A 55,804-nucleotide genomic window follows, 5' to 3' on the forward strand; every position below is an offset into this window, starting at 1 on the left:
GTCGTCCGTGGAGTCGTCGGAACCACTGTCCGCGGAATCGCCGGAGGAATCATTCTCCGGCGCATTCGGTGACTGATCCGCGACATCGTCGGCCGGCGGCGTGACGACCACTGTGCCACCGTCGGCGGCGTCATCGTTTCTGCCGGAATCGGAGCCATCGCCGTCATCCGGAGCCGTGGACGGCGTCTCCTCGGGAGTGGAAGACGAGTCATCATCGCCCACCGACTCTTCCGGGTCGGGCGATTGGCTTTCCTCGTTCGCCCCCTCCTCGTCAGCCTCGGCCTCCTGCGACGCCGGCGGCGTATCGGTCGCGCCGCCATCATCGTCGCTGCCGCCGCCCCCACCGGAACCACAGCCGAACAGCATCAGCGTCGACAACAAAGCCACGACACCCCAGGACATTCGAATACGCATGCGCGAAACCACCTGTTGGAGGTTTCCGACAGACGTGTTTGGGCACGCGCCATGTGCGGAAACCTTGATTGCTCAAGTGTTCGCCGTATGGCGTCTGCCAACGGCAGCCCGGCGGTCGTGACCCGCGGTCGCCCGCGCGCTTTAGATCCGTGGCTTTGCGTCCCTGCCTTTCGACAGGTTTGCCCTTGTCATGCGGTTGACGGTTCGATGATCTCTCGACCAGGTCGACGCTTGAGCCGACCTCGACGGCGCGAACCATCGTTTCGAAACGAAAATCGTATCGCCTCCCCCACTCGTAAAGCGTTATCGGCGGATATTGCGATCTCTGAACGACGAATCGCGAGGGTCGACGATCGATCCTTCTTCGCTGCACGTCGATACGTCTCATGACCAGCGTCGGCTGCTGGTACCGCTGGAATGGCCACGAACACCGGGGCGACGTCTGTCAACGCGTCGCGAGATCGAGAGGAGGGTGACGGCGCCCTCGGCGGGCCAGAGCCGTATGTCGGGCCGGGGATTGCCTTGTGCGACCCGGCACGGTTGCTGCGAGAGGGCGGTTCCCGCGCGTAACGTTTCAGGCTAAAACAATCCGGGCCTTACCATGCCGCGTTTTTACCGCCAGACACGCCCGATCGGCGCCGCCTCACGGATATGCGCACGGCGGTCGGCCAGCGACCATGGAACAACATTCGTGGCGCGCACGATGCCGGATCGGACGCGGGCACATCGGTCCACAATGCGGTGACACGCCTGGCTTCAGCCCCGTCGCCGCGAACCACTGGATGTCTGGGCTTCGCTCTCGTATGCGGATGAGAAGCTGGGGCTATCAAGCCTCTCGGCTATAGCCATAAAAAAAGCCAAACGCCGAGGACGTTTGGCTTTCTATACTGGTGCGCCCGGGAAGATTCGAACTCCCGACCTTGCGGTTCGTAGCCGCACGCTCTATCCAACTGAGCTACGGGCGCTTTTGCTTTTTCCGACCGGCGTCAACTCAAACCATTGACTCCAAAAAGGTTATCAACTGTTTCGAGCGCGTCGCCCGTCGAGAGATCGTGATTGTACGCGAGCTTGAAACATGGGTCCAGTGCTGTATCGCGCGACCGGACGACTGTTTGAACACCCATGTCACCCAACGCCGCGCCTTCGCTCCGCCCCTGCATGCTCGACAGCCGGCGCCGCGTCAGTCGGCGAGCCGCGCGCTGTTTCTACACTGCTCGCACACCAGCGGTTGCCGTCACGAACGACGCGAGGTGAACTCACACCCGCAATTGGGACGATAGAGACATGGGAAACCACGGAGAGCCCTCACGGACTCGGTACGCCACCCGGAAGGAATGGCGGAGAGGGAGGGATTCGAACCCTCGAAGAGGCTATAAACCCCTTACTCCCTTAGCAGGGGAGCGCCTTCAGCCACTCGGCCACCTCTCCCGTATTCCATACCACGCCGCCGACGTGGTTGCCGGCCTCATCCGATCCCGTTTCGACCGATGACCGACATCGTGACGGGCCGTCTCGATTACAAACGAACCCGCTGCGCGAGGCGCAAGACTATATCGACTCGGACACTGCGGGTAAACCCCCGTATCGGCCGAGACGGGTCCAGCGATCCCGCCCCGTCCGCTCGGAACACTGCAACGGGACCCACCGGATCTGACGTGATCGCCGCAGGGCGGGTCGAATCGTCGCGCGGCTCGAGAGCCACGGAGCGCAACATGCGCGTCCCGCGCGGAGCGCTCGCTGCAAACGCGGGATCGAGAGCGCCCGATCCCGATCCGCGACGTCTAGTCCTGATCCGCCGTGGGCGTGAGTTCCGAGTCGACCCGCTGCGGTTCCTCGTCCAATTCGAACTCGTCGTGCAGTGCGCGTACGGCGAGTTCGAGATACTTGGTCTCGATCACGATCGAGATCTTGATCTCGGTCGTCGAGATCATGCGGATATTGATGTTCTCGTCGGACAACGCCTTGAACATGCGGGCGGCTACGTTGGCGTGCGAGCGCATGCCCACGCCGACCAGCGAGACCTTGGTGATGCCCGACTGGCCCGAGACTTCACGCGCACCCAGCTCCTTTGCAGACTTTTCGAGCAGTTCCTTGGCTGCATCGAAGTCGCGGCTGTGCACGGTGAAGGTGAAGTCGGTGAGCGTGTAATCGCTGCTGGAATCGCCGGAGACGTTCTGCAGGATCATGTCCACTTCGATGTTGTGCTCGCCGATGGGCCCCAGCAGCGAGTAGGCGATACCGGGCCGGTCGGGGACACCGAGCACAGTCAGCTGGGCCTCGTCCTTGGTGAAGGCGATGCCGGAAATGATCGGTTCTTCCACTTGATCCTCCAGGGTGATGAGGGTACCGGGGCCATCGTCGAAGGTGGACAGCACGCGCAGCGGCACACCGTACTTGCCGGCGAACTCCACCGCGCGGATCTGGAGCACCTTGGAGCCGAGGCTGGCCATCTCGAGCATCTCCTCGAAGGTGATCTGCTCCAGCCGGCGGGCATTGGGCACAACGCGCGGGTCGGTCGTGTAGACGCCGTCCACATCGGTATAGATCTGGCATTCGTCGGCACCGAGGGCCGCAGCCAGCGCCACGGCGGTCGTGTCCGAGCCGCCCCGCCCCAGGGTGGAGATCTCGCCCGACTCGGTGATGCCCTGAAAGCCCGCGACCACGGCGACGTTGCCCGCGTCCAGCGCACTGCGGAGATTGTCGGGCTCGATCCGCTGGATGCGCGCCTTGGCGTGGGCGTCGTCGGACACGATCGGGACCTGCCAACCCGTGAACGACTGCGCCTCGGCGCCGAGGTGGCGCAACGCCATGGCCAGCAGCGCGATGGTCACCTGCTCGCCGGTGGAGAGCAGCACATCCATCTCGCGCGCCACCGGACGGCCATCGAGCTCTTCGGCCAGCCCCTGCAGGCGATCCGTCTCGCCGCCCATCGCCGACACCACCACCACGACCTCGTCGCCGTTGTCGCGATAGCGTTTGACCTTCTCGGCGATGCGCTTGATCTTGTCGACCGAGCCGACGGACGAACCGCCGTATTTCTGGACTATCAGTGCCATGGACTTGTCGATTCCCTCGCCGGGCGCGGTGCCCGCGCCGTGAATTGAACGATCCCGAGGCCTATCCTACGTCGCCAGCGCCCGTTCGACCCAGTCATAGACGCTGGCCAGCGCGTCGTCCAGCCGCTCCGGCTGACTGCCGCCGGCCTGGGCCATGTCCGGACGCCCGCCGCCCTTGCCGCCGACCTGCTCGGCCACGAAATTGACGAGATCGCCCGCCGGCAGCGCACCGCTCTGGGATTTCGACACACCGGCGATCAGGGCCACCTTGCCGCCATCGGCCGCGCCCAGCACCACTACGGCGTTATCGAGCCTGTTCTTGAGCGAATCCACGGTGTCTCGCAGGACCTTGCGATCGGCGCCGTCCATGCGCCGCACCACCACCCGGGTACCACCAATCTCGCGCGCGCTGTCCGCGAGATCGTCGCCCTGGCTGGCGGCGAGTTTCTGATTCGCGGCGTCGAGTTCCCGTTCGAGCGCGGCCATGCGCTCCAGCGTGCGGTCGAGCTTGTCCTCCAGTTCCGCGGGCGCGGCCTTCAGACGCGCGGACACGCGCTGCTCGCGGGCCGCCAGCTCCTGGACCCGAGCCAGCGCCTCGACACCGGTCACGGCCTCCACGCGCCGGACCCCGGCGGCGACACCACGCTCGTCCGTGAGCTTGACCAGACCCAGAGCGCCGCTGGCCGGCGCGTGCGTGCCGCCACACAGCTCCACGGAGTAGTCGCCGAAGCGCACCACCCGCACCTCTTCGCCGTATTTCTCGCCGAAGAACGCCAGCGCACCTTCGGCGATCGCGTCGTCGTAGCGGCGCAGATAGAACTCGCCGCCGATGTTCTCGCGCACCCGGGCGTTGACCTGTGCCTCGATATCGGCAAGCACTTCGGCCGAAACCGGCTCGTAGTGGGCGAAATCAAAACGCAGCCGCTCGGGCGCGACCAGGGAGCCCTTTTGACGCACGTGCGAGCCCAGCGTCTCGCGCAGCGCCGCATGCAGCAGATGCGTGGCCGTGTGATTGAGTTCGGTAGCATGTCGGCGCGCGGCGTCGACCCGGGCGGCCACCGCCGCACCGGCCTCGAACGTGCCCTCGGCGACCCGGCCGAAATGCAGGAACACGCCGTCCTGACGGCGGGTGTCGCTGACCTCGAAGCGCAGGCCCTCGCCCGCGATCACGCCGGTATCGCCGACCTGGCCGCCGGACTCGCCGTAGAACGGGGTCCGATCGAGCACCAGAACGCCCTCGTCCCCGGCCGTGAGCGCATCCACCGGCGCTTCGTTCTGCACCAGCGCGACGACCCGGGCCGACGCCTCGGTGTCGGTGTAGCCGAGAAACTCGGTCGCCTGACTCAGATCCACCCGCGCGGTGTAGTCGGCGCCGAACTGGCTCGCCGCCCGGGCGCGCTCGCGCTGGGCCTGCATCTCGGCGTCGAAGCCGCGGGTGTCGAGCGTCAGCCCTCGCTCGCGGGCGACATCGTTGGTCAGATCGACCGGGAAGCCATAGGTGTCGTAGAGCTTGAACACGGTCTCGCCCGGGATCTCGTCTCCCTCCAGGCTCTCGATCGCATCCTCCAGAATGCGCATCCCCTGGGCGAGCGTGATCGCGAAACGCTGCTCCTCCTGTTCGATCACGCGCTCGATCTGCGCCCGGGAGTCCGCCAGCTCGGGAAACGCCTCGCCCATGAGCTCGACCAGCGGCGCGACCAGCTTGTAGAAGAAGGCATCAGTCGCCCCGAGCTTGTGCCCGTGGCGGATGGCGCGCCGCATGATCCGGCGCAGCACATAGCCGCGGCCTTCATTGGACGGCATCACACCGTCGGTGATCAAAAAGGCGGTGGCGCGGATGTGATCGGCAACGACCTTGAGCGAAGCCAGCCGTTCGTCGCCGGTCGCCGCGTCCACCCTCACGGCATCGGCGGCCGCGCCTATCAGCGTCTGGAAGACATCGATGCCGTAGTTGTCGTAGGTGCCCTGCAGCACGGCGGCGACCCGCTCGAGGCCCATGCCGGTGTCGATCGACGGGCTCGGCAGCGGCTTCAGTTCGTCGTCGGCCTGGCGGTCGTACTGCATGAAGACCAGATTCCAGATCTCCACGAAGCGGTCGCCGTCCTCTTCCGGCGTGCCCGGCGGGCCGCCCGGCACATCCGGCCCGTGATCGTAGAAGATCTCCGAGCACGGCCCGCAGGGGCCGGTGTCGCCCATCTGCCAGAAATTGTCCTTGGCGCCGATCCGCGAAAAACGATCAGCCGAGACGCCGATGTCGTTCAGCCAGATATCGGCGGCCTCCTCGTCCTCCTCGTAGATCGTCACCCAGAGGCGTTCCGCCGGCAGTCCGAGTTCGCCGGTGAGAAATTCCCAGGCGAAATGGATGGCCTCGCGCTTGAAGTAGTCCCCGAAGCTGAAGTTGCCCAGCATCTCGAAGAAGGTGTGATGGCGCGCGGTGTAGCCGACGTTCTCGAGGTCGTTGTGCTTGCCGCCCGCGCGGACGCAGCGCTGGGAGGACACCGCCCGCGCGTAGTCGCGCGTCTCGCGGCCGAGAAAGACGTCCTTGAACGGCACCATGCCGGCGTTGGTGAACAGCAGCGTGGGGTCGGAAGCCGGCACCAGAGACGATGACGCCACGAAGCGGTGCGCGTTATTCTGGAAATACTCGATGAAACGCGCACGCAGGGCGTTGGTGGTCATCATGGCTAGCCGCGTCTCCCGAAAAGGCGCTACGTAAACAGCGCGCTAGTCTAGCAGAGCCGTTCCGACGGCCGAAGCGATACCGTCACCGAACGTCGCTGTCGCCGCGAATGCTGGCGATCTTGTCCGCGTTGGTCTGCTCCCGATCGGTCCGGCTACCCACCTTGATGGTGGTGAACACGCGCGGCGCGCCGAGGTCGTGGATGGTCTGATGGCACTCCTTGAACGCCGCGAAGACAGCATCCCACTCGCCCTCGACGTTGGTGCCGTAGGCGTGCAGTTGCGGATTCAGACCCGCAGCCTCGAGGATCGGACCACAGGCCGCGATATAGCGCGAGACGGAGACGCCCTCGCCGAGCGGGATGACACAGATTTCCGCGGTGACGCGCATGGTTCGGCTCCGATGAACAGGGCATGCCCATCATGCCATCGCCGGCCCGGCACGGGTTCATTCGAATCGGCCCGGCCGCGCGGGGCGCCGTTCAGTCGTCGAAAGCCGCCCGCAGCTGGTCGGCATCGAAGCCGCGCCGCTGCAGAAACCGCATCTGCTTGGCGCGCGCCGGAAAATCGTCGGGCAGCGCGACACCGAAACGCTTGACGCGCGCGGATTCGGCCAGCGCGGACCAGTCGACGTCAGCCTCGTCGATCGCGCTTTCGATCTCGGCGTCCGCGACGTCGAGTGCGGCCAGTTCGGCGCGGATGCGCACGGGGCCGATGCCGCGGGCGGACTTCGCGGCGACTACCGCCCGGGCGTAACGGGCGTTGCTCAGCAGGCCGTCATCGATCAGCGTGTCGAGCACGACCTCGACGGTCTCGGCGTCGTGGTCTCGCTTTTTCAGTTTGGCGGCCAGCTCGGCGCGGGCGTGCTCGCGCCGGGCGAGCAGATCCATGGCCTGCCGACGAGCCGCCAACCGCGCATCCCGATCGGACTCTAGGTCGCCCTCCGCCTGCATCAGCGCCGCCCTCGATTACGCCTTGCCGGAGGCGCTCTTGTCGTCCGCGCCGAGCAGATCGGCGTCGCCGGCGGCTTCGGATTCGGCTTTCTCCTCGGATTTCTTGCGCTTGGGCGCCGGCATCAGCTTCGCGCGCAACTCGGCCTCGAGCTTCTGCGCGATCTCGGGGTTGTCCTTGAGGAACTGGCGGGCGTTGTCCTTGCCCTGGCCGACCCGGTCGCCGTTGTAGGAATACCAGGAGCCGGCCTTCTCGATGAGGTTGTGGGCCACGCCCAGATCGATGATCTCGCCCTCGCGCGAGCTGCCCTCGCCGTAGAGGATCTCGAACTCGGCCTTGCGGAACGGCGGGGCCATCTTGTTCTTGACGACCTTCACGCGCGTCTCGTTGCCGATCACCTCGTCGCCCTTCTTGATCGAGCCGATGCGGCGGATATCCAGCCGGACCGAGGAATAGAACTTGAGCGCGTTGCCGCCGGTCGTGGTCTCCGGGCTGCCGAACATCACACCGATCTTCATGCGGATCTGGTTGATGAACATCACCGTGGTCCCGGTGCGCTGGATGTTGGAGGTGAGCTTGCGCAGTGCCTGGCTCATCAGCCGGGCCTGAAGACCGACATGCGAATCGCCCATCTCGCCCTCGATCTCGGCCTTGGGCGTCAGGGCCGCCACCGAGTCGATCACCACGATATCGACCGCGGCCGATCGCACCAGCATGTCCGCGATCTCCAACGCCTGTTCGCCGGTATCCGGCTGCGAGATCAGCAGGTTCTCGATGTCCACACCCAGCGCTTCGGCATAGGTCGGGTCCAGGGCGTGCTCGGCGTCGATGAAGGCCGCGGTGCCGCCGGCCTTCTGTGTCTCGGCGATCGCCTGCAACGTCAGCGTGGTCTTGCCGGACGACTCGGGACCGTAGATCTCGACCACACGGCCACGCGGGTAACCGCCGATGCCGAGCGCGATGTCCAGCGACAGCGAGCCGCTGGAAATCGAGGCGACATTCGAATGGTCCACGTCGCCCATGCGCATGACCGATCCCTTGCCGAACTGGCGCTCGATCTGCGTCAGCGCCGCGGCGAGTGCTTTCTTGCGATCTTCATCCATAAGTCATCTTTTGCGTTGACGGCGCCGCCGGGGCGCGTGGATCCTTCGTGACCGGCGCATTATTTCACACCCCGGCACGCTTTATCGGCCGCGGTGTCAGCGGCCAGTAGCCCCGGCTCCGGTAGGCACCGGAGCGGGCGCCGGCCGCGCTTTCCACCAGATGAAAACCGGTCACCGGCCATGGCAATGGTGCGATGGCCGTCCGCGCCGGCGGCTCCGCTCGGCGCGCGATCGTGACGTGGGGTATGAAGGCCGCAGAATCAAGTCCTTCGGGGGCCAGCAGCGAGGCCAGCTCATGCAGCGCCGACGGCGGGCTCGCCGGCCCGAGCCAGGCGACACCCGCCCGCTCGAAGCCGCCGCAGCGATCGAGCATCAGGGCGAACGCCGGCACCCGGATCGCCTCCGCCCGCCGCACGAGCGCCCGCGCCTGCGCGGCATCGCAGAGCCCGTGGTAGGCCAGCGTCATGTGCAGACGATGGCGTGCAATGCGGCGACCGCGTATCGCCAGCGACGCCGCCCGGGCGTCGATGTCAGTAGCGGTCGCTGCGTCCGGCCACAGCGCGAAGAACAGTCGGCCGCCACGCGACCCGGACCCAGCCATCGGTTATTGCGCGTCGACGCGCTCGCGCAGGCCCACCAGCGCGGCGAGCACGCTCTCGCGACGCACCGCGGCGCGATCGCCGTCGAAGGCATAGCCCACCACGTCGGGCGCGTCGCCCCGGGCCTGCCAGCCGATGAAGACCGTACCGACCGGCTTGTCATCGCTGCCGCCGTCCGGGCCGGCCACGCCGGAGACCGCCACGGCCCAGTCGGCCGGGCTGTGCGCCAGCGTGCCGGCCAGCATCGCCTCGACCACGGGCGCACTGACGGCGCCGTGCGCCTCGATCAAGGCGGCGTCGACGCCGAGACAGGCCTGCTTGGCGGCGTTGGAATAGGTCACGAAACCCCGCTCGAACCAATGCGAACTGCCGGCGCGATCGGTACAGGCCGCCGCGATCAGCCCGCCGGTACAGGATTCGGCGGTGGCCAGCCGCTGGCCGCGCGAGGGCAGCAGGGTGGCGAGCTGCTCGACCAGCTCGGCGATGGACTGGTTCGGGTCGTACGATGCGATCATCTACGCATTATGCCAACACCGGCGCCTGCGAAAAGGCGCCGCCACGCCTACAATCGGCGCTCGGCGGAGCGCCCGAACCGCTCCGCCGCCCACGCAGCCTGACCACGAGCCCGCCGATGCCCGAGCGCAGCCCCCGGACCCGCGCCGAGAACCCGCCCGAGTCCGCGCATACGCCGATGATGCGCCAGTACCTGGCGATCAAGGCCGACTATCCGCACATGCTGTTGTTCTATCGCATGGGCGATTTCTACGAGCTGTTCTACGACGACGCGCAGCGCGCCGCCGATCTCCTGGACATCACCCTGACCGCACGCGGCGAATCGGCCGGCGCCTCGATTCCGATGGCCGGCGTGCCCTACCACGCGGCCGAGCAGTATCTCGCGCGTCTGCTCGATCGCGGCGAGTCGGTGGCGATCTGCGAGCAGCTCGAGGCGCCGGGCGCGAGCAAGGGCCCGGTGCGTCGGGAGGTGGTGCGCATCGTCACGCCCGGCACCGTCACCGACGAGGCGCTGCTGGATGCCCGCCGTGCGAATCTGATGGTCGCGATCGCCCCGGCCCGGCGCGCCATCGGCCTCGCGGTGCTGGAGCTCGCGCGCGGCGACCTCGCCGTGACGGAGGTCGCCGACGAGACCGCGCTGGCGACCGAGCTGGCGCGGCTGGCCCCCAGCGAGATCGTGATCGCCGAGAACAGCGCGCTGGCACACCCGCCGGCGGGCGCGGCCGTGAGCGAACGCCCGGCCTGGCTGTTCGACGCGGTGTCCGCGCGCCGCAAGCTCACCGCCTTCTTCGACGTGGCCCAGCTGGACGGATTCGGCTGTGCCGACAAGCCGCGGGCGATCGCCGCCGCCGGCGCCCTGCTCGACTATGTCGAGACCACGCAGCAGGCCGCGCTGCCGCATATCGCGGCCATGCGGACCTATTCGGTCACCGACACCCTGGTACTCGACGGCGCCACGCGCCGGAATCTGGAGATCGATCGCAGCGCCACCGGCGACACCCGCCACAGCCTGGTCGGCCTGCTCGACCGCTGTGCGACCGCCATGGGCGCGCGCGCCCTGCGCCGCTGGGTGGCCGAGCCGCTGCGCGACTTCGACACGCTCCGGCACCGTCATCAGGCCATCGACACGCTTTCCGCGGGCCGCCACGATCCGCTGCACGCCGTGCTCGCGGAGATCGCGGACGTGGAGCGGATCGCGACCCGCATCGCGCTGCGCTCGGCCCGCCCGCGCGATCTGTCCGGACTGTCGATCGCGCTGGCCACGCTGCCGCGGGTCAAGGTGCATCTCGCCGATCTCGACGCCCCGCTGCTCGCGCAGCTCGACACACGGCTCGACCCGGTGACCGCGGTCGCCGACCTGCTGGAGCGCGCGATCGTCGACAATCCCCCGGTGGTCGTGCGCGACGGCGGCGTGCTCGCCGCGGGGTTCGACACGACCCTCGACGAGCTGCGGGAACTGTCGGCCAACGCCGACGGCTTTCTTGCCGAACTGGAAGCGCGCGAGCGCGAGCGGACCGGCGTCGACACGCTCAAGGTCGGCTACAACCGGGTGCACGGCTACTACATCGAGATGGGCCGAACGCATGCCGACAAGGCGCCGACCGACTACCAGCGCCGGCAGACGCTCAAGGCCGTCGAGCGCTACATCACCCCCGAGCTCAAGCGCTTCGAGGATCAGGTCCTGTCGGCCCGGGAACGCGCCCTGGCGCGCGAAAAGGCGCTCTATAGCGAACTTGTGGACACGCTCGCAGGCCATCTGGCACGCCTGCAGGCGATCGCGGCCGCGCTGGCCGAGATCGACGTGCTCTGCGCGCTGACCCGCTGCGCGCTGGATCATCGCTGGGTCGCGCCGGTGCTGGAGGACACCCCGGGCATCGCCATCACCGGCGGCCGTCATCCGGTCGTCGAGCGCTTCGCCGATGAGCCCTTCGTGGCCAACGACACGCGCCTCGACGAGGACTGCCGCCTGCTGCTGATCACCGGCCCGAACATGGGCGGCAAGTCGACCTATATGCGCCAGACCGCGCTGATCGTACTGCTGGCGCACATCGGCAGCTACGTCCCGGCCGATGCGGCGACCATCGGCCCGCTGGATCGCGTGTTCACGCGCATCGGCGCCGGCGACGACCTGTCCGCCGGCCAGTCGACGTTCATGGTCGAGATGAGCGAGACCGCCCAGATCCTGCATCACGCGACCGATCGCTCGCTGGTACTGCTCGACGAGATCGGCCGCGGGACCTCCACTTACGACGGTCTGGCGCTGGCGCGCGCGGTCGCCGAGCGGCTGGCCCGGCACAACCGGGCCTACACGCTGTTCGCGACCCACTACTTCGAACTGACCCGGCTGGCCGACGACTGGCCGGCCAGCCGCAACGCCCATTTCGAGGTCGCCGAATACAACAGCGGCGGGCAGCAGAAACTGGCGTTTCTGCATGCCATCCGGCCGGGTCCGGCCTCACGCAGCTTCGGGCTGCAGGTGGCCGCGCTGGCGGGCGTGCCGCGGGGCGTGATCCGCAACGCGGAAAAGCATCTGGCCGAGCTCGAGTCCGCCGACCGGGCCGAGGCCGGGCCCCAGCTGGGCCTGTTCGAGACGGCGCCGACCGAGGATGCGCGGACAAACGCGCCGGATCCGCTGCGCGAGGCGCTGGCCGAGCTGGAGGCCGATGACCTGACCCCGCGCCAGGCGCTGGAGGCGATCTATCGCCTGAAAGGCCTCGCGGACACGGAATAGAGGCCGAGTACACGCTCTACCGCATGCGCCGCCACCGCCGGCGCGGCGATGCGGGCTTAAGACGCCCGGCTGGAGAAACACCGCGCGACCGCGTCGGCGTCTCGCAACCATGTCCGCCGGCCGCGGACGCACCGCCCGGCGCGCGGCATCATCGAACGCGTGGGCCGTCTACGCGTCCGCCATCGCCATGGCCAGCCAGACCGCGCCGACCAGGACCAGCACCAGCAGCGCGGTCGCCAGCAGCCCCAGCACAATGAAGTGACTCGCCCGGCCGCGGGTGAAGTCGCGCTCGCGATTGGCGCTGGACTGCACTCCGAAGAACGCCGCGAGCACGCTCATCCAGCTCTGCCACAGCGTCGGCGGGCGCTGCCCGTCGTCGCTCTCGCGGTCATCGTCGCGGTGCCGGGCGCTCATGCCGCAGGCTCGGCGTAGTCCGCCGCCATGGCGCGCGAGACTTCGAGATCGTCGCGCACGCGCCGCGTGATCGGCTCGGCGACGGCCTTTTCGATCTTGGAGCCGAGCAGCGGCACCTCGGCATCGATGTCGAAGCGCAGGTCGAGCCGCGCGGTGCCGCGATCGTCCCGTAGCCGCAGATCGATCGTGATCGCGACCGGCGTCTTCTCGATATCGATGTCGATACGGCCGTGGCCGGCGTCCAGCTGCCAGACATCCGTCTGCTCGAGGATCAGGCGGCTGCCGATACGCTTCCTGAGCAGATCCGGCAGCGACATCGCCGCGGCCTCGAGGGCGTGAAGCACCGTGATGGAGAAACGATCGCCCGCGCGATCACAGGCCACGATCTCGGGCGAACGCCCACCCAGGCGCTCGTACTTGGCCACGTAGTAGTCGCGGTCGCCGAACATGCGGGCGACCGTATCCACGTCGTGGTCGAAATCGAACGATTCCTCGAATTTCATCTGCGGCTTCTTCCGTGCAAACGGTGATTGACGGGAGGGCGGCGACGCGCCCGGCCCATTCCAGGGCGCGGCGGTGCGCCCGTGACCTCATTGGGACTGTCGATGCTCGCGCTCGTGCTGTACGTCCTCGCGCTCGAGATAGTGGGCCAGCATCGGCCGCCCCTTGATCTCGGCGTCCAGCACCGCCAGCAGCACGAACACGCCGCCCATGCGCCGGTGGAGAAACACGATCTCCCGCGGCGGGATCCGGAACCAGCGCGAGATCGCCGCATCGGAGATCGCCCGCGAGACGCGGAACGGCAGGTCGGACTCGCCCCAGCGATAGGCGCCGTCGGCGGTAACCAGCGCATCCGGCGGATGCCGTCCGAACGGCTCGATCACCAGCATGCCCACGCGGGCGAAGGCATCGAAGACGTGCTGCGGCGAATCCCGGCGCAGCAGATTGATGCCGATGGCGCCGTCGATGAGCTGCTCGGCGTCCTCGTGAAAGGCGCCGGTGACCACCGCGTAGTAGGAGCCCAGAAAACGCGGCGCGAACTCGCGGGTGGCGCCGAAGTCCAGCAGCACCAGCTGGTCCGGGCCCTCCGAGTTCAGCCGGATCTTGTAATTGCCGAAGTGCGGGTCGGTCTGGACCATGCCCCACACGAAGAACTCGCGCAGGAACAGCTCGAGGGCCTGCTCGCCCAGCGCGTTGCGGCGCGCCTGGTCGAGCTGCTTCACCGCCTCGCTCTGGACATGATGCGCCGACTCGTAGGACGTCACCAGCACGGTCTCGGTGGAATATTCAGGAAAGACCTCCGGCACCACGAAGCGATCGTCATCGGCGAGCCGCTCGGCGAATTCGCGGGTCATGCGCAGTTCGCGGTCGTAATCCACCTCGCGATAGATCATCTCCCGCACTTCCTCCATGATCGCGTTCAGCTCCATGCCCTTGGGCACGAGCCGGGCGAGACGCACGATCTGCGTCAGCGTGCGGATATCGCTGTCGATGGCATCGGCCAAGCGCGGATACTGAACCTTGACGCACAGCTCGCGACCGTCCGAGCGCCGCCATGCCCGGTGCACCTGACCCAGCGAGGCCGCGGCCAGCGGTTCGGGGTCGATCTCCAGCTCGTCGAGACGACGACGCCCGAGCCGCTCGACGACCACGGGCTCCAGATCCGACCAGGCCACCGGCGGGCTGTCGTCCTGGAGGCTGCGCAACACCTCGATGGCCTCGGGCGGCATGAAATACTGGCCGTAGACCGACAGCATCTGCCCGACCTTCATCACGCTGCCCTTGAGCTGGCCGAGTTCGTCGGCCAGGAACTGTGCCTGCCGGACGTAGAAATCACGGTTGCGGGCTTCGCGGTCGGCCTTGTTGCGGAACAGGTTGCCGAGCGTGTGGCCGGCGTACTGCGCACCGGCGACCATCCCCATGCGGGCCATGGCCGCATTGCGGTCAAACGAGCCGGTCTTGAGCTTGAGCGGTTTTTTACGCCCGCCTTTCGATGGATCAGCCATGCCGTGTGTCGGATGCCCGCAAAGCTGCGAGTCTATCAGCTTGCCCGGCGCGCTTGGCATGGGCGAAAACGCGTAGTCGCGAAGACAGAGCCCGGCAGGCCACGACGGGCGAAGGCAGGTTCCCCCACGGCTCCCCCGAACCGAGGGGGAGCGTGCGGGCCAGGCGCCGTAAGCCCCTGATGATATTGGTGGCTATGGCTGGATTTGAACCAGCGACACCAGCATTATGAATGCTGTGCTCTAACCCCTGAGCTACATAGCCGGAAAGCCGCGTAGTTTCTTCGCCCGGACATATCCTGTCAAGGCTTGCCGGCAGATGATTTCAGTGGCTGCCGGCGGCGAGATTCAGACGTTGAATCGGAAGTGGACGACGTCGCCTTCCACCATCCGGTACTCCTTGCCTTCGAGGCGTTGACGGCCGGCCTCCTTGGCCCCCTTTTCGCCCCTGAGTTCGACGTAGTCGTCGTAACCGATGACCTCGGCGCGGATGAAGCCACGCTCGAAATCGGTATGGATCACGCCGGCCGCCTGCGGTGCGGTCGCGCCGCGGCGCACCGTCCATGCCCGAACCTCCTTCGGACCGGCCGTAAAGAAGGTCTGCAGGCCGAGCAGTTCGTAGGCGGCCCGGATGACCCGGTCCAGACCCGGCTCCTCCAGACCCAGATCCGCCAGGAAATCCGCCTTGTCGTCGCCGTCCAGCTGGGCGAGCTCGCCCTCGAGCGCGGCACACACCGACACGACCGGCGCGTCCTGGGCACTGGCGTATTCGCGCACCCGATCGAGCAGCGGATTGTTCTCGAAACCGCCTTCGTCAACGTTGGCCACGAACAGCGCCGGCTTGGCCGTGATCAGGTGCAGCTCGTGCAGGGCGGCCCGGTCGTCGTCGCTCAGATCCATCGCGCGCACCGGTGCACCGGTGTCCAGATGGTCGCGCACGCGCGCGAACAGATCCGCGTTGCGCCGCGCCGTCTTGTCGCCCGACTTGGCCGCCTTGGTCGCCCGCTCGGCCGCGCGCGTGGCGGTGGCGAGATCCGCCAGCGCGAGTTCCGTGTCGATGGTCTCGATGTCGGCGATCGGATCCACGCGACCGGCGACGTGCATGACGTCGTCGTCCTCGAAACAGCGGACCACGTGCAGGATCGCGTGGGTCTCGCGGATATTGGCGAGGAACTGGTTGCCCAGCCCCTCGCCCGCCGAGGCCCCGGCCACGAGCCCGGCGATGTCGACGAACTCGATGGTCGTTGGCAGCGTCTTTTCCGGCGCGGCGATCTCGGCGAGCGCGGCCAGGCGCGGATCCGGCACCGGCACGACCCCCACGTTCGGATCGATGGTGCAGAACGGATAGTTCTCGGCCGGGATCTCCGCGGCCGTGAGGGCGTTGAACAGCGTCGACTTGCCGACGTTGGGCAGGCCCACGATTCCCACTTGAAGTGCCATCAGTCACTTACCGCCTTGCGCGAATTCAGTTGCTGGGCGCCCCGGTTCCAGGTCGAGGCGAGCACGGTCTCGACGGCGTCGGCCGCCGCCACGAGGCCCGCCTCGATCGCGGCCTGCTCATCGGCCGTCGGCGTGCCGAGCACGTGCGACAGCACGCCCGCGGCGTCACCGGGGTGCCCGATGCCGACCCGCAGCCGATTGTACTGGGAGCCGATCACGCGGTGGATGTCGCGCAGACCGTTGTGCCCGCCGTGGCCGCCGGATTCCTTGAGTCGAACCGTGCCCGGCGGCAGATCGAGATCGTCGTGCACGACCAGCAGCTCGGGCGCGCTGATCTTGTGAAAGGCGCACAGCGGCTGTACCGCCGCACCGCTGACGTTCATGAACGTCGCGGGCTTGAGCAGCCACACCGTGTCGCCGCCGGCGCCGTAGCGCGCCAGCTCGCCCTTGAAGCGTTTCTCCGATGAGAACGACAGTCGCCAGCGCGCCGCCAGCACGTCGGCGAACCAGAACCCGGCGTTGTGACGGTCCCGTGCATGATCGGGCCCGGGATTGCCCAGGGCCACGATCGCACGAATGTTCTCGCTCACGCGCTGTCGCTCCGAACCGGGCCGGACGAGGATCCGGGACTACTTGTCCTGATCGCCCTCGTCCTCGCCGTCGTCCCCGGCTTCCGAGTCGTCGGACTCGCCGTCGGCGTCCTCGCCCTCTTCGGCTTCGGCGGCCTCGGCATCCTCTTCTTCCAGCTCGATGGCGGCACGCGGCACCTGGACGGAAACGACGGTCAGATCGTTCTGATCCTCCTCGTCGCCCATCAGATCCACGATCTGCACGCCTTCCGGCAGCACCAGCTCGCTGAGATGGATCGAGTCGTTGAGCCCGAGCTTCGAGCAGTCGACCTCGATGTACTCCGGCAGATTGCGCGGCAGGCACTCGATCTCGACGTCGTTCATGTTGTGCTGAATGACGCCGTCCTCGTCGACCACACCGGGGCACTCGTCCTCGCCCGCGAAGTGCAGCGGCACGCTCATGCGCAGCGCCTCGCCCGCGACGATGCGCAGGAAATCGGCGTGCTCGATGAACGGCTTGGCGGGATGCCGCTGAAGGTCACGCAGCACCGCCTCTTCGGTGCCACCGCCGGCGACGTGAATCTTGATGATGTGCGAGAAGAACGCCTCGTTATCCAGATGATGGTCGAGGTCGTTGTGCTCCAGGCTCAGCATCACCGGATCGCCGTTGCCACCATAGATGATGGCCGGCACCTGGCCGGCACGGCGCAGGCGGCGGTTCTCGGCGCGGCCCTTGGCCGTGCGTTTTTCCGCGTTCAACTCGAAGGCTTCCATATCGATTCGCTCCAGTCGATGTGCACCGGCAAACCACGCCTTGCCGGGTCGAACAATGCTTGCAGGCCGCGACGATCGGTTCCGCCGCGTTCAAAAGACCGCGTAGTATACGCGCTTGCGCGGCGAATGCCGAGCCGCGACCGAAAAATTCGCAATCAGTCCACGTACAGCGTGGAGACCGACTCCTCGTTGCTGACACGGCGGATGGTTTCGGCCAGCAGCGCGGCGATGTGCAGCTGTCGGATCTTGCCGCACGCCGCCGCATCGGTCGACAGCGGGATGGTATCGGAAACCACCAGCTCGTCGAGGCGGGAATTGCTGATGTTCTCCACCGCCTTGCCGGAGAGCACCGGATGCGTCACGTAGGCGCGCACCCGGGTAGCCCCCTGATTCTTGAGCGCATCGGCCGCCTGGCAGAGCGTGCCCGCCGTATCGACCAGGTCGTCGACCATGATGCAGCTCTTGCCCTTCACGTCGCCGATGATGTTCATGATCTTGGCTTCGTTGGCCTTGGGCCGACGCTTGTCGATGATCGCGAGATCAGCCTCGTCCAGCCGCTTGGCCAGCGCCCGAGCCCGGACCACCCCGCCGACGTCCGGTGAGACGACGATGAGATTGTCCTCCTTCTGGCGCCAGATATCGCCGAGCAGCACCGGCGAGGCATAGACGTTGTCGACCGGCATGTCGAAGAAGCCCTGGATCTGGTCGGCGTGCAGATCGACCGTGAGCACACGGTCCGTGCCGACGGCGCCGAGCAGGCTGGCGGCGACCTTCGCCGAGATCGGCACGCGCGCCGAGCGCGGACGGCGATCCTGGCGCGCATAGCCGAAGTAGGGTATGACGGCGGTGATCCGCCCTGCCGATGCACGATGCAGCGCATCGATCATCATCAGCAGTTCCATGAGGTTGTCGTTGGTCGGCTGACAGGTCGACTGGACCACGAACACGTCGCGCCCGCGTACGTTCTCCTCGATCTCGACGGCGACCTCGCCGTCGGAGAACTTGCCGACACTGGCCTTGCCCACCGGCAGCTTGAGATAGCCCGCCACATCCCGGGCCAGCGCCGGATTGGCGTTGCCCGTGAAGACCATCAATCGGGAGTCCGTCATGAATTACCGCCGTTTTTCAATGATGTCTGGACCGCGTGCCGGCGGCGTGCCGTCGAATGCCACCGGTCCTGAAGCGACCGGGGCTCGGCGCGGGCCGTTGCTCTTCCCTGGACGCGCGCCGGATGCCGTGGCTGTTCGTCAATTTTTCCTGGCTGCGGCGGCGAGACGATCCGTGGATTGTCACGTCCTCGACCCGTCGGACCCGAACCGCTTCACGCGGTGATCCGGGCTCGCCGACGCGCGTTCGGGACACCGTCGGATTGTCGCTCCGCCACCCCGCCGTGTTCGCGACGGATGACAATGGCTGGGGCGGCAGGATTCGAACCTGCGAATCACGGGATCAAAACCCGATGCCTTACCGCTTGGCTACGCCCCAGTGGAATCGCAGCAGCGGCTTCGACCGGACGTCACCGCTGACTTGAACAGGCGCGTATTCTCTTTTCCCGTCTCATCCGTGTCAATTCAGCGACACTGCATCGCGAAGCCGCAGCGCATCCGGCAGCCGTGTCCGAGCGCCGTGCCGGCCCGCAGCACTCGCGCACCGGCGCCACCCGCGCTTAGCGGCGGCGCCGAGCCGGGCATTCATGCGATCGGGTGTCGGGGCGGACCGTCGGCTGCGCCCGACCGGGGGGATTGGTTTTCAGTGTCCGTACCGACCCGCCACAGACGCGAGCCGCGCCGTCATCGATACGCCATCAGTAGTCGCGCTGGCGCGAGTCACGCCGAAGCGCGCCGCGGCATCCGCAGGACGAGCAGCATCGCGATCAGGCCACCGATCGCCGCGCACCAGAGCGGCGCGCGCACGTCCCACCACTGCGCCAGCGGCCCCACGGCCATGACCCCGACCGCGCCCAGGGCGTTGGCGAGCCCCAGGGCCAGCCCGGAGCCCAGCGAGCGGTTTTCGGGCAACAGGTCCTGGGCCACCAGGATGGTCAGCGGCAGAGTGGCGAACAGCACGATGCCCAGGGCGGCACAGATCAGCCAGAGCCAGACCCCCGCGGCCTGCGTGAACAGCCCCAGCAACACCGCGGCCATCGCCATCGTCGCCATCAGAATCCGGCGCGTGCCGAAACGATCGGCGAACCAGCCGCCGGACAGATTGCCGACCACACCGACGACCAGCAGGACGGTGAGCAGGCTGGCACCGACGGTCACGTCGCCGCCGGCCTCGACCCAGATCAGAGGCATGAAGGTGACGAGGCTGAATATCATCAGGCCGCGCAGGGCGCAGTAGCCCACCAGCAGCGCCAGCGGCCGCGCGTTGCGCCGCCAGTTCAGGCGCGGCGCATCGGCGCGTCGGGCCGGCAGCCTCGGCGCGGCCCGCAGGACCAGCGGCACGGTCGCCAGCCCGGGCAGCATCATCAGCCACAGGTGGCCGCGTCCGAGCCCGACGGCGAGGGCACTCGCCAGCGCCGGCCAGACGCCGCGGCCGATCTCGCCGCCGACCAGAAACGCCGACATCGCGCCGCCCGGCCGGTGCACGGCGAGTCGCCGCACCCCCGCCAGCGCCTGCGGATGAAACAGCGAATTCGAGATGCCGATGATCACGAGCACGACCACCAGCGACACGATGCCGTCCACCCAGCCGATCAGCGCCCCGCCCAGCGAGGAGCCGAGCAGGCCGGCCGCGATCAGCGCGCGGCCGCCGAGCCGATCGGCCACGAGGCCCACGAACGGCTGCAGGCCCTGACCGATGAGCAGCGCACCCATGATCGAGCCCGCCAGCCCGACCGACAGATTCAGATCGATCAGAATCAGCGGCAGCACCCCCGGCAGGAAGTTGGCGGCCCCGTCGTTTAGGAAATGGGCCCAGCCGAGCGCGGCGAGGCGAGCGCGATGCGATCCGTCGTGAGCCTCCGTCATGCCCGGTCGCGCCACCGCCACGGCCGTGCCGCGAACGGGGCCTGCCGGCCGCTGCCCGCGGGACGATCAGGCATCCGGCGCGCTCGCCCCGCCGATGTCGAACCAGCGATCGACCACCAGCCGAATCCGGGTCTCGCCGTTATCGAGCACGATGCGCTCGGGCAGCGCCGGCGCGCCGTCGGGCTCGGCGTACTCGGGAAACGCGATCTTCCAGCCGTCCTGCTCGAGCGCGACCAAGCGCCCCTGCGCATCGACGCTGATGCGATCGTAGCCCCCGGGCGCCGGCAGCCCCCGGCCCCAGTAGCGCAGCGGCTCGAGGGGGAAGGTCCAGCCCAGCGTCCGCTCGACCAGCGCGTCCGGCTCGGTGGTGACCATGCGCCGGTCGCCGGTCCGGATCACCACGCGGTCGAGCGTGCCCGAGGCGCGGAAGCCGCCGGCCCCCATCGGGCCGGACAGGCGGACGTCGAAATCCTCGCCGTTCTGACGCCAGTTCAGGTTGCCGGTCCAGCCGAGCAGCTGGCCCGTGGCCACACGCCCCTGCAGCGCCCAGGTCTTCAGTTCCGCCAGCGTTTCACGGTGCGCCTGCCAGGCCGCGGCATCCGCTACCCCGGGCTCGGCCTCGGGCGGCTGACGGATCACGGCACAGCCGGCCAGCAGACTGACCAGCGTCACGAACAGAAGAAGATGTTTCATGGCGCGTTTCCTTGCGAATCGAGACGCTCGACGGTCTCCCGCAGGATCGGGTGGTTCGGGTTGTCGGCGCGCGCATCCTGCCAGATGCGGCGCGCGGCCTCCCGTTCGCCCTGTTTCCAGAGCACCTCGCCGAGATGCGCGGCGACCTCGGGATCGGGATAGTCCGCGTAGGCCCGCTCGAGATAATCCCGCGCGGTGTCGAGGTGGCCCATCCGGTACTCGACCCAGCCCATGCTGTCGAGAATCGCGGGGTTGTCCGGATCCGAGGCCAGCGCCTGCTCGATGTAATTGCGCGCGACGTCATAGCGCTGACTGTGATTGGCCAGCAGATAACCGAGCGCATTGAGTGCCCGGGCGTCGTCCGGCTCGGCGTCGAGTACCGCCTGCAGATCAGCCTTGGCGGCGTCGATGCGCCCCAGGCGCTCGTAGGCGAGCGAGCGACCATAGCGCAGCTCCAGACTCTTCGGCGCCGCCGCCAGCCCGGCGTCATAGACGGCGAGCGCGTCCGCGGGTCGATTGGCCTCGAACAGCAGCTGGCCTTCCGCGGCATAGAGCTGGTCGGTCATTTCAGGATAGGTCTCCCGCAGCGACGCAAGCCGCGCCCGCGCGCCGGCCATGTCGCCCTGCGCCCAGATCATGCGGGCCGCACGCACCTGGGACTCGAACGCATGACTGCCGTTCTCGACCCGCTGATACCACTGCTGGGCGCGGGCGGGATCGTCGTTGCGTTCGGCGATGCTGCCGAGGTAGTACGCGGCATCGTCGGGGCGATCGCCGGCGTCGTATAGACGCCGAAAGGCCGTCGCGGCGCGCTCGAGATCGCCCACGCTGAGCGCGAGCACGCCCAGGCCGTAGCGCGCATCGGCATTGTCCGGCGCCAGCGCCAGCGCGCGATCGAAGGCGTCCAGCGCGGCCTCGCCCTGATCCGCCTGCACCATCAGACGCGCCAGCGTCAGGTGGTACTGCGCCCGACGCGCGTCGTTGCCGGGCAGTCCGGAAATGAGCGCCTGGGCGCGGTCGGTCTCGCCCGCACGGATCAGCACGCCGGCCTGCAGCAGGACCGCGCCGTCCCACGCCGGCTCGAGCCGTACGGCCCGCTCGGCCGCGTGCGAGGCGACCTGCTCACGCCCGTAGCGCAGCGCCACGACGCCGAGCGCGTGCTGGGCGGGCGCGCTCTCGGGGTGGCGCTGCGCGATGTCAGTGAGCGTGTCGATGGCCAGGTCCGCCCGGTCGTTCTCCCCCGACAACAGATCGGCGAGCAGCTGATAGCCGGTCCGGGTCGACGAGGCCGCCGCGACCAGGCTGCGCGCGTACACCGCCAGCCCGCTGGCGTCGCCGGTGGCGAGTGCGAGTCGCGCAGCGGTGCGCTGGGCATCGAGCGAATCCGGCTCGGCCGCCGCCCAGGTGCCCGCGGCGCGATACGCCAGCTCGGCCTCGCCGGCGAACAAGGCGATCTGCGTGGCCCGCTCGGCGAGCTCGCGGTCATTGGAATAATCGAGCGCGGCCACATATTCCCGTGCCGCAACGTCGCGATGCCCGCGCTGGATGGCCATTTCGCCGGCCAGCACGTGATACTCGTAGGCACTGCGGCGACTGGACTCGGGGGTGGCGACCGTCGCCGCGTCGATGCGCATGCCTTCGACGCTGTCGGACGCGGGCTGGCCGGCGCAGCCGGCGAGTGTCAGCGCGGCGGCCAGCACGAAGGCTCGAATGGCGCGTGGCGACCGGACGATCCGCGCCGGAGCCCCTGGATTGACTTGGAATAACGGCATGATCCGATGATACCGCGCGCACGGACAACGCTGCCATGCAACCGCGGATCGTGGACCGCTCGCGGTAGAATGCGCCCATGACGCTGCTGACCGTCGGCCTGAACCACAATACCGCGCCCCTTGCCGTGCGCGAGACCGCCGCCTTTCCGCCCGAGCAGTTCGACGACGCGCTCGGCGACCTGCTGCGTCTGCCCCACGTCGAGGAAGGCGCGATCCTGTCGACCTGCAACCGCACCGAGCTCTACGCGGTCACGGATGCGCCCGGCGACGGCACCCTGCGCGACTGGCTCTGTCGTCAGCGCGGGCTGAGCGCTCACGACATGAGCGGGCATTTCTACGTCTACCGCGACCGCGACACCATTCGCCATACGCTGCGGGTCGCCTCCGGCCTGGATTCCATGATTCTGGGCGAGCCGCAGATCCTCGGCCAGATGAAGGACGCCTACCGCAGCGCCCGGGCGGCGCGCGGCACCGGCCCGCTGCTCACGCGGCTGTTCGAGCACAGCTTCGCCGTCGCCAAGCAGATCCGCAGCCAGACCGACATCGGCGCCAACCCCGTGTCGGTGGCCTACGCCGGTGTCAGCCTGGCGCGTCAGATCTTCGCCGACCTGTCCGAGACCTGTGCCATGCTCATCGGCGCCGGCGACACCATCGACCTGACCGCGCGCTATCTCGCCGAGATCGGCGTCTCGCGCATGGTCTTCGCCAACCGCAGCGTCGAGCGCGCTCAGGCGCTGGCGACGCGCTACCACGGCTACGCCATCGCGCTGGCCGACGTACCCGCGCATCTGGCCGAAGCCGACATGGTGATCGCCTCGACCGCCGCCCCCGGCTACATCGTGCACTTCTCGCAGCTCAAGGCCGCGGTCAAGCGCCGGCGGCGCAAGCCGATGTTCGTGCTCGACCTGGCCGTGCCACGCGACATCGATCCGGCCGCGGGCGAGCTCGAGGACATCTACCTGTATTCGGTGGATGACCTGCAGGGCGTGATCGACGACAATCTGCGTTCGCGCGAGCAGGCGGCCTCGCTCGCCGACGGCATGCTCGACGCCCGCATCGAGGAATACATCGACTGGCTGGATTCCCGCCGGGCCACCGATACCATCAAGGCGCTGCGCCGTCAGGCCGAGGCCGAGCGCGACGAAGTGCTCGACAAGGCTCGCCGCCGCCTCGCCCGCGGCGACGATACCGACGCGGTGCTCGCCTTCGTCGGCCGTACACTGACCAACAAGCTCATGCATCCGCCCAGCGCGACCCTGCGGCATGCCCGCGGCGCCCACCAGCAGGAACTGCTGACCGGCGCTCGCGAACTGTTCCAGCTCGAAGAGCCCGAGCACGACAAGGACGACGACGACATCACATGAAGGATTCGCTCCGCCGCAAGCTCGAGGAACTGGTCGAACGCCACGAGGATCTGGCGCATTCGCTGTCCGATCCCGAGGTCATCAACGATCAGGCCAAGTTCCGGCGCATGTCGCAGGAATACGCCCAGCTCGAGGCGCTGACCGAGGACTATCGCGCCTGGCGCGCGCTGGTCGACGAGATCGCCGATCTGGAGGGCATGGTCGAGGCCGACGAGACCGAACTGCGCGAGATGGCCGAATCCGAACTGGCCGAAGCGCGGCCGCGGCTGGACTCGCTCGAAGCCGCCCTGCGCAAGCACCTGATCCCCCGCGACCCGAACGACAGCGCCAATCTCTATCTCGAGATCCGCGCCGGTACCGGCGGCGACGAGGCTGCGCTGTTCGCCGGCGATCTGTTTCGCATGTACAGCAGCTACGCCGAGAAACACGGCTGGCGCATCGAGATCCTGTCGGCAAGCGAGGGCGAGCACGGCGGCTACAAGGAAGTCATATCGCGGGTGATCGGCGACGGCGCGTTCTCGCATCTGAAGTTCGAATCCGGCGCCCACCGCGTGCAGCGGGTCCCGGCGACCGAGTCCCAGGGCCGCATCCACACCTCCGCCTGCACGGTCGCGGTCCTGCCGGAGCCGGACGAAGTCGAGGCCATCCAGATCGACGCCAACGATCTGCGCGTGGACACGTTTCGCGCGGCGGGCGCCGGCGGCCAGCACGTCAACAAGACCGACTCGGCCATCCGCATCACCCATCTGCCCACCGGGGTGGTGGTCGAATGCCAGCAGGAGCGCTCACAGCACAAGAACCGGGCCCGCGCCCTAAGCCTGCTGCAGACCAAGCTGATGACCGCCGAGCAGGACAAGCAGGACCGCGAACAGGCGGATGCGCGCAAGCGGCTGGTCGGCAGTGGCGACCGCTCGGAACGCATCCGCACCTACAATTTTCCGCAGGGGCGGGTGACCGATCACCGCATCAACCTCACCCTCTACAAGCTCGACGACGTCATGTCCGGCAACCTCGAGGAAGTCATCGAGACCCTGACCAGCGAACATCAGGCGGACCAGCTCGCCGAGCTGGGCGCGGCGTGATGACCGCCACGAGCGCCCCGTGCACGCTGGCGGCGGCGCTGCGCGAGGCTCGCCGCCGGCTGGCCTCGGTCAGCGACACGCCGGATCTGGACGCGCGCTGGCTGGCCGAGCACGCGCTGGATGTCGGTGCGGCCTATCTGCTGGCCCACGCGGACACGCCGCTCCCGGCGACGGCGTCCGCGCGCTACGAATCACTGGTCGAACGGCGCGCGGCCGGCGAGCCGCTGGCCTACATCATCGGCCGCGCCGGGTTCTGGTCGCTCGATCTGCGTGTGACCCCGGACGTGCTCATTCCGCGCCCGGATACCGAAACCCTGGTAGAGGCGGCCCTCGCGCGGCTGCCTCCGGACGCGCCGCTGGCCGTGGCGGATCTCGGCACGGGCTCCGGAGCGATCGCCCTGGCCCTGGCCCGGGAGCGCCCGGCCTGGCACATAGTGGCCACCGAAGCCAGCGAGGCCGCGTTGGCCGTGGCCCGCGACAACGCCCGGGCCCTCGATCTGGATCGGGTCGAATGCGTGGCCGGCCCCTGGCTCGAAGCCGTCGCCGGGCGCCGCTTCGACGCCATCGTCGCCAACCCGCCCTACGTGGCGCCCGACGATCCGCATCTGCACGACCTGGCCCACGAGCCGCACGCGGCACTCGTGGCCGCCGACGACGGCCTGGCCGACCTAGCGGCGATCGCCGCGGCCGCACCCGCCCATCTGCGCGGCCCCGGCTGGCTGCTGCTGGAGCACGGCGCCGACCAGGGCTCCGCCGTGCGCGACCTGCTGGCGGCCGCGGGCTTCGAGGCCGAGACGATCAGCGATCTGGGTCGGCGCGCACGCGTGACCTGCGGCCATCTCGCCGGCGACGCCATCTGTCGCTCGGCCTGACACCGCCGGGACGCAACCCGACCCGTCAATCGCCTGATCCGGCGCGGCTTCGACCGCAGCCGACACAGCGCGAACGCGGTCCGGCGGCCAACGGCGTCGGAGAACCTGCCAGTCGCCCGACTGCGACCGCTGCGCCCCTCGCAAGGCATTGATCCATTGGTTTTCCCGGTGAGGGCACATTTCTGGCCTTAACAAGCCCGGCCTCACCAGAAGAAAGGATCAGGAGTATCCACCATGAAACAGGTCAGCACGATGGTGTTCGCAGCGGCGATGGTCGCCGCCGGTTCCGCGAGCGCCGCCACGAACACCTACGACAGCACCCCGACGCCAACGGCGTGCCCATGTCCAGCGTTGCCGGCGTGACCGCCGTCGACTTCAACAGCGGCTGCGGTTATGCCGCCTGCAGCGGCAACTATGCGCTGGTGACCGGCAGCTCCGGCCAGTAGGCGCCCCGCCCCGGGCCAGCGACCCCGACACCACGGAGTATCCGACCGTGCCGGAGAATCTCAGCCAACAGCCGATCTCCGCGGAGTTCTCGCTCGGCACCTCCGCCAATTACTTCGGCCTGCTCTGGGACTCGATCGACGACGACAACACGCTCGAGTTCCTGCTCGACGGCACCGTCGTGGACAGCTATGCCGGTCTCGACATCACCAATCCGGCCGACGGCAACCAGAACTCGCCGGGGACCACACCCACGTGAACTTCTTCGGGGTGCCCGAGTTCAACGGCATCCGCATGACCCGCTCGCCGTACGCGTTCGAGAGCGGCAATCGCGCCTTCGGCAAGACCAGCGTGCCCGAGCCGGGCGCACTGGCGCTGTTCGGCGCGGGTCTGGTGGGCGCCGCCTGGGCGCGGCGTCGCACCCACGGCGGCTGATCGAAGAAGCGATCCCAAGAGAGCCGCGCGCGGGCGGCTCTGTCTATCTGCGAGCCCTCATCGGGCCGGTACCGCCCGCGACCGAACGCGGTCGACGCGGCCCGATGGAGGCGCTCGGCTCGGAGACTGGCGTCAGAGCCGCTCGATGACCGCGTCGGTGAAGCTCGACGTGGTGCCGTCGCCGCCCAGGTCCGGCGTGACCCGGTCGTGATCGGCGACCGCCGCGCGCACCGCCCGGCGGATGCGCTCGGCGTCCTCGCGCCGGCCGATGTGCTCCAGCAGCAGCGCCGAGGCCAGAACCACCGACGTGGGGTTGGCGATGCCCTTGCCGGCGATGTCCGGCGCGCTGCCGTGCACGGCCTCGAACATCGCGCAGTTCTCGCCGATGTTGGCGCCGGGCGCGAGCCCCAGCCCGCCGATCAGGCCGGCGCAGAGGTCGGAGATGATGTCGCCGAACAGGTTCGTGGTGACGATCACGTCGAACTGCTCGGGATACATCACCAGCTTCATGGCACAGGCGTCGACGATGATCTCGTCGTGCTCGAGATCATCGTACTCCTGCGCGATCTCGCGGCCGACATCGAGAAACAGCCCGGAGGTGGATTTCATGATGTTGGCCTTGTGCGCCAGGGTGACCTTGCGACGACCGCGCGAGCGCGCCATTTCGAAGGCGAAGCGGATGATGCGCTCGCACTGTTCGCGCGTGATCACCGACAGGGCCTCGGCCCGGGTGCCGTCCTCGGAGACCGTCTGGCCCTCCCCGGAGTACATGCCGCCCTTGTTCTCGCGGACGGTGATGATGTCCAGACCCTCGTAGCGCGACCGGGTCCCGGGCATGGACAGCGTCGGCCGCACGTTGGCGTACAGATCGAACTTCTTGCGCATGGCCACGTTGACCGAGCGATAGCCCTTGCCGGACGGCGTGGTGACCGGCCCCTTCAGAACCAGCCCGGTGCGTTCGATCGATGCGATCGCCGCCTCCGGCATGACGTCGGACGCGCCCGCGTCGAGGGCCGCCTGCCCCACCTGGACCTCTTCATAATCCAGCCCGGGATCCAGCGCCTCGAGAATACGTAGGGCCGAATCAACGATATCGGGGCCGATACCGTCGCCCTTGATGACCGTAACCGGTGTAGTGCTCATGTCGATTCCCGTTAACGAATGTTGGGGCACCGGGGGCGAAACGGGCCTTGATGGTCGCGCCTCACCGGCTTGAATATGTGGCATGCTAGCACTGGCTGCGACAGCGGTTCGCGGCATCCGGCGCCCGCGCCGAGAACCCTGGCCGACGCTCTGCGCATGCGAGCACGCACCGCGTGGCGCGAGGCTTTTGTGTCCGCCCGGTGCCCCGGGTACCGGGGCCGTCGTGCGGGTTGCGCCGGAAAAATTCGGTTTTCGGTCCACTCGGCGGCGTCATCGCATGAATCTGCGCCGGCCGGACGCCGGGTCGGCCACGGCATTCCGCTACATCGACAGACGAATCACGCCATGCACTCGATCCCTTTCGCCTGCCGTATTTTCGTCATCGCGCTGCTGTCGTTGATGGCGGTCTGTAGCGCCAATGCCAGCGACGGGGTCGCCGACAGCGACATCGAACCGGAGGCCGCGGTGGATCTCGTCGTGGTGATGAAATCCGAACGCGTGCTCTATCTCTACGACGACGGCCTGATCGTCGGCCAGTATCCGATCGCACTCGGCAAGAACCCCGTCGGCACCAAGCGCGAACGCGGCGACAACCGCACCCCGGAGGGCGCCTACACGCTGGACTGGCGCAATCCGGACAGTATCTTCCACCGCTCGATCCACATCTCCTATCCCAAGCCCAGCGATGTCCGCGCCTCGAAGGCTCGAGGCCTGGACCCCGGCGACATGATCATGATCCACGGCCAGCCGGACTACGACGACCGCGATCGCAAGGGCGACTGGACCAACGGCTGCATCGCCGTGTCCAACGCGGCCATCAACGATATCTGGACGCGCGTGCCCGACGGCACGCGCATCCACATCTATCCCTGATCGCGACGCGCTGACGGAACGCCCGAATGACTGATCAGGCACCGCGACCGCCCGGCCGCCTGCCGCCCGACAAGCGCGAGCAACTGACCCGTGCGCGACGGCTCGAGTGGCTCACGCTCGCGCTTCGGGTGACCGTGGTCCTGGCGCTCTACGCGGGGCTCGGGCGTACCCAGGCGCTGGACGCCATCTGGCTCAAGAGTCTGTGGTCGCTGCTGCCCCCCGCGGCCTTTCTCGCGGCCTGCCGGATCGAGGCCTGGCAGCCGACACCGCGTTTTCCGCACGGCTTCTACCGTGCCGGCAGCATCGCCTTTCTCGCGGCCGCACTCGCGCTCGCGACCATGGGGCTGTACCTGTGCTGGACCGGCCTTCGCGGGCTGCTCCACAGTCGCCATCCGGGTCTGGCGACGTTTGCGGAGACCGGCTGGCTGACCTGGCCCGGTTGGCCCGCGGTGGCCGCCCTGCTCTACAGCATCGCCGTGCCCCTGGTGGCGGGCCGCTCGCGCCAGGCGCTGGCCATACGGCTGCACGACAAGGGCCTCTACGCCGACGCGGAGATGGGGCGCATGAGCTGGATGGCCGGCGGCGCGGCCGTCATCGGCGTGCTCTGCGTGGGGCTGGGCCTGGGCCGCGTCGATTTCGTGGCCACCCTGCTCATCGGCGCCGACATCCTGCGCCACGGCAGCCGGCTGCTGCAGACCGCGGTCTGCGACCTGATCGACGAAGTGCCGCGCGGGATCGGTTCCGCCCAGGTCGACCCGCTGGGCGGACGCGTACTCGCCTACCTGGAATCGCTGGACTGGATCGATACCGCGCGGGTGCGCCTGCGCGAAGAGGGCCGCCTGCTCACCGGCGTGGCCTTCGTCGCCCCCAACACCGAACACGACCTGGTGGACCGCCTGGAGCGGGCGCGCGGCGACATTCGTGCAATGGACTGGCGGCTGCTGGACATCGCCCTGGTGCCCGTGGCCGACTCGCGCTGCCGTGCCCTGCCGGACAGTCCGGGCCGGCCGAGCTGGATCTGAGTCGCGCGTGCGGACCGGCTGTCGCGAGGCCATGCCCGCGCGCTATCATGCGCGCCGGTTTCGCGGCGACAGTACATCTTGACAGCATTGAAGATCAGCCGGCCGCTGGCCACCCGACTCCTGTTCGAGGCGCAGAAGCAGCCCGATACCGAGGTCTGCGGCTTTCTCAGCGCCCTCGACGGCCACCCCCGGGAGATCTATCCGGTGGCCAACGTCGCCGACGATCCGGCGCGCCGTTTCGAGATGGACCCGGCCGACCAGATCCGCGCGATGAAGACCATGCGCGAGCGCGGCGAGACCATGCTGGCGATCTATCACTCGCACCCGAGCGCGCCGCCCGAGCCCTCCGTCCACGATCTCGACGGTCTCGGCTATCCCGACGCGCTGTATCTGATCATCTCGTTGAACATCAAGGGCGTGCTCGAGATGCGTGCCTGGCAGCGCCAGGACGATCGGATGATCGAACACACGCTCACCGTCATGGACTGAGTCCGGCGCCCCCGCCGCCGGTTTTTTGTAGAATCGCGGCTGACTCGTCCGTTCTCCCCGAAAAAGACACCGAACATGCGTCTATCCCGCTTCGCGCTCGCCACCACCAAGCAGACACCGGCCGACGCCGAGATCATCTCGCATCAGCTGATGCTGCGCGCCGGCATGATCCGCCGGCTCGCCGCCGGCCTCTACACGTGGTCGCCCCTGGGCATGCGCGTACTGCGCAAGGTGGAGAACATCATCCGCGAGGAGATGGATGCGGCCGGCGCGCTGGAAGTGCTCATGCCGGCGGTCCAGCCCGCGGAGCTTTGGCGCGAAAGCGGCCGCTGGGAGGCCATGGGCGACCTGATGCTGAAGATGGACGACCGGCTCGGCCGCGAGTACTGCTTCGGCCCGACCCATGAAGAAGTCATCACCGATTTCGCCAAGCGCGACATCGCCAGTTACAAGCAGCTGCCGGTGAACTTCTACCAGATCCAGACCAAGTTCCGCGACGAGATCCGGCCGCGCTTCGGGCTGATGCGCGCGCGCGAGTTCATCATGAAGGACGCCTACTCCTTTCATATGGACGAGGCGGATCTGGACCGCGAATACCACGGCATGCGCGCCGCCTACACCCGCATCCTCGACCGCATGGGGCTGGACTACCGGATCGTCGCCGCCGACTCGGGCGCGATCGGCGGCGCCAAGTCCGAGGAGTTCCACGTCCTGGCCCACAGCGGCGAGGACGAACTGGCGGTGTCCGAATCCGGCGCCTATGCGGCCAACATCGAGGCCGCGGTGACCCGGGCGCCGGCCGGCGAGCGGCCGGCGCCCGGCGGCGAGCTGCGCAAGGTGGACACCCCGGGCGTGGCGACCATCGCCGATCTCTGCCGCGCGCTGGATCTGCCCGCCGAAGCCACGGCCAAGGCGATCGTCGTCGCCGGCGACGACGATCGGCCGGTACTGCTGGTCTTGCGCGGCGACCACTCGCTCAACGACATCAAGGCCGAGGGCATCGACGGCATCGCCAGCCCGCTGCGATTCGCCGAGGAGGCCGTGATCCGCGAGCACTTCGGCGCCGGGCCGGGCTCGCTCGGCCCCGTGCATCTGTCCCTGCGCGTGATCGCCGATCATGCCCTGGAAAAGACCGCCGACATGGCGGTGGGCGCGAACTACGACGGTGCCCACTTCGTGAACTTCAACTGGGGCCGTGACGCCCCGGAACCGGAATTCGCCGACCTGCGCAACGCCGTCGCGGGCGATCCGGCCCCCGACGGCTCGCCGCTCGCGGTGCTGCGCGGCATCGAGGTCGGCCATGTGTTCCAGCTCGGCGACAAGTACAGCCGCGCGCTGGAACTGACCGTGCTCGACGAGAACGGTGCGGCGGTAACGCCGCAGATGGGCTGCTACGGCTTCGGCGTCTCCCGGATCGTTGCCGCGGCCATCGAACAGTGCTTCGACGACGGCGGCATCTGCTGGCCGACGGCGATCGCACCGTTCGAGCTGGTGATCGTGCCGATCAAGGCCGACAAGTCCGAGCGCGTGCGCGACGCCTGTGACACGCTCTATGCCGAATGCCGGGCGGCCGGTATCGACGTCGCCCTCGACGATCGCGGGCTGCGCCCCGGGCCGATGTTCGCCGACGCCGAGCTGATCGGCATTCCCCACCGCATCGTCATATCCGAGCGCGGCCTGGACGCAGGCACGCTCGAATACAAGGGCCGTCGTGATGCCGAGAGCCGGCAGATCGGGCACGGCCTGGATGCGATCCGGGAGGCAATGGGCCGCACCGACGGCACATGAGGCCCGCGGCGGCCGTCGCGGCGGGCCTGGTCGTCGCCGGTGCGCTGATGCCGATATCCCGGGCATCGGCGGCGGCCGCCGCCCGGGAGTCGGTCGATCCGGCGCTGCGCGAGCAGCTGATGACCGCGGTCGACGACGCCACGAGCTTCGACAACCGCTTCGCCGCCGAAGTCTGGCTGCTGGACATGGCCACCCGGCTGGCTCCGCAGATGCCGGACGCCGGTCGTCGGATGGCGCTGCTGAAGACGGTGCACGCCGAAGCCACGCGCGCCGGGCTGAGCCCGCAGCTGGTGCTGGCGCTGATTCAGGTGGAATCCGCTTTCAAACGCTTCGCCGTGTCCTCGGCCGGCGCCCGCGGCCTGATGCAGATCATGCCGTTCTGGATCGAGGAGATCGGCCGTCCGGACGACAATCTCTTCGACATGCGCACCAACCTGCGCTACGGCTGCACGATCCTCGCCTATTATCTCGACAAGGAGGACGGCAACGTCGTCCGCGCGCTGGCACGCTACAACGGCAGCCTCGGCGAGACCTGGTATCCCGCCCGCGTCGAGCGCGCGCTGCGCACGCGCTGGTATGGCCGCTGAACGATGCAGCAATTGCGCCCGCGCCCGGCCCCGGTCAGGATGACGCGGCCGCCGGCCGGAGACCCCATGCGACTCTATTTCAACCCGCGCTGCTCCAAGTCGCGTGCCGCCCGCGATCTGCTGGCTGGGGCCGGCCGGGACGTCGAGATCGTCGACTATCAGCGCCGCCCGCCCGATTCCGCGACGCTGGCCGCGCTCGTCGACGCCCTCGACGCGTCCCCCGCCTCGCTCGTGCGGGTGAACGATCCGGCGTTCGACCCTGACGCTGCCGGGCCGCTGGACCGCCGGCACGTGATCGAGCTGCTCGCGGCACGCCCGGGGCTCATGCAACGGCCGGTACTGGTCACGGGTGACCGCGCGGTCATCGCGCGGCCGCCCGAACGCGTATTCGAACTGATTGACCCGCCGACACAGGACGCCCCCGCCCATGAGTGACGAAATCCTCGTGCTCTACTACAGCCGCAACGGCGCCACCGCCAAGCTCGCCAACGAGGTTGCGCGCGGCGTCGCCCGAGCCGCACCGATGCAGCCGCGGGTGCGGACCGTACCGGAGGTCTCGCCCGACCACGAGGCCCAGGCCCCGGCCGTGCCGGTGGCGGGCGCGCCGTATGTCAGCCACGACGACCTCGAGGACTGCGCGGGGCTGATCATCGGCTCGCCCACGCGCTTCGGCAACATGGCCGCGCCGCTCAAGCACTTCATCGACACGCTTTCGGGGCAATGGCTGTCCGGCACGCTCACCGACAAGCCCGGTGCGGCGTTCACCTCCACCGGCAGCCTGCACGGCGGTCAGGAGACCACCCTGACCAGCATGATGCTGCCGTTGCTCCATCACGGCATGCTCATCGTCGGCCTGTCGTACACCGCCGACAACCTGCTCGCCGAGACCGATTCCGGCGGTACGCCCTACGGCGCCAGCCACGTCTCCGGCGTGATGGGCGAGAAACAGCTCACCGAGATCGAAAGCCAGCTGGCCCGCAATCTCGGCGAGCGCGTCGCCCGAACCGCCATCAAGCTGGGGGCGGGCTGATGCGCCGCTCGCGCTACGCGCTGGGCCTGGCCATCGCCGGCGACATCGGGCTCATCGCCAGCCTCTTTGTCATCGCCGGCAGCGGCAGTCAGCGCCTGATACTCGCGGCAGTGTTCAGCATTCCCCTGCTGATCGCCCTGAACGGTCTCGCCCGCGGCCGCATCTACACGGCGGCCTGGGCCTCGATGGCATCGCTGTTCTACCTGGCCTACGCGATGGTCGAGTACATCGCCGGAGCCGGCTCGCTCGGCGTCGATCTGTGTCTGGCTGCCAGCATCGCACTGTTCACCGGCACCGTGGTGTTCGCGAAATGGGATGCGCGCGAGCGCGGTCTCACCGGAAAGAAACGCGGCAACGACTGAGCCGCGTCGACACACCGCACACACAGGCGACCCGGCCGGCGCTGTCGGCCCGGCCGACAGCCACGCCCGCGGCCCCGCCTTGCGCAAAACAGCGATTCGGCCATCGGATTCAATCACTTGCCGCAACGCGCGCTGTGACCGCAGGAAAAACTCATGTCGTAATCGCTTACACAGCATGAGCGGATGAAACGCCGTTCTTTCTCAAATCTATGATTCATATCCGTTTTCCGTTCTGGCACGCGGCCTGCATCGAAAAGCCCGGGCCCGGGGGCGGGCTCGTCCCGAGGCGATCGCTTCGGGACAAACAACGGCACGAGGACCGCAGAGATGAAACTCAGGACATTGAGAAACATGCTGGTCGGTACGACATTGCTCGCGGGCAGCGCGACGGCCAGCGCGATCCCGATCGAACTCGGGCTCGCCATCGACGGCTCGGGGAGTATCGGCTTCTCCACCTTCCAGGCCCAGCAGAACATCTACGCCGACGTGTTGAGCGATCCGAACATCGTCCCGCAGGACGGCTCGGTCGCCATCGCGGCGCTGGTGTTTTCCAGCTCGTTAAACACCCTGTTCCCGGCGACCGTCATCGATCCGACGACCATCGGCGGTGTGGCCGACGCCATCCGCAACGCGACCTATCCGGGCGGCGGCACCAACATCGGTATCGGCATCGACGCGCTGACCAGCGAGATCTTCGGCAACGGCATCGACTCGGATCGCCAGGTCATCGACGTCTCGACCGACGGGGTGGGCTCGCTCGGCACCTCGGTGGCCGATTCGCTCGCGGCCGGCGTGGATCAGATCAATTGTCTGGGCATCGGCGCGGGTGCGAACTGCAGCTTCATTCCGGACGACTCGTTCTCCGTGATCATAAGCTCCTTCGACGACCTCGAGAGCGCACTGCGGCAGAAGCTGCAGCGTGAAATCGGCGGCGGGCCGATCGGCGTGCCCGAGCCGAGCGCCCTCGCCGTGCTGGCCCTGGGTCTGGCCGGCATCGGTGCGGCCGGTCGGCGCCGGGCGCGTCGGGGCTGAACATCGGTGGCTCATGCGGGCCGGCGGCACCCGCTGCCGGCCCTCTGGCCTAGATCTCCACCCGCAGGGCCTGCTTGACGAACGGGATGGTCAGGCGGCGCTGTTCCGCCAGCGACGCCTCGTCGAGCCGCTCGAGCGCGTCCATCAGCCAGGGTACGTCGCGCGTGCCGTGCCGCAGCAGCCAGCGCGCGGTCGCCTCGGGCAGATCCATGCCGCGCTGAGCGGCACGACGCACGAGCATCGCCTGCTTGTCGGCATCGTCCGGCGTCGCCATGGCAACCACCCCGCCCCAGCCGAGCCGGCTGGCCAGATCCGGCAGTGCGAGCCCGATATCGGCCGGCGGCCGCGCATCGGCCGCCAGCAACCGCCCGCCCCGATGGCGCAGCCCCTCGGTCAGGCTCAGCAGCGCGATCTCGGCGTCGCGGTGGGCGGCGATCGCGGAGACATCGTCCACGCAGACGCAATCCATATCGTCGAGGCCGGCGAGCAGCGACTCCGCATCGCGCCCGAGCTGGGCCAGGGGCACGTAGACGCTGCGCGCGCCGCCGTCACCGACCGCGCGACACACCGCCTGCAGCAGATGCGTCTTGCCGGTGGCCTCCGGCCCGTGGATGAACAGACGCTCGCTGCGGCCCGCGGCCAGATCCGCGACCGCCGCCTTGGCCGCACTGTTGCGACCACCCACGAAGGCGTCGAGCGTGGCGCTCTGGGGCAGCTGCACGCCAAGCACGAGCTGAGTGGCCATCAGTGATTCAGGTAGAGCCGGCTGGCGCGCCACTGCCGGCCGCCGTAACGCACGAGCACCGCAATAGTAGCCGCCACCGGCAGAGCCACGAGCACACCGACGAATCCAAACAGCTGACCGCCGGCCAGGACCGCGAAGATCACCCACACCGGATGCAGGCCGATGGCGTCGCCGAGCAGCAGCGGCTGCAGCACGACCTGCTCCATCACCTGACCGATGCCGAAGACCAGCGCCACCCAGAGCAGCGATACCGGATCGCCGGTCTGGACCAGCATGGCGATGCCGGCGACCAGCAGGCCGCTGATCACGCCGACATAGGGCACGAAGCTGACCATCCCCGCGCCCAGGCCGATCACCAGCGCGAGATCGAGTCCGGCCAGCCAGAGCCCGGCCACATAGATGCTGCCGAGTACCGTCATCACCACGAGCTGGCCGCGGATGAACTGGCCGAGCACCTCGTCGGTCTCCGACGCCAGCGCCGAAATCGTGCCGACATAGCGCCGCGGCAGCTGGGCCCGTATCCAGGCAACCATGTGGTCCCAGTCACGAAGCAGATAGAACAGGATCACCGGGATGAGCAGCAGGTTCATGACGATCGCCATGAGCGCCGTGCCCGAGGAGAACGCCCGCTGGAGGACCGTGGAGGCGAATCCGCCGGCCGTGCCCCAGTTCTCTGAAATCAGGCCCTTGATGGAATCCACATCGAACGGCTCGCCGCCGCGATCGACGCCGCCGAGCCAAGGCGCGATCGTGCGCTGGATCGAGTTCAGGTAGCGCGGCAGGTTCTGGATGAGTGTGTTCACCTGTTGCTGGAGCATCGGAAACAGCAGCAGCAGCAGCAGCACGAACACGAGCGTCACACCGGCGAAGACGACGACGACCCCGCTGGTGCGCGACAGCCCGACCCGCTCCAGCCGATCCACCATCGGATCGCATATGTAAGCCAGGCCGGCGCCGACGAGAAACGGCGTGAGGATCGAGCCGAGCATCCACAACGTCGCGATCACGAGCACCGGCAGCGCGATCGTGACCATGGTACGCGGGGTCATCGGACGCCCCGGGCGAGACGGGCCGGGCAACGGCGATCGACGGGCGCGCTGCGCGATACGGCGGCATGCAGGAAACGCTGGGACAAGACTACCTCTGCGGGATTCACGAGCGCGGTCAACCGGGTCCGCAACGCGCGTTACAATAACATGCAGCCGGGCAGCCGCCCGCCCTCCATACGTGATCACCGACGAGGCCCCGTGAGCGAACGCACTCCCCTGACCTATGCCGATGCCGGCGTGGACATCGATGCCGGCAACCGATTGGTCGACGCCATCCGCGAACCGGTGGAAGCCACCCGGCGGCCCGAGGTCATCGGCGGCCTGGGCGGCTTCGGCGGCCTGTTCGAGCTCCCGGTCGAGCGCTACCGGCGGCCGGTGCTGGTCTCCGGCACCGACGGCGTGGGCACGAAACTGCGGCTGGCCATCGACAATCGGCGCTATGACGGCATCGGCATCGACCTGGTCGCGATGTGCGTGAACGACGTGCTCGTCACCGGCGCGGAGCCGCTGTTCTTTCTCGACTACTACGCCACCGCCCGTCTCGACGCCGCGGTCGCCGCCCCGGTCATCCGGAGCATCGCCGAGGGCTGCCGGCAGGCGGGCGCGGCGCTGATCGGCGGCGAGACCGCGGAGATGCCGGGCATGTACGGCGCCGGCGATTTCGATCTCGCCGGCTTCTGTGTCGGCGTGGTCGAGTACGAGGCCCGCATCGACGGCAGCGGCATGACCGAGGGCGACACCGTCATCGGCCTGGCCTCCTCGGGGCCGCATTCCAACGGCTATTCGCTGATCCGCCGGATACTGGAAACCCACGGCGCCGGGCTGGACACGCCCGTCGGCGACACCACGCTCGCCGACGCGCTGCTGGCGCCGACCCGGATCTACGTCAGCGCCATCCATGCCCTGTTGGAGCGCGTCGACGTCCGCGGCATGGCGCACATCACCGGCGGCGGACTGGCGGAGAATCTGGCGCGGGTGATCCCGGAACACCTCGGCGCCACCCTCGAGCGCGACGCCTGGCCGCGTCCGCCCGTGTTCGACTGGCTGGCCGAGGCGGGCAACGTGAGCGAAGCGGAGATGCAGCGCACCTTCAACTGCGGGATCGGCTACTGCGTGATCGTGCCGTCCGACCAGGTCGCGGAGACGCTGGACGTGCTCGCGGCGGCCGGCGAGCAGGCCTGGCGTCTCGGCGAGATCCGGCGCCGGGACCCGCACACCGACGCCGTCCGACTGGTTTGACTCCGGCCGCCACCTGCGACGGGCCCGCGGCGCGGCTCGTCGTCGTCATATCCGGCCGTGGCCGCAATCTCGAGGCGATCATGGACGCCATCGAGCGCGGCGCGCTGAACGCGCGCATCGTGCTCGTGGCCAGCAACCGGGCGAACGCGGCCGGGCTTCGGACCGCCCGCCTCGCCGGGCTGCCGACGGTCGCGATCCAACCGCACGCCTTCGCCTCGCGCGAGGATTTCGATCGCGCCCTCGGCGCGCGCATCGACGCGGAGCGGCCGGACTGGGTCGCGCTCGCCGGTTACATGCGGCTGCTCAGTTCAGCCTTCGTACAGCGCTTTGCCGGCAGGCTGGTGAATATTCACCCCTCGCTGCTGCCGCACTACAAGGGGCTGCACACGCACGAACGCGTGCTGGCCGCGGGCGAACACCGTCACGGCGCCAGCGTGCATTTCGTCACCGACGCACTGGATGCCGGCCCGGTCATTCGCCAGGGCAGCATCGCGGTGGCGGCGGACGACACGCCGACGCGCCTGGCCGATCGTCTGATGCAGCGCGTGGAGCAGCGCATCTACCCGGCCGCGCTGGCCGAGCTCGCCGCCGGCCGCGTGCGCTGGCACGACGGCCGGGTGTGGCGCGACGGCCGGCCGCAGGAGCAGTGCCCGCATGAGGACCACGACACCGACGAAACGACCTGACCGCCGGCGGGGCGCCGCGCTGGCGCTCGGTCTCGCCCTGCTGATCGCATCGCCCGCCCAGGCGGCGGTCACCGACGCCTTCACCGCCGATTTCGACGTCCACCGCGGCAGCATCGCTCTGGGCACGACCACGTTCCGCCTCGAGGCCGGCGAGCGCGCCGGCTGCTATGTCTACAGCGGCCGCGCGGATCCCAACGCGCTCGTGCGCATGTTCATCGGCCGCGTCACAGACGAGAGTCGATTCTGCATCGAGGACGGCGCCATCCGGCCGCAGCATTTCCGTCATCACATCGACGGCGACGCCGAGGACAGCTACACGCTCGACTTCGACTGGTCGGCGCGCGAGGTCACCTACGAGAACGAAGCCGGCCGGCGCAAGACGATGGCGCTCGGCGACCGTGCGCTCGACCCGCTGTCGATCCAGATCGCGGCCCGGCGCTGGCTGGCCGAGGCCGACGACCCCGCGGCCCTCGGCGAGGCGCGCTTCGCATTGATCGACGAGGACGAGCGCAAGACCTACACGCTGCGGGTCTTCGAGGGCGGCACGATCGAGACCGAGGCCGGCATCTACGATACGCTGCGCGTCGAACGGGTCGACAGCAGTCGACATCTGCGCTTCTGGCTCGCGGAGAATGCCGACTGGATCCCCGTGCGCGTCGAGCACCAGAAAGGCGACGGCGGCGTCTTCCGCATGTCCATGACGCGTCTGCACCGCTGATCCGAGCCGCCGTGGGCGTCGGCATCGGCCGTGTCGTCTCCGGGCGCGCCCGCCGGCCCGGCTCCGCCCCTTCAGACCGAAACCCCGGGGTTGATCCGCCGCAGCCCCTAATTCCCGCGGACCCGCGTGCGTACGGCGAGACCGTACCGAACGCCGAGCCTCGCGATCTGCGCGGCGGGCGACGACGAAGTCAGGTGCGCGGCAGCGTCACCCCGCGCTGTCCCTGGTACTTGCCGCCGCGATCGGCGTACGAGGTCTCGCAGACCTCGTCGGATTCCAAAAACAGCATCTGTGCGACGCCCTCGTTGGCGTAGATCTTGGCGGGCAGCGGCGTCGTGTTGGAGAACTCGAGCGTCACGTGGCCCTCCCACTCCGGCTCCAGCGGCGTGACGTTCACGATAATGCCGCAACGCGCATAGGTGGATTTGCCCAGACAGATCGTGAGCACACTGCGCGGAATGCGGAAATACTCCACGGTGGAGGCCAGCGCGAAGGAGTTGGGCGGAATGATGCAGACCTCGCCCTCGAAATCGACGAAGCTGGCCGAGTCGAACGCCTTCGGATCGACCATCGCGGTATTGATGTTGGTGAATATCTTGAAATATGGCGAGCAGCGCACGTCGTAGCCGTAGCTGGACACGCCGTAAGACACGATCCGGTCGCCGTCGCGCGCCTTGACCTGGCCCGGTTCGAACGGCTCGATCATGCCGTGTTCGGCGGCCATGCGACGGATCCACTTGTCGGACTTGATGCTCATTGCGGGGCTTGCGGCGACGGGAAAACGCGCAGTCTAGCGCCTGACTCGCGCTCCGCCCAGCATCGGCCTGATCCGTGGCGGCGGATGTCGTATCGTGTGGGCGTCATTTCCACGAGTCGTGTCATGCAGGTTCAACTCATTCGCGCCTTCGGCGCCCCGGACGTCTTCGAAGCCGCCGAGATCGACACACCCCGGCCGGGGCCGGGTCAGCTGCTGGTGCGCCAGATCGCGTCGAGCGTCAATCCAGTCGACACCAAGCTCCGCACCGCCGGGCCGGCGATCGCGCCCGAACTGCCGGCGGTGCTCGGCTGCGATGTGGCGGGCGTGGTCGAGGCGGTCGGCGACGGCGTGCGGCGCTTTGCACCCGGCGACGCCGTCTACGGCTGTGCCGCCGGCGTGCGCGGCCACGGCGGCGCCTACGGTGAATACGTCGCGGTCGATGCCGCCTTCATGGCCTTCAAGCCCGACGCCCTCGACTGGCGCGAGACCGCGGCGCTGCCGCTGGTGACCATCACCGCCTGGGAAGCGCTCGTCGACCGCGCGCGCGTCGCCCCAGGCGACCACGTACTCATTCACGGCGGCGCGGGCGGCGTCGGCCATATCGCCATCCAGCTCGCCAGGGCCCAGGGCGCGCGGGTGGCGACCACGATCTCCTCGGCCGCCAAGGCCGATATCGCCCGTCGCATGGGCGCGGACGAGACCATCAACTACCATGAAGAAAGCGTTGACGATTACGTGGAGCGCCTGACCGACGGGCGCGGCTTCGACGTCGTCTTCGACGCCACCGGCGGCTCGGATATCGCGACCTCCTTCGCCGGCGCCCGGGTCAACGGCCAGGTCGCGACCATCGTGTCGCAGTACACGGCCGACCTCACGCCCATGCACACCAAGAGCCTGACGCTGCACACCATCTTCATGCTCACCAGCATGCTCAACGGCGTGCATCCACAGCATCACGGCGAGATCCTCACCAAGGCCGCCGGACTCGCGGCCGCCGATCAGCTCCGGCCGATGCTCGACGAACGCCGCTTCACCCTCGGAGACATCGCCGCAGCACACGCCCATCTGGAAGCCGGCGCGGCCGTGGGCAAGATCGTCATCGATATCGGCGGAGAAGCCAAGACCCTCTGAGCGAGGTGCTGTTATCAACCCGGGATTAAATACCTTCATGCCGGGTGGATAACGCGAGTATGCGCTGGCGTACTCGCGCCGGCCATCGGCTGCGAAGCGCTTGAGAATAGAGGACAGACATGGGCGAGCTTCTATTTTCGAGCACGTTGAAAACAGCTGATGATTCAGCTGTTCTGGTGCCGGATCAATAGCCGAGCGACCGGGATATTGAAAGACAGGGGCGGAGACGGTCCGCCCCTGTCCGGCCACTGGTCGGCCCCGCGGCCGGCGTCAGCCGATACGGCGTGTCCGCCACGCGCCGAGTCCGACCAGCATCAGGGCCAGCCAGGCAAGCGCGGTGCCCGCCGGTTCGGCCACGTCCACCGGCGGCGGCTGCCCGCCGTCGACGACGAAGCTGCTGTCGTCACCGTCGCCGATGCCCTGGATGTGGGCGGCGGAAATATAGCCCGCCGCGTTGGGGACGAACGGCGATGCGCCCAGCGCGTCGGCGAAGATCAGGTCGTAAACGGCCTGCTCGGCCCCATCGAGGCGCCCACCGGTGCCCTGGACGGCCCAGTTGAAGGCCAGATTGTAGTCGCCGGTGCCCGTCGGCCCCGCATTCAGACCCGCCTGGTTGAACACGGCATCCGCACAGTTTCCGCTCGTACAGCTGAGCGACTGAACGCTCGGCGAAAGCGAGAACGCCCAGCCCGACTGGGCATTGGCGTTGCGTCCCCCCTGCACGAAATCGCCGCCATCGAGCAGCGACATCAGCGTCAACGTACCCGTCGTGGCGCCGGTTTCGTAAGAGAACTCCGCGCTGAGCCATGGCAGCGCTCCCGTCGGGGTCGCTCCGGTATACACCGAATCGAGATCGATGGTCTGGGTCATCGGCACGGCCAGCGCCGCCCCGCCCCAGGCCGCCGCCAAAAATACACCGGCCTCGAGCAACCGTCTGATATACCTCGCACGCATGGCCTGCACCTCGTTCCATTGTGGCGCCCTGCCCTCGGCAGGGAGGAAAACCGGCATCGGGCCAAACATTGCATATTTCGTGCCGTTTTACAGACCACTGAACATATTGATTTTTTCTGGGGGTAACCGCGTCCACGCGCTGTAGATGTCAGAAGCGCCGACAGCTGAGCGCTCGAACCGGACGGTCCGCCGGCCGCCGAGCCCGATTCTTGTCGGTGGCGACCCGCCGGCTCACGTTCCGGCAAGCCGTGTCGATTCGGGCAGTTGCCCAGCATCAACCATAGATCGGCTGCCCGCCGGGCAACATCGGGCATACACACGGGCCCGGGAGGCCGCGCCATCCAGCGCGGCGGCAGAACGTGGCCCGGGAGCGACCGGATGCAAGAACTTCCGACATCCCATCAGCCAGCGGCCGCGGCACATCGAATCTTCACGGGCCGGAACGGGTCACACGATCATCGAGTAGCACCCGTTGTCTTTCGCCGTTGTCTTTCACCGTCATTCAACCGTTGACGCAGCTGCGCGCGGCTATGACCGAGATCACAAAGACTATGGTCGTCGCGTTTCAACAGTGCCTTCACGGCCCGGCGTTTGCGCCAGGCCTGCACCGCCCGCCCGAGCCGCGCGAACAGCCATAGGGGCGGCATCGCCGGCATATGGAGCCGATCGAGCCGGGCACGTTGCTGTTCGGCCTGCTGCGCGATCGTTGGGTTGGATCGGCTGGAATAGTCACGCATGGCTCATCTCCATAGGGCGTGCCATCGGCAGGCCCGCCGGGTGTATCGCGTGCCCGCTCGTCGAGGCACGAAGCCAGCCTGCGCCTGTGCCTGTGTTCATTCCAGCGAAACGTTTTATACTCTGCTTTCAATATTTATTAACGCAAACCCATGACTCGATCGCCTGCGCCGAATGTATCGAACGTTCAGCCGCTGCTGGATACGGATGTGCTGCGCAGCTTCGTCGCCATCGCCGAATACGGCAGCTTCACGCGCGCCGCCAAGGCCGTGTTTCGCACCCCGTCGGCGCTGAGCATGCAGATCAAGCGGCTGGAAACCACGCTCGACCAATCCCTGTTCGTACGTGAAGCGCGGCGCGTGCAGCTGACCGCGCACGGCGAGCTGCTGCTGCGCTATGCGCGCCGGCTGTTGCAGCTCAACGCCGAGGCCGTGGCCTGCTTCCTGGCTCCCACGCTGGAAGGCACGGTGCGGATCGGCACCCCGGACGATGTGGGGACGCGGGTATTGCCACAGGTACTCTCGGGCTTCGCTGCGTCGCACCCGGCGGTGCAGGTCGACGTGATGGCGGGTGTGAGCCGGGTCATGCTCGAACGACTGGATGCGGGCGAAATCGACCTGGCGCTGGTGACTGCGGGCAGCCGCGACGTCGATCCGGAACGCGGCGAGGTCGTGGCGACCGAGCCGCTGGTGTGGGTCGCCCGCGCCGACGGCACCGCCCGCCTGCGCGAGCCGCTACCGGTGGCACTCGCCGAACACGGCTGCGTGTGGCGCGCGAGCGCGGTCGACGCGCTCGATCGCGCCGGCCGGCCGTACCGCGTGGCCTACAGCAGCGAACACAGCGCCGGTCAGCGCGCCGCCGTTCAGGCGGATCTGGCGGTGGCGCCGCTGCCGCGTTCGCTGGCGAACTCGCCGCTGCTGGAAATCGTCGACGACCCGAAGCTGCCGGCGCTCGCCGACACACACATCCTGCTCGTCACCGGCGCCCGGCGCTCCGAGGCGGCCATAACGCTCGCGCAACACGTCGTCGACGCGTTTCGCGCCCTGCGCGGCTAGAAGCGGTCAGCTATTCTCGACCTTGATGTTCGGGAACTTGCTGGCGTAGTCCTTCTTCTGACGGGCCAGCCGCGCGGCCGTCTTGCGGGACATGTCCAGATAGGCCGCGGCGATCGCGCCCTCCGGCTGCGCGACCACGCTCGGATGCCCCGAATCCGCGTTCTCGCGAATGGAGATGTCCAGGGGCAGCTGGCCGAGCAGGTCCACGTTGTATTCGTCGGCCAGGGTCTGTCCGCCGTGTTCACCGAAGATATGCTCCTCGTGACCGCACTTGGAGCAGATGTGGGTGCTCATGTTCTCGACGATGCCCAGCACGGGCACGTTGACCTTGTTGAACATCTCCACGCCCTTCCGGGCGTCGATCAGGGCCAGATCCTGGGGCGTGGTCACCACCACCGCGCCCGAGACCGGAATCTTCTGCGCCAGCGTGAGCTGGATGTCGCCCGTGCCGGGCGGCAGGTCGATGATCAGATAGTCCAGATCGTCCCAGGCGGTCTGGAACAGCATCTGCTGCAGCGCCGAGGTGACCATGGGTCCGCGCAGGATCGCCGGCGAATCCTTGTCGATGAGATAGCCGATGGACATCGTCTGCATGCCGTGGGCTTCCATCGGCAGCAGGGTGTTGCCGTCCTTGCCCTGGGCGCGCCCCTCGATCCCCATCAGCCGCGGCTGGCTGGGCCCGTAGATGTCGGCATCGAGCAGACCGACCGAGGCGCCGTCGGCCTTGAGCGCGAGCGCCAGGTTGGCCGCGACCGTCGACTTGCCGACGCCGCCCTTGGCCGAGGCCACGGCGATGATGTTTCGCACCGAATCCAGCCGCTTGAGCGACGACTGGACCGCGCGTGCGGCCACCGTGAAACCGACGGTGACATCGGCCCGCTCGATGCCCTCCACCGCCTCGAGCATGCCGCGAACCCGTTCGGCCAGTTCCTGGCCGTAGTCGCCGCAGGGAAAGCCGAGATCGAGCTCGAGCTTGACGTGCCCGCCGTCGACCTCGAGCGAACGCACGGCGCGCGCACTCATCAGGTCGGTACCGAGATAGGGTTCGTTGAAGCGCCCGAGGCGGGCCTCGACAGTCTGTTTCAGGGAATCGCTCATGGCGTGTGTCCCGATTGATCGCATGAATTGAACTGCCCGCGATGATAGCAAGGACCGGCCGGCCACCGGGGGTGCCTGTGGCATACTGGCGGGCTCGAAAACGCTTCCAGAACAGCCCTGCCATGGCGCGCGACATCCTCGTCACATCCGCTCTGCCCTATGCCAACGGGTCGATCCATCTCGGCCATCTGGTGGAATACATCCAGACCGACGTCTGGGTGCGTTTCCAGAAGCTGCGCGGCAACCGCTGTATTTATGTCTGCGCGGACGACGCCCACGGCACGCCGATCATGCTCAAGGCCCGCGCCGAAGGCATCGAGCCGGAAGAGCTCATCCGGCGCGTCGGCGAGGAACACCAGCGCGACTTCGCCGATTTCGCGATCGGCTTCGACAACTACCACTCGACGCATTCGGACGAGAACCGGGAGCTGGCCGAGACCATCTACAACGCGCTCGACGCCGCCGGCCATATCGCCAAGCGCACGATCTCCCAGGCCTTCGATCCGGACAAACAGATGTTTCTGCCGGATCGCTTCATCCGCGGCGAATGCCCGAAATGCGGCACCGCCGAGCAGTACGGCGACGCCTGTGAGGCCTGCGGCGCGACCTACCAGCCGACCGAGCTCAAGAATGCCGTCTCGGTGCTGTCCGGGGCGACGCCGGTCGAGCGCGATTCCGAGCACTATTTCTTCCAGCTCGCCGACTTCGAGGACTTCCTGCATCGCTGGACGCGCAGCGAGCATCTGCAGGAGGCCGTCACCCGCAAGCTCGACGAATGGTTCGAGGCCGGCCTCAAGGATTGGGACATCTCCCGCGATGCGCCCTATTTCGGCTTCAAGATCCCGGGCACCGACGACAAGTACTTCTATGTCTGGCTGGATGCGCCGATCGGCTACATGGCCAGCTTCGCGAATCTCTGCGCCCGTCGCGACGACCTCGACTTCGATGCCTTCTGGAAAGCCGGTTCCGAGGCCGAGCTGTACCACTTCATCGGCAAGGACATCGTCTACTTCCATGCCCTGTTCTGGCCGGCGATGCTCGAAGGCGCGGGCTATCGCACGCCCACCGCCATTCACGCGCACGGCTTTCTAACCGTCAACGGCGAGAAGATGTCCAAGTCGCGCGGCACCTTCATCAAGGCGCGTACCTGGCTGGAGCATCTGCCGGCAGAGTTTCTGCGCTACTACTTCGCCGCCAAGCTCTCGGGCAAGGTCGAGGATCTGGACCTGAACCTCGACGATTTCGTCGCCCGCATCAACTCGGACCTGGTCGGCAAGTACGTCAACATCGCCAGCCGCTGTGCGAACTTCATCAGCAAGCGCTTCGACGGCCGGCTGGCCGATACGCTGGACAGGCCCGAACTTTTCGAGCGTTTCGCGGCCGCCGCCGACGAGATCGGGCAGCACTACGAGCAGCGCCGCTTCGCGCAGGCGATCCGCACGATCATGGCGCTGGCCGACGAGGCCAACGCCTATGTCGCCGAGCGCGCGCCCTGGCAGCTGGCCAAGGAAGGCGGCCGCGAGGACGAGCTACAGCAAATCTGCACGACCGCGCTCGCGCTGTTCGCCCAGCTCACGATCTATCTCAAGCCGGTGTTGCCCGAAACGGCCGAACGCGCCGAGGCGTTTCTGAACGTCGAGCCGCTGAGCTGGGCGGATCTCGCCACGCCCGTCTCCGGCACGATCCGCAAGTTCAAACCGCTGCTGCGGCGTGTCGAACAGCCCGCGATCGACAAGATGCTGGCCGCGAGCCAAGAAGATCTGGCCGCCAAGCCGGCGCCGCAGAGCGAACCGGCCCAAGACGCCCAGACCGACGCCCAGCCCTCGAAAGCGCCGGGCAAGAAGGAGCCGGACACGCAAGGCGCGGCCACCGACACGATCGATATCGCCGACTTCGCCAAGGTGGACCTGCGGGTCGCGCGTATTGAAGCCGCCGATCACGTCGAGGGCGCGGACAAGCTGCTGCGGCTCACACTCGACGTGGGCGCACTCGGCAGGAAGCAGGTCTTCGCCGGCATCAAGGCCGCCTACGACCCAGCCCAGCTCGAAGGCCGGCTGACCGTCATGGTCGCCAACCTTGCACCGCGCAAGATGCGTTTCGGCGTGTCCGAAGGCATGGTGCTGGCGGCCGGTGATTCGCCGCATATCCTGTCACCGGACGCGGGTGCTGCGCCGGGCGACAAGATCAAGTAGTCATGGACGAGGCCCGCGTCGATGCCATCGATGCCCTGCTGCCGCAGACCCAGTGCCGGCGCTGCGGCTACGACGGCTGCCGGCCCTATGCCGAGGCGATCGCCGCGGGCGAGACGGACATCAACCGCTGCCCACCCGGCGGCGACGCCACGGTCGAACGCCTGGCAGCACTCACCGGCGAGACGGTCAAGCCGATCGAGCCGGAATGCGGCGATGCCAGCATTCCCAAGGTGGCCTACATCCGCGAGGCCGAGTGCATCGGCTGTACGCGCTGTATCCAGGTCTGCCCCACCGACGCCATCATCGGCGCGGCCAAGCAGATGCATACGGTGATCGAGTTCGACTGCACCGGCTGCGAGCTGTGCGTGCCCGCCTGTCCGGTCGACTGTATCGACATGCCGGAATCGGACGCCGAGAGCGGCCAGCCGCTGTGGCCGCCGCAGCGCGCGATCGACGCCGAACGCGCCGCGCGCGCCCGCGAGCTGTTCGAGGCGCGCCGCCGACGTCTGAACCAGAAGACCACCCGCCGTCGGCGCAGCAATCGGCACGATGCCACCGTCGATGCGCGCGAGGACGCGGCCGCCGGCTCCGCGGACAAGAAAGCCACGATCGCCGACGCCATCGCCCGTGCGAAGGCGCGCCGCACCCCGTAGCCGCCACTGATCGATTCATGAACAAGGCCAAGCGAACCGAGATCTTCGAGCGTCTGCGCGACGCCAACCCCGAACCCGAGACCGAGCTGCAGTACGGCTCGCCGTTCGAGCTACTCGTCGCGGTGATCCTGTCCGCCCAGGCGACCGACGTCGGCGTCAACAAGGCCACGGCGAAGCTGTTTCCCGTCGCCAATACGCCGCAGGCGATCCTCGACCTGGGCGAGGACGGCCTCAAGGATTACGTTAAGACCATCGGTCTATACAACAGCAAGGCCGCCAACATCATCAAGACCTGCCGGGCGCTGGTCGACGAACACGACGGCCAAGTGCCGGACACGCGCGAGGCGCTGGTCGCGCTGCCGGGCGTGGGCCGCAAGACCGCCAACGTGGTCCTCAATACCGCGTTCGGCCAGCCCGCGATGGCGGTCGACACGCATATCTATCGGGTGGCCAACCGCACCGGCATCGCGCCGGGCAAGACCGTGCGCGCGGTCGAGGACCGGCTCATGCGGCTGGTGCCGAAACCGTTCCTACGGGACGCCCACCACTGGCTGATCCTGCACGGGCGCTATACCTGCCGCGCGCGCAAGCCGCTATGCGATGCGTGCGTGATCGTCGACCTGTGCGAATATCGCCACAAGAATCTTGCCGAGGACGTCGCTTCATGAGCCGACCCCGCCCCGCCGACGCGTTTTCCGTTCGCAGCACGCCGCGCATCTTCTGCATCGGGCGCAACTACGCGAAGCACATCGCCGAACTCGACAGCACGCTGCCGGGCCAGGAGTGCGTGATATTCATGAAACCGGCGAGCGCGCTGGTGGCGCCCGAGGAGGCGATCATCCTCCCAGCCGACGTCGGCGAGATCCACCACGAGGCGGAACTCGTGGTCGAGATCGGCCCGGGCGGCCGCGACATCGCCGCCGAAGCCGCACGCGGGCACATCGCCGCGGTCGGCCTGGGGCTCGATCTGACCCTGCGCGACGTCCAGACCGGGCTCAAGAACACGGGCGAGCCCTGGGAGAAGGCCAAGGCCTTCGACCACAGTGCGCCGCTGGGGCCGATGACCGCGCTCGACGACGACATCGACCTGGCCGATCTGCACTTCGATCTGAGCGTGGACGGCGAGGTGCGCCAGCACGGTCATACCGCCCACATGCTCGTCGGGGTCGCCGAGTTGATCGCCGTGCTCAGCCGCCACTGGCACCTGCTGCCGGGCGATCTGGTATTCACCGGCACACCGGAGGGCGTCGGGCCGGTGCAGGCCGGCATGCAGCTCGCCCTGTCATCGCCCCGGCTCGCCGGCGCCGAATGGACCATCGCCTGACGACCCGCAGACCCCTTCTCGCTTCGCTCCAGTCACAAGGACACGCCATGCATCCGGCGCTCGATCACATCGCTCTCGTCGTCTTCGATCTGGACGGCACGCTCATCGACTCGGCGCCGGACCTGGCAACGGCCGTCGACGCCGTACTCGGCGAGCGCGGGCTGCCCCCGGCCGGCGTGGACAAGGTGCGCGACTGGGTCGGCAACGGCACGCACAAGCTGGTCGAACGCGCGCTCACCGACGCCACGCGTGCAAGCGGCGAGCCGGCCTCCGAAGCCGATGTGGACGCCGCCCATGCGCGCTTTCTGATCCACTACGGCGCCGCCCCCTGCGAACGCACGCTGCTCTACGAAGGCGCAGGCGAACTGCTCGAGACGCTGACCGCGGCCGGGGTCGCCTGCGCACTGGTGACCAACAAGCCCGCCGCGTTTCTGCCCCCGATTCTCGAACGATTCGGTCTCGGCGACCGGTTCGCCGTGACCGTCGGCGGCGACACGCTCGCGCGCAAGAAACCGCACCCCGATCCCCTGCTGCACGCCGCCGAGCGGACCGGCATCAGCCCCGACCGCGCCCTCATGATCGGCGACTCGCGGCACGACGTCGCCGCTGGCAAGGCGGCCGGCTTCCGTACGCTGGCCGTGACCTACGGCTACAACCACGGCGAGCCCGTCCGGGACAGCGCTCCCGACCACGTGGTCGATACGCTGGCCGAGCTGCTGCCCCAGGGCGAGACTCTGTCGCCCCACGCAACCTGAGTCCTTTTCGGCAGAGGGCGTGACGAGGCGTTCCAGTAACGGCGCACGGGGGATCGCGCCCCTCACCGGACGCCGAGCCGGCGCCTCATCGTCGCCACGAAACCGGCCCGGCACGAGGACGCAGCGGGGGCGGCATCGACGGCCGCGAGAAGGCGCCGCCGACTCCATTGCGTGACCGTCGCCTCGCCGCCGGGCGTGATTCGCAGCCCTTCGACCCCGGCGCGCGAAGCGATACTGCACGGCTCGGGCCGCAAGCGGCCGGCCTGTGCGCGCGACGATGCGTTCACGCTTCAGAGACAATACCGTCGCCGACGTTTGCCGATGGCGACGCCGCTCAGGCCAGACGGCATGGGCGACCGATCGCTCCGGGCGGAGCAGCGCCTCGCGCGCTGGAACAGCAGCTCGGCGCGCGGCAGGGCGCGCCGGCTGTTCGGGCTGATCCCCGGTCGGCGGTCTGCCGAGCACGCTTTCCCCGTGGTATCGACGGCCGGGGGCCAGCGCCTGTTCGTCACTGTCACGACGGGGCCGCGGTTCGCTCTGCCGGTCAGACCGGTGCCGTCCGTACTCGAGTTCGAGCGTTCGGGCCCGGCGATATCCGTTCGCAACGGCGTGAGGCCCGATGACGATCGGCCGATCATTGGGCCGCGATCAGGTTTACGTCTCAGCGAACACGCATCGACGAACTCGCGGCGGCGACGCTCGACGAGCCCGGCCCGGCGCCGAATCCCCCGGGTACCGACTGAGCGGGCCCGTCGACGGGCTCCGACCGCGCTATCCGGCTGCAGGCCGGCGATGCCCGCATCCACGACACGCCGTCGATCAACACGACCCTGCCATCACTGCCGACGGGCGCCGGGCTGCTCGATTTCACCTCCACCGCGCTCGCATCGGGATCGCCACCGGTATGATCAACTCACGTGACGACCGCGCCTCGATCACGCGTGCGTCCGGCGACTTCACGATCGCAGGCCCCGCTTGCCGCACCGGCACGCCGGGTCGCGCCGCGCAGCCGCTCCGGGCGCGACCCGGGCCCGCGCGACGTTCAGCGGCCCTTCGGTCGCGTATTGCCACGCTATGACCTAATCGGTAATCTCCGCGTTTTTGCCGCGCCCCGCGGGCCGGTCGAATTCAGGACGGGTGCACATGAGTCTGAACGCCGCGTTGAAGGAAACGCTGGGCCTCGACGGCCTGGAATATCGTCACGATCTCGGCAAGGATGCGCTCTTTCGTGAAGCACTCGCCAACGACCGCGGCCGCATCCGAGCCGACGGACCGGACGACGAGCCCAAGGCCTACGAGACCGCGCTCGGCCTCAAGGGCCCGCTGGTCTATTATTCCGATCCCAGCTGCACCGGGCGCCCGGTCCAGGACACCTTTGCGGTCGCCTGGCCCGAGGTCGAGGACAAGCTGTGGTGGAAGTCGGATTTCCAGAAGTTCGACCCGGATCATTTCGGCCCGCTGCTCGAGCGCGTGGCCGCGCATCTGAACGAGCGCGGCCGTCATCTGTACGTCCAGGACGTCCACTGCGGGTGGGACCCGGCCTACGCCGTGCCCTATCGCTTCGTCGGCGAATACGCCACGCACGCCCTGTTCGCAACCAACATGTTCGCCTCGGGCGTCGACGTGGCGGACCCGGAATCCAAGCGCTGGACGCTCCTCGACGTACCCAGCTTCCACTGCGACCCCGAACGCGACGGCACGCTGAGCGCGCGCGCCGTGATCATCGACATGCGCAACCGCGTCGGCCTGGTGCTCGGCCGCGCGGATTACTGCGGCGTGGTCAAGAAGACCATGTTCACGGTCATGAACTATCTGTTGCCCGAGATCGGCGAGATGCCGATGCACTGCTCGGCCAACGTCGGCCCCCGCGGCGACGGCGCCATCCTGTTCGGCCTGTCCGGCACCGGCAAGACGACGCTCTCGGCCGACCCTGAACGTGAGCTCATCGGCGACGACGAGCACGCGTGGACCGCTGACGGCGTGTCCAACTTCGAGGGGGGCTGCTACGCCAAGCTCATCGATCTCGACAAGGCCGCCGAGCCGGTGATCGCCGCGGCGCTGTCCATGCCCGGCAGCGTGATCGAGAACGTGCCGCCCCTGCCCGATCGGCTGCTGGCCGAAACCGATCCGCAGGATCTGGACCTCAGCGACAACGCCATCACCGAGAACACGCGGCTGTCGTATCCGCTGGCGGCGAATCCGAACGTCGCCGACGGCGCACGCGGGCCGCACCCCGAGACCATCGTGCTGCTCACCGCGGACGCCTTCGGCGTGCTGCCGCCGGTCTCGATCCTCGACACCCGCGACGTCATGTACCACTTCGTCTCCGGCTTCACCGCCAAGCTGGCCGGTACCGAGGTCGGCGTGAACGAACCCAAGGCCGCCTTCTCGGCCTGCTTCGGGGCGCCGTTCATGGCGCAGAAACCCTCGGTCTACGCCGAGATCCTGGCCGAGAAGATGAAGACGCACCGGGCCCGCTGCATTCTGCTCAACACCGGCTGGTCGGGTGGGCCGCACGGCGTCGGCAAGCGCATCTCCATCCAGCATACGCGGGCGCTGCTCAACGCCGCGCTGGCGGGCGAACTCGATGCCGACAAGGTCGGCTACGAGAACCATCCGATCTTCAATCTCGCCATGCCCACCGCCTGCCCCGGCGTGCCCACCGAGATTCTCAATCCGCGCAACACCTGGGAAGACAAGCACGCCTACGACGTCCAGGCCGAGAAGCTACGCGACATGTTCCGCGAGAACTACCGCAGCAAGGGCTTCGACGCCCTCGGCATCGAAGCGGTGATGTAGCCACGGCCGACGACGTCGATCGCCCGAGCCCGGGCGATCGACGTTTGACAGGTTTCTTGCATCATCTCGGCCGGGCCGCGTCGCGTGTCGTGTCGATAAGCACGGCACCGGATCACGCCAAAGCTCGGCTCGATGAACCTGCCCGTCGCCGCGACCGCAGGCCGGAGCCGCAGTTCCGCTGACCCGACCCGGCGCGGCCGCCGCGTTTCGTGTCGTACGGCCGCCGCCGGTCATGCCGGGCAGGGCGTCCATCGCCGCGCCGTCGAAGCCCCCGCGTTCGCAGGCGAGCGCTGGCATCCCCTCGACCGAACCACACGACGGTCGCGAGCGGCCGATCCCACCCCCAATCGTCGACGTCGGCGACCACGGCATCAAGGCCGGGCGCGCCACGGCCTACACGCTGTGCGGGTGCCGGCCGGAGCGTGCCTCCCCGGACACGAAAAAGCCGCTGACGCATCGCGTCAGCGGCTCGCTTTCATGCCGGCGATGACGCGGCCCGCGTGGTGCGGGCTCGCTCGTCGTGGTCGGCGATCAGCCCTCGTCGGCGTTCGAGTCCTCGCCTGCACTGTCGCCACCCGAGGCGTCGGCGGCGGACTCTTCGTCGCCCCCATCGCCGCCGGCGCCATCACTGCCCTCGCCGCTGCCGCCGTCGTCGACCTCGATCAGCTCGACGTCGAAGATCAGCGTCTCGTTCGGGCCGATCTGGGCCCCCGCGCCGCGCTCGCCGTAGGCGAGATCGGCGGGGATGTAGAGTTCGTACTTGGCGCCCTCCTTCATCAGCTGGAGCGCTTCGGTCCAGCCCGGGATGACCGCATCGACCGGAAAGGTCACCGGTTCGCCGCGCTCGCGCGAGCTGTCGAACACGGTGCCGTCGATGAGCTCGCCGGTGTAATGCACCGTGACGCTGTCGCTCTTCGAGGGCGTCGGGCCGTCGCCTTCCTCCAGAACCTTGTACTGCAGCCCGCTGTCGGTCGTCTCGACGCCTTCCTTGTCCTTGTTCTCGGCCAGGAACTGCTCGCCCTTGTCCTGGTTCGAGCGCGCCTGCTCCTGCGCCTGATCCTGCTGGGCGGCTTCCATGTCCTGGACGAAGCCCTGCATCACGCTGTCGAGCTCTTCCTGCGACAGACGCGTGTCGTTGCCCTCGATGGTGTCGCGCACGCCCTGGGACAGCATGTCCACGTTGAGCTCGACCGGCAGTTCCTGGAGCGAATTGCCGATATCCATGCCGAGCGCGTAGCTGCGCTTCTCGTCATCGTTGGCGAAGGCATCGCCGGACTGCTTCGACTGGTCCGAATCGTCCTCGGCGGCGCTGTCGCCGCTTTCACCGCCGTCGCCGTTCGTGCCCGTGTCGGTGTTCTCGCTGTTGTCGCCGCCACCGGCCTGTTCGCTGCCGGCCTCGTCCGAACCGGACTGATTGCCGCACGCCGTCAGCGCGAAAATGCACGCAAGCAACGCAATGAATCGTTTCATCGAGATCGTCCATGGACTGTAATGGGACCCGCAAGCCTACGCTAAAGGTCGGACAAGCAAAAGCAGGACAGGCGACGACGCCGAAGCCGGCCCGGGACTAGCCGCCACGCCCCGTGGCCGACTCGCCGGGCGGTGCGCCGGGCGTGTCGGGATGCGTACGCGGATCGAGTTCCAGGATCACCGGACCGGTGTCGGCGGCGGCGATGTTGACATAAGGACCCTGGGCGTCCACCGGCACGCTCGGCGTGGTGACGCCGCGCCAGATCACGAAACCGCCGTACACGGTCAGTACCGCGGCCAGGAATACGAACAGGCCGTCCGGACCCAGCCCCTGCATGGCCAACGCGCCGGCGACCGGCCCGATGCAGGTGCCGATCCCGTAGACGAACAGCAGACCGGCGCTCGCAGCAACCGGATCGCCCTCGGCCATGCCGTCGTTGATCATCGACAGGCTCACCGGATAGAGACAGCCCGTCAGCCCGAACACCGCGACCGTGGCGGCGTACAGCACGACCGCCTGGCCGGCGCCGAACGCCGCGGCGGCCAGGGCGCCGATCAACGCGAGGCCGGCGATCACGGCGCTGAGCCAGCGCCGATCGAACCGGTCCGAGACCCAGCCGACCGGCCACTGCAGCACCATGGTAGCCAACACGGCAAAGACCATGTAGCGCGAGACCCCCTCCAGCGACAGGCCGATGCTGCTGGCGTAGACCGGCGCCAGCGCCAGAAAGGCGGATAGGACCACACCGCCGGCGAGTCCGCCCAGGGCGCCACTGGGCGACAGCCGATAGAGCGCGCCGAAGTGCAATCGGCCGATCGCCCCCATGACCGGCGCCTCGGAACGCGTCAGCGCCAGCGGCACGAGCGACAGCACGATCAGGATGGCGACGAGACTGTAGATCGGGTAGTCGTCTGTCGCTCCCCAGGCGACCAGATACTGGTCGAGCGCGGCGGCGAAGAAATACACCACCTGATACACCCCGAGCAGCGCGCCGCGGGTCGCACGCGTCGACCGGCCCGAGATCCAGCTCTCCAGCACCATGATCAATCCGGCGGCACAGAATCCGACCAGGCCGCGCAGCGCGGCCCAGAGCCAGCCGTCGATGTACATCGGGTGAATGAGAGCAGCCACGCAGCCCACCGCCGCAAACGCCGAGAACGAGCGGATCTGACCGACGCGCCGGATGAGTCCGGTGGCCAGGCGCGACCCGAGCACGAAGCCGATCGAATGACAGACC

The 55,804-nt window shown here is 68.2% G+C and carries 53 protein-coding genes, 4 tRNA genes, 1 pseudogene and 1 riboswitch (1 of these 59 cut by a window edge); of the genes and pseudogenes, 27 read left to right on the forward strand and 31 right to left on the reverse strand.

Annotation, left to right across the window (positions count from 1 at the left end):
* The 10 genes and pseudogenes from SAHL_RS01735 to SAHL_RS01780 form a co-directional block, all read right to left on the reverse strand.
* Positions 1–414: pseudogene (locus tag SAHL_RS01735) on the reverse strand (hypothetical protein); the annotation flags it as partial.
* A gap of 99 nt (positions 415–513) precedes the next feature.
* Positions 514–608, reverse strand: a riboswitch (cyclic di-GMP riboswitch).
* A gap of 694 nt (positions 609–1,302) precedes the next feature.
* Positions 1,303–1,379: transfer RNA gene (locus SAHL_RS01740), tRNA-Arg, on the reverse strand.
* 370 nt (positions 1,380–1,749) lie between these two features.
* Positions 1,750–1,842 (reverse strand) — tRNA-Ser (locus SAHL_RS01745).
* Positions 1,843–2,195: 353 nt separating this feature from the next.
* The gene (locus SAHL_RS01750) at positions 2,196–3,470 is read right to left on the reverse strand and encodes an aspartate kinase (RefSeq protein WP_123589699.1); all 1,275 of its coding nucleotides are present in this window, start codon (positions 3,468–3,470) and stop codon (positions 2,196–2,198) included.
* A gap of 66 nt (positions 3,471–3,536) precedes the next feature.
* Positions 3,537–6,152 (reverse strand): alanine--tRNA ligase, encoded by a 2,616-nt coding sequence (gene alaS, locus SAHL_RS01755; RefSeq protein ID WP_184947179.1) that lies wholly within the window; start codon positions 6,150–6,152, stop codon positions 3,537–3,539.
* Positions 6,153–6,234: 82 nt separating this feature from the next.
* Positions 6,235–6,540 (reverse strand): MTH1187 family thiamine-binding protein, encoded by a 306-nt coding sequence (locus SAHL_RS01760; protein ID WP_123589700.1) that lies wholly within the window; start codon positions 6,538–6,540, stop codon positions 6,235–6,237.
* Positions 6,541–6,631: 91 nt separating this feature from the next.
* A complete protein-coding gene (locus tag SAHL_RS01765; RefSeq protein ID WP_123589701.1) occupies positions 6,632–7,102 on the reverse strand; it encodes a regulatory protein RecX in 471 nt (156 codons plus the stop codon).
* A 15-nt stretch (positions 7,103–7,117) separates the two neighbouring features.
* Entirely contained in the window at positions 7,118–8,203 is a 1,086-nt protein-coding gene (recA, locus tag SAHL_RS01770; protein WP_123589702.1) for a recombinase RecA, read from the reverse strand.
* A gap of 64 nt (positions 8,204–8,267) precedes the next feature.
* On the reverse strand, positions 8,268–8,804 hold the full coding sequence (locus SAHL_RS01775) for a 2'-5' RNA ligase family protein (RefSeq protein ID WP_123589703.1): 537 nt from the start codon (positions 8,802–8,804) through the stop codon (positions 8,268–8,270).
* 3 nt (positions 8,805–8,807) lie between these two features.
* Positions 8,808–9,317, reverse strand: a complete 510-nt coding sequence (locus SAHL_RS01780; protein WP_123589704.1) for a CinA family protein — start codon at positions 9,315–9,317, stop codon at positions 8,808–8,810.
* Positions 9,318–9,433: 116 nt separating this feature from the next.
* On the opposite strand from SAHL_RS01780, the gene mutS reads away from it, so the two are divergent.
* Positions 9,434–12,046, forward strand: coding sequence for a DNA mismatch repair protein MutS (gene mutS / locus SAHL_RS01785; RefSeq protein ID WP_221177784.1), 2,613 nt, complete (start codon positions 9,434–9,436; stop codon positions 12,044–12,046).
* Between the two features lie 168 nt (positions 12,047–12,214).
* Here mutS and SAHL_RS01790 read toward each other — a convergent pair whose 3' ends face one another.
* From SAHL_RS01790 to SAHL_RS01825, 8 genes are all read right to left on the reverse strand, one after another.
* On the reverse strand, positions 12,215–12,460 hold the full coding sequence (locus tag SAHL_RS01790; protein WP_123589705.1) for a DUF2970 domain-containing protein: 246 nt from the start codon (positions 12,458–12,460) through the stop codon (positions 12,215–12,217).
* Positions 12,457–12,963 carry a DUF2505 domain-containing protein gene (locus SAHL_RS01795; RefSeq protein WP_123589706.1) on the reverse strand — a complete coding sequence of 169 codons (507 nt, stop codon included), beginning with the start codon at positions 12,961–12,963 and terminating at the stop codon, positions 12,457–12,459. Before SAHL_RS01795 ends, SAHL_RS01790 begins: the two co-directional genes overlap by 4 nt.
* 87 nt (positions 12,964–13,050) lie before the next feature.
* Positions 13,051–14,466, reverse strand: a complete 1,416-nt coding sequence (locus SAHL_RS01800; RefSeq protein WP_123589707.1) for an ABC1 kinase family protein — start codon at positions 14,464–14,466, stop codon at positions 13,051–13,053.
* A gap of 186 nt (positions 14,467–14,652) precedes the next feature.
* Positions 14,653–14,728: transfer RNA gene (locus SAHL_RS01805), tRNA-Met, on the reverse strand.
* Between the two features lie 83 nt (positions 14,729–14,811).
* Positions 14,812–15,903, reverse strand: a complete 1,092-nt coding sequence (ychF, locus tag SAHL_RS01810; RefSeq protein ID WP_123589708.1) for a redox-regulated ATPase YchF — start codon at positions 15,901–15,903, stop codon at positions 14,812–14,814.
* The gene (pth, locus tag SAHL_RS01815; RefSeq protein WP_123589709.1) at positions 15,903–16,493 is read right to left on the reverse strand and encodes an aminoacyl-tRNA hydrolase; all 591 of its coding nucleotides are present in this window, start codon (positions 16,491–16,493) and stop codon (positions 15,903–15,905) included. Before pth ends, ychF begins: the two co-directional genes overlap by 1 nt.
* 39 nt (positions 16,494–16,532) lie before the next feature.
* A complete protein-coding gene (locus SAHL_RS01820) occupies positions 16,533–17,246 on the reverse strand; it encodes a 50S ribosomal protein L25/general stress protein Ctc (protein ID WP_123589710.1) in 714 nt (237 codons plus the stop codon).
* A gap of 155 nt (positions 17,247–17,401) precedes the next feature.
* Positions 17,402–18,355, reverse strand: coding sequence for a ribose-phosphate diphosphokinase (locus tag SAHL_RS01825; RefSeq protein ID WP_123589711.1), 954 nt, complete (start codon positions 18,353–18,355; stop codon positions 17,402–17,404).
* Here SAHL_RS01825 and SAHL_RS17430 point away from each other — a divergent pair.
* Positions 18,354–18,578 (forward strand): hypothetical protein, encoded by a 225-nt coding sequence (locus tag SAHL_RS17430; RefSeq protein ID WP_123630907.1) that lies wholly within the window; start codon positions 18,354–18,356, stop codon positions 18,576–18,578. The genes SAHL_RS01825 and SAHL_RS17430 overlap by 2 nt on opposite strands.
* 78 nt (positions 18,579–18,656) lie before the next feature.
* On the opposite strand, the gene SAHL_RS01830 is transcribed toward SAHL_RS17430, so the two are convergent.
* The 4 genes from SAHL_RS01830 to SAHL_RS01845 all read right to left on the reverse strand — a co-directional run bounded on the left by SAHL_RS01830 (position 18,657) and on the right by SAHL_RS01845 (position 22,683).
* Positions 18,657–18,731, reverse strand: a tRNA-Gln gene (locus tag SAHL_RS01830).
* Positions 18,732–19,072: 341 nt separating this feature from the next.
* A complete protein-coding gene (locus SAHL_RS01835; protein WP_123589712.1) occupies positions 19,073–20,218 on the reverse strand; it encodes an MFS transporter in 1,146 nt (381 codons plus the stop codon).
* Positions 20,219–20,284: 66 nt separating this feature from the next.
* Positions 20,285–20,911, reverse strand: coding sequence for a lipoprotein insertase outer membrane protein LolB (lolB, locus tag SAHL_RS01840; RefSeq protein WP_123589713.1), 627 nt, complete (start codon positions 20,909–20,911; stop codon positions 20,285–20,287).
* Positions 20,908–22,683: a tetratricopeptide repeat protein gene (locus SAHL_RS01845; RefSeq protein WP_184947183.1), complete on the reverse strand. Its 1,776-nt coding sequence runs from the start codon at positions 22,681–22,683 to the stop codon at positions 20,908–20,910. Before SAHL_RS01845 ends, lolB begins: the two co-directional genes overlap by 4 nt.
* A gap of 77 nt (positions 22,684–22,760) precedes the next feature.
* Between SAHL_RS01845 and hemA the strand changes: the two genes are divergently transcribed.
* The 5 genes from hemA to SAHL_RS01870 all read left to right on the forward strand — a co-directional run bounded on the left by hemA (position 22,761) and on the right by SAHL_RS01870 (position 26,880).
* Positions 22,761–24,047: a glutamyl-tRNA reductase gene (gene hemA / locus SAHL_RS01850; RefSeq protein WP_123589715.1), complete on the forward strand. Its 1,287-nt coding sequence runs from the start codon at positions 22,761–22,763 to the stop codon at positions 24,045–24,047.
* Positions 24,044–25,129: a peptide chain release factor 1 gene (gene prfA / locus SAHL_RS01855; RefSeq protein ID WP_123589716.1), complete on the forward strand. Its 1,086-nt coding sequence runs from the start codon at positions 24,044–24,046 to the stop codon at positions 25,127–25,129. The genes hemA and prfA overlap by 4 nt, the downstream gene beginning before the upstream one ends.
* Positions 25,129–26,001 (forward strand): peptide chain release factor N(5)-glutamine methyltransferase, encoded by an 873-nt coding sequence (gene prmC / locus SAHL_RS01860; protein ID WP_123589717.1) that lies wholly within the window; start codon positions 25,129–25,131, stop codon positions 25,999–26,001. The genes prfA and prmC overlap by 1 nt, the downstream gene beginning before the upstream one ends.
* Positions 26,002–26,401: 400 nt before the next feature.
* Positions 26,402–26,704 carry an Npun_F0296 family exosortase-dependent surface protein gene (locus SAHL_RS01865; protein ID WP_463668282.1) on the forward strand — a complete coding sequence of 101 codons (303 nt, stop codon included), beginning with the start codon at positions 26,402–26,404 and terminating at the stop codon, positions 26,702–26,704.
* Entirely contained in the window at positions 26,701–26,880 is a 180-nt protein-coding gene (locus SAHL_RS01870; protein WP_123589719.1) for a PEP-CTERM sorting domain-containing protein, read from the forward strand. Before SAHL_RS01865 ends, SAHL_RS01870 begins: the two co-directional genes overlap by 4 nt.
* A gap of 132 nt (positions 26,881–27,012) precedes the next feature.
* On the opposite strand, the gene SAHL_RS01875 is transcribed toward SAHL_RS01870, so the two are convergent.
* Positions 27,013–28,023, reverse strand: coding sequence for an isocitrate dehydrogenase (locus tag SAHL_RS01875; RefSeq protein WP_123589720.1), 1,011 nt, complete (start codon positions 28,021–28,023; stop codon positions 27,013–27,015).
* 345 nt (positions 28,024–28,368) lie between these two features.
* Between SAHL_RS01875 and SAHL_RS01880 the strand changes: the two genes are divergently transcribed.
* From SAHL_RS01880 to SAHL_RS01920, 9 genes are all read left to right on the forward strand, one after another.
* Entirely contained in the window at positions 28,369–28,896 is a 528-nt protein-coding gene (locus SAHL_RS01880; protein ID WP_123589721.1) for a L,D-transpeptidase family protein, read from the forward strand.
* A gap of 26 nt (positions 28,897–28,922) precedes the next feature.
* Positions 28,923–29,918, forward strand: coding sequence for a cation efflux transmembrane domain-containing protein (locus SAHL_RS01885; RefSeq protein ID WP_123589722.1), 996 nt, complete (start codon positions 28,923–28,925; stop codon positions 29,916–29,918).
* Positions 29,919–29,996: 78 nt separating this feature from the next.
* A complete protein-coding gene (locus SAHL_RS01890) occupies positions 29,997–30,407 on the forward strand; it encodes a M67 family metallopeptidase (protein ID WP_123589723.1) in 411 nt (136 codons plus the stop codon).
* Between the two features lie 75 nt (positions 30,408–30,482).
* A complete protein-coding gene (locus SAHL_RS01895; RefSeq protein ID WP_123589724.1) occupies positions 30,483–32,195 on the forward strand; it encodes a proline--tRNA ligase in 1,713 nt (570 codons plus the stop codon).
* Positions 32,192–32,782, forward strand: a complete 591-nt coding sequence (locus SAHL_RS01900) for a lytic transglycosylase domain-containing protein (RefSeq protein WP_123589725.1) — start codon at positions 32,192–32,194, stop codon at positions 32,780–32,782. Before SAHL_RS01895 ends, SAHL_RS01900 begins: the two co-directional genes overlap by 4 nt.
* 66 nt (positions 32,783–32,848) lie before the next feature.
* Complete coding sequence (locus tag SAHL_RS01905; protein WP_148045449.1) at positions 32,849–33,217, forward strand: ArsC/Spx/MgsR family protein; 369 nt, start codon at positions 32,849–32,851, stop codon at positions 33,215–33,217.
* Positions 33,210–33,812, forward strand: a complete 603-nt coding sequence (gene wrbA, locus SAHL_RS01910; protein WP_123589727.1) for an NAD(P)H:quinone oxidoreductase — start codon at positions 33,210–33,212, stop codon at positions 33,810–33,812. The genes SAHL_RS01905 and wrbA overlap by 8 nt, the downstream gene beginning before the upstream one ends.
* A complete protein-coding gene (locus SAHL_RS01915; protein ID WP_123589728.1) occupies positions 33,812–34,174 on the forward strand; it encodes a DUF2069 domain-containing protein in 363 nt (120 codons plus the stop codon). The genes wrbA and SAHL_RS01915 overlap by 1 nt, the downstream gene beginning before the upstream one ends.
* 327 nt (positions 34,175–34,501) lie before the next feature.
* A complete protein-coding gene (locus SAHL_RS01920; protein ID WP_123589729.1) occupies positions 34,502–35,206 on the forward strand; it encodes a DUF1194 domain-containing protein in 705 nt (234 codons plus the stop codon).
* Positions 35,207–35,255: 49 nt separating this feature from the next.
* On the opposite strand, the gene hda is transcribed toward SAHL_RS01920, so the two are convergent.
* Positions 35,256–35,951 (reverse strand): DnaA regulatory inactivator Hda, encoded by a 696-nt coding sequence (gene hda, locus SAHL_RS01925; RefSeq protein WP_123589730.1) that lies wholly within the window; start codon positions 35,949–35,951, stop codon positions 35,256–35,258.
* Complete coding sequence (locus SAHL_RS01930; RefSeq protein WP_123589731.1) at positions 35,951–37,000, reverse strand: AI-2E family transporter; 1,050 nt, start codon at positions 36,998–37,000, stop codon at positions 35,951–35,953. Before SAHL_RS01930 ends, hda begins: the two co-directional genes overlap by 1 nt.
* A 198-nt stretch (positions 37,001–37,198) precedes the next feature.
* Between SAHL_RS01930 and purM the strand changes: the two genes are divergently transcribed.
* Genes purM through SAHL_RS01945 form a run of 3 tightly spaced genes read left to right on the forward strand, consistent with a single transcriptional unit; the run spans position 37,199 to position 39,643 of the window.
* Positions 37,199–38,239 (forward strand): phosphoribosylformylglycinamidine cyclo-ligase, encoded by a 1,041-nt coding sequence (gene purM / locus SAHL_RS01935; protein WP_123589732.1) that lies wholly within the window; start codon positions 37,199–37,201, stop codon positions 38,237–38,239.
* The gene (purN, locus tag SAHL_RS01940) at positions 38,236–38,925 is read left to right on the forward strand and encodes a phosphoribosylglycinamide formyltransferase (protein ID WP_123589733.1); all 690 of its coding nucleotides are present in this window, start codon (positions 38,236–38,238) and stop codon (positions 38,923–38,925) included. The genes purM and purN overlap by 4 nt, the downstream gene beginning before the upstream one ends.
* A complete protein-coding gene (locus tag SAHL_RS01945; protein WP_123589734.1) occupies positions 38,894–39,643 on the forward strand; it encodes a DUF3108 domain-containing protein in 750 nt (249 codons plus the stop codon). The genes purN and SAHL_RS01945 overlap by 32 nt, the downstream gene beginning before the upstream one ends.
* Before the next feature lie 190 nt (positions 39,644–39,833).
* Here SAHL_RS01945 and dcd read toward each other — a convergent pair whose 3' ends face one another.
* Positions 39,834–40,400, reverse strand: coding sequence for a dCTP deaminase (dcd, locus tag SAHL_RS01950; RefSeq protein WP_123589735.1), 567 nt, complete (start codon positions 40,398–40,400; stop codon positions 39,834–39,836).
* A 123-nt stretch (positions 40,401–40,523) separates the two neighbouring features.
* On the opposite strand from dcd, the gene SAHL_RS01955 reads away from it, so the two are divergent.
* Entirely contained in the window at positions 40,524–41,531 is a 1,008-nt protein-coding gene (locus tag SAHL_RS01955) for a zinc-dependent alcohol dehydrogenase family protein (protein WP_123589736.1), read from the forward strand.
* Positions 41,532–41,801: 270 nt separating this feature from the next.
* Here the strand turns inward: SAHL_RS01955 and SAHL_RS01960 are convergent, their stop codons facing one another.
* Both SAHL_RS01960 and SAHL_RS17435 read right to left on the reverse strand, forming a co-directional pair.
* The gene (locus tag SAHL_RS01960) at positions 41,802–42,554 is read right to left on the reverse strand and encodes a hypothetical protein (protein WP_148045450.1); all 753 of its coding nucleotides are present in this window, start codon (positions 42,552–42,554) and stop codon (positions 41,802–41,804) included.
* A 386-nt stretch (positions 42,555–42,940) separates the two neighbouring features.
* Positions 42,941–43,222 carry a hypothetical protein gene (locus SAHL_RS17435; RefSeq protein ID WP_148045451.1) on the reverse strand — a complete coding sequence of 94 codons (282 nt, stop codon included), beginning with the start codon at positions 43,220–43,222 and terminating at the stop codon, positions 42,941–42,943.
* Positions 43,223–43,372: 150 nt separating this feature from the next.
* On the opposite strand from SAHL_RS17435, the gene SAHL_RS01965 reads away from it, so the two are divergent.
* Positions 43,373–44,275 carry a LysR substrate-binding domain-containing protein gene (locus SAHL_RS01965; protein ID WP_123589738.1) on the forward strand — a complete coding sequence of 301 codons (903 nt, stop codon included), beginning with the start codon at positions 43,373–43,375 and terminating at the stop codon, positions 44,273–44,275.
* Positions 44,276–44,281: 6 nt separating this feature from the next.
* On the opposite strand, the gene apbC is transcribed toward SAHL_RS01965, so the two are convergent.
* Entirely contained in the window at positions 44,282–45,373 is a 1,092-nt protein-coding gene (gene apbC / locus SAHL_RS01970) for an iron-sulfur cluster carrier protein ApbC (RefSeq protein WP_123589739.1), read from the reverse strand.
* A gap of 41 nt (positions 45,374–45,414) precedes the next feature.
* Here apbC and metG point away from each other — a divergent pair, with 41 nt between their 5' ends.
* The 6 genes from metG (at position 45,415) to SAHL_RS02000 (ending at position 53,096) form a co-directional block, all read left to right on the forward strand.
* A complete protein-coding gene (gene metG, locus SAHL_RS01975; protein WP_123589740.1) occupies positions 45,415–47,565 on the forward strand; it encodes a methionine--tRNA ligase in 2,151 nt (716 codons plus the stop codon).
* Positions 47,566–47,567: 2 nt separating this feature from the next.
* Positions 47,568–48,218 carry an RnfABCDGE type electron transport complex subunit B gene (locus tag SAHL_RS01980; protein WP_123589741.1) on the forward strand — a complete coding sequence of 217 codons (651 nt, stop codon included), beginning with the start codon at positions 47,568–47,570 and terminating at the stop codon, positions 48,216–48,218.
* A 17-nt stretch (positions 48,219–48,235) separates the two neighbouring features.
* Positions 48,236–48,886 carry an endonuclease III gene (gene nth / locus SAHL_RS01985; protein ID WP_123589742.1) on the forward strand — a complete coding sequence of 217 codons (651 nt, stop codon included), beginning with the start codon at positions 48,236–48,238 and terminating at the stop codon, positions 48,884–48,886.
* The gene (locus SAHL_RS01990) at positions 48,883–49,542 is read left to right on the forward strand and encodes a fumarylacetoacetate hydrolase family protein (RefSeq protein WP_123589743.1); all 660 of its coding nucleotides are present in this window, start codon (positions 48,883–48,885) and stop codon (positions 49,540–49,542) included. The genes nth and SAHL_RS01990 overlap by 4 nt, the downstream gene beginning before the upstream one ends.
* Positions 49,543–49,589: 47 nt before the next feature.
* On the forward strand, positions 49,590–50,297 hold the full coding sequence (locus tag SAHL_RS01995) for a phosphoglycolate phosphatase (RefSeq protein WP_123589744.1): 708 nt from the start codon (positions 49,590–49,592) through the stop codon (positions 50,295–50,297).
* A gap of 1,143 nt (positions 50,298–51,440) precedes the next feature.
* Positions 51,441–53,096: a phosphoenolpyruvate carboxykinase (ATP) gene (locus SAHL_RS02000; protein ID WP_123589745.1), complete on the forward strand. Its 1,656-nt coding sequence runs from the start codon at positions 51,441–51,443 to the stop codon at positions 53,094–53,096.
* A gap of 531 nt (positions 53,097–53,627) precedes the next feature.
* Here SAHL_RS02000 and SAHL_RS02005 read toward each other — a convergent pair.
* Both SAHL_RS02005 and SAHL_RS02010 read right to left on the reverse strand, forming a co-directional pair.
* Positions 53,628–54,566: an FKBP-type peptidyl-prolyl cis-trans isomerase gene (locus SAHL_RS02005; RefSeq protein WP_221177787.1), complete on the reverse strand. Its 939-nt coding sequence runs from the start codon at positions 54,564–54,566 to the stop codon at positions 53,628–53,630.
* Between the two features lie 97 nt (positions 54,567–54,663).
* Positions 54,664–55,804, reverse strand: the 3' portion of a protein-coding gene (locus SAHL_RS02010; RefSeq protein WP_123589746.1) for an MFS transporter. It continues 140 nt past the right edge of the window; 1,141 of the gene's 1,281 nt are visible here — the last part of the coding sequence; its start codon lies beyond the right edge, outside the window; it ends in the stop codon at positions 54,664–54,666.

The sequence above is a fragment of the Salinisphaera orenii subsp. halophila YIM 95161 genome (assembly GCF_003732545.1).
In the GTDB taxonomy this organism is placed as follows: Bacteria; Pseudomonadota; Gammaproteobacteria; order Nevskiales; family Salinisphaeraceae; genus Salinisphaera; species Salinisphaera orenii_A.

Excerpts from the sequence above, each read along its gene's own strand:
- nth (WP_123589742.1), top strand. The coding sequence starts at position 48,236 with ATGAACAAGGCCAAGCGAACCGAGATCTTCGAGCGTCTGCGCGACGCC.
- SAHL_RS01960 (WP_148045450.1), bottom strand. The coding sequence starts at position 42,554 with ATGTTTGGCCCGATGCCGGTTTTCCTCCCTGCCGAGGGCAGGGCGCCA.
- SAHL_RS01825 (WP_123589711.1), bottom strand. The coding sequence starts at position 18,355 with ATGACGGACTCCCGATTGATGGTCTTCACGGGCAACGCCAATCCGGCG.
- SAHL_RS01875 (WP_123589720.1), bottom strand. The coding sequence starts at position 28,023 with ATGAGCACTACACCGGTTACGGTCATCAAGGGCGACGGTATCGGCCCC.
- SAHL_RS02005 (WP_221177787.1), bottom strand. The coding sequence starts at position 54,566 with ATGAAACGATTCATTGCGTTGCTTGCGTGCATTTTCGCGCTGACGGCG.
- wrbA (WP_123589727.1), top strand. The coding sequence starts at position 33,210 with ATGAGTGACGAAATCCTCGTGCTCTACTACAGCCGCAACGGCGCCACC.
- hda (WP_123589730.1), bottom strand. The coding sequence starts at position 35,951 with ATGGCCACTCAGCTCGTGCTTGGCGTGCAGCTGCCCCAGAGCGCCACG.
- SAHL_RS01980 (WP_123589741.1), top strand. The coding sequence starts at position 47,568 with ATGGACGAGGCCCGCGTCGATGCCATCGATGCCCTGCTGCCGCAGACC.
- SAHL_RS01820 (WP_123589710.1), bottom strand. The coding sequence starts at position 17,246 with ATGGAAGCCTTCGAGTTGAACGCGGAAAAACGCACGGCCAAGGGCCGC.
- metG (WP_123589740.1), top strand. The coding sequence starts at position 45,415 with ATGATAGCAAGGACCGGCCGGCCACCGGGGGTGCCTGTGGCATACTGG.
- dcd (WP_123589735.1), bottom strand. The coding sequence starts at position 40,400 with ATGAGCATCAAGTCCGACAAGTGGATCCGTCGCATGGCCGCCGAACAC.
- SAHL_RS01845 (WP_184947183.1), bottom strand. The coding sequence starts at position 22,683 with ATGCCGTTATTCCAAGTCAATCCAGGGGCTCCGGCGCGGATCGTCCGG.
- SAHL_RS01765 (WP_123589701.1), bottom strand. The coding sequence starts at position 7,102 with ATGCAGGCGGAGGGCGACCTAGAGTCCGATCGGGATGCGCGGTTGGCG.
- SAHL_RS01795 (WP_123589706.1), bottom strand. The coding sequence starts at position 12,963 with ATGAAATTCGAGGAATCGTTCGATTTCGACCACGACGTGGATACGGTC.
- SAHL_RS01965 (WP_123589738.1), top strand. The coding sequence starts at position 43,373 with ATGACTCGATCGCCTGCGCCGAATGTATCGAACGTTCAGCCGCTGCTG.
- SAHL_RS01895 (WP_123589724.1), top strand. The coding sequence starts at position 30,483 with ATGCGTCTATCCCGCTTCGCGCTCGCCACCACCAAGCAGACACCGGCC.
- SAHL_RS01885 (WP_123589722.1), top strand. The coding sequence starts at position 28,923 with ATGACTGATCAGGCACCGCGACCGCCCGGCCGCCTGCCGCCCGACAAG.
- prmC (WP_123589717.1), top strand. The coding sequence starts at position 25,129 with ATGACCGCCACGAGCGCCCCGTGCACGCTGGCGGCGGCGCTGCGCGAG.
- mutS (WP_221177784.1), top strand. The coding sequence starts at position 9,434 with ATGCCCGAGCGCAGCCCCCGGACCCGCGCCGAGAACCCGCCCGAGTCC.
- SAHL_RS01945 (WP_123589734.1), top strand. The coding sequence starts at position 38,894 with ATGAGGACCACGACACCGACGAAACGACCTGACCGCCGGCGGGGCGCC.
- SAHL_RS01800 (WP_123589707.1), bottom strand. The coding sequence starts at position 14,466 with ATGGCTGATCCATCGAAAGGCGGGCGTAAAAAACCGCTCAAGCTCAAG.
- SAHL_RS01905 (WP_148045449.1), top strand. The coding sequence starts at position 32,849 with ATGCGACTCTATTTCAACCCGCGCTGCTCCAAGTCGCGTGCCGCCCGC.
- SAHL_RS01990 (WP_123589743.1), top strand. The coding sequence starts at position 48,883 with ATGAGCCGACCCCGCCCCGCCGACGCGTTTTCCGTTCGCAGCACGCCG.
- SAHL_RS01790 (WP_123589705.1), bottom strand. The coding sequence starts at position 12,460 with ATGAGCGCCCGGCACCGCGACGATGACCGCGAGAGCGACGACGGGCAG.
- ychF (WP_123589708.1), bottom strand. The coding sequence starts at position 15,903 with ATGGCACTTCAAGTGGGAATCGTGGGCCTGCCCAACGTCGGCAAGTCG.
- SAHL_RS17435 (WP_148045451.1), bottom strand. The coding sequence starts at position 43,222 with ATGCGTGACTATTCCAGCCGATCCAACCCAACGATCGCGCAGCAGGCC.
- SAHL_RS01880 (WP_123589721.1), top strand. The coding sequence starts at position 28,369 with ATGCACTCGATCCCTTTCGCCTGCCGTATTTTCGTCATCGCGCTGCTG.
- SAHL_RS01920 (WP_123589729.1), top strand. The coding sequence starts at position 34,502 with ATGAAACTCAGGACATTGAGAAACATGCTGGTCGGTACGACATTGCTC.
- apbC (WP_123589739.1), bottom strand. The coding sequence starts at position 45,373 with ATGAGCGATTCCCTGAAACAGACTGTCGAGGCCCGCCTCGGGCGCTTC.
- SAHL_RS01900 (WP_123589725.1), top strand. The coding sequence starts at position 32,192 with ATGAGGCCCGCGGCGGCCGTCGCGGCGGGCCTGGTCGTCGCCGGTGCG.
- SAHL_RS01775 (WP_123589703.1), bottom strand. The coding sequence starts at position 8,804 with ATGGCTGGGTCCGGGTCGCGTGGCGGCCGACTGTTCTTCGCGCTGTGG.
- SAHL_RS01760 (WP_123589700.1), bottom strand. The coding sequence starts at position 6,540 with ATGCGCGTCACCGCGGAAATCTGTGTCATCCCGCTCGGCGAGGGCGTC.
- SAHL_RS17430 (WP_123630907.1), top strand. The coding sequence starts at position 18,354 with ATGAATTACCGCCGTTTTTCAATGATGTCTGGACCGCGTGCCGGCGGC.
- recA (WP_123589702.1), bottom strand. The coding sequence starts at position 8,203 with ATGGATGAAGATCGCAAGAAAGCACTCGCCGCGGCGCTGACGCAGATC.
- lolB (WP_123589713.1), bottom strand. The coding sequence starts at position 20,911 with ATGAAACATCTTCTTCTGTTCGTGACGCTGGTCAGTCTGCTGGCCGGC.
- SAHL_RS02000 (WP_123589745.1), top strand. The coding sequence starts at position 51,441 with ATGAGTCTGAACGCCGCGTTGAAGGAAACGCTGGGCCTCGACGGCCTG.
- SAHL_RS01930 (WP_123589731.1), bottom strand. The coding sequence starts at position 37,000 with ATGACCCCGCGTACCATGGTCACGATCGCGCTGCCGGTGCTCGTGATC.
- SAHL_RS01955 (WP_123589736.1), top strand. The coding sequence starts at position 40,524 with ATGCAGGTTCAACTCATTCGCGCCTTCGGCGCCCCGGACGTCTTCGAA.
- SAHL_RS01780 (WP_123589704.1), bottom strand. The coding sequence starts at position 9,317 with ATGATCGCATCGTACGACCCGAACCAGTCCATCGCCGAGCTGGTCGAG.
- SAHL_RS01995 (WP_123589744.1), top strand. The coding sequence starts at position 49,590 with ATGCATCCGGCGCTCGATCACATCGCTCTCGTCGTCTTCGATCTGGAC.
- SAHL_RS01750 (WP_123589699.1), bottom strand. The coding sequence starts at position 3,470 with ATGGCACTGATAGTCCAGAAATACGGCGGTTCGTCCGTCGGCTCGGTC.
- SAHL_RS01915 (WP_123589728.1), top strand. The coding sequence starts at position 33,812 with ATGCGCCGCTCGCGCTACGCGCTGGGCCTGGCCATCGCCGGCGACATC.
- prfA (WP_123589716.1), top strand. The coding sequence starts at position 24,044 with ATGAAGGATTCGCTCCGCCGCAAGCTCGAGGAACTGGTCGAACGCCAC.
- alaS (WP_184947179.1), bottom strand. The coding sequence starts at position 6,152 with ATGATGACCACCAACGCCCTGCGTGCGCGTTTCATCGAGTATTTCCAG.
- SAHL_RS01835 (WP_123589712.1), bottom strand. The coding sequence starts at position 20,218 with ATGACGGAGGCTCACGACGGATCGCATCGCGCTCGCCTCGCCGCGCTC.
- hemA (WP_123589715.1), top strand. The coding sequence starts at position 22,761 with ATGACGCTGCTGACCGTCGGCCTGAACCACAATACCGCGCCCCTTGCC.